The following is a 57,412-nucleotide window of genomic DNA, read 5'->3' as shown; positions in this document are numbered from 1 at the left end:
CTGCGGTTAGTTCGCGGTACCTGCCGATCGGAAGCTCTGGATCAAGCTGAAGGTCGCCCATGGCTACTCTTTTCAAATAAACCACTCGTTTGCCTACAGCCTGGAACATCCGTTTTACCTGATGAAATTTGCCCTCGTGAATAATGAGAGAGATCGAAGAGATCACTCCCTCCTCCGTCTCCTCATGATGAAGCAAGGTCAATTCGGCTGGCATGGCTTCATAACCGTCATCCAGCTGTATGCCCGCCTTGAAACGTTGAACATCCTCGTCATCCACTTTCCCCAATACACGGGCTTCGTATGTTTTGGGTACATGCTTGCGTGGAGATAACAGATCATGCGCAAGCGGACCGTCATTCGTCAGAATGAGCAATCCTTCTGTATCTTTATCGAGCCGCCCTACCGGGAACGGATCGAATACTCTGTCCTCTTTGCGTAGGAGATCCAGAACCGTTTTATCCCTAGCGTCTTCCGTTGCCGACACAACGCCCGGAGGTTTATGCAGCATCAAATAGATCGTTTCACGGTACACGATACGCTCTCCATCGGCTTCAATGACATTGCTCTCTGGATTCACCTGCATACCACTATCCTTCACAGCTTGGCCATCGACAAAAATTCTGCCCTGCTTTACCATTTTTTTGAGTTCACTTCGGGTACCTACACCCATGTGACTTAGTATTTTGTCAAGACGCTGTGTTTTCTTTCCTTTGTCACTCATACCGATGTCCACCTCCAGCCAGCCGGATACTCATTTTTCAGCACGCCATCCAGCCATTTGCCCCAACCAAGAGCATACCCATCGACGCATACCAGCGCATAACCTTTGGCAGCTACCCCAGCCTTAGACTCCACGCGCGCTTCTTCGATATTCAGCGTTTCACCCTTCAGATACCTTACCGCTTCTCCACTTGCAGAAGCTAGGTTTATAACCCTTTTCGCCTCAGAACGGTTCAACGCACAAGCCAGTGGATGAGACGGGACAAACCTTCCGTTTTTTACGGTACCCATAAACCATCCGGGCCGGATCACTTTGAGACCTTCCAGAAGCGATGCACCAACAGACGATTGATATACACGGTCCCCGTAAAATACTGTTTCCCCAGGGAGTTCGAGATCCAGATGCTCCTCTATAAATTGTTGATACACAGCCCCCGGGTCAATGTTCACGTGATCGGTTCCTCGACCTTTTCCACGATTGGACTTACGCGCATCACGCTCGTTATTCCTTCCCGCTTTCCCCTCATTTTTGCCACCTCGAGCTGGTCTTTCATTCCGTTCTCTCGATTCAGTTCTCATCAATCGTTCGCGTTTTCGGTCCGCTTTGCTGAGCGGCTGAGTTACAGCAATCCCTTGATCCTCGGGGACCTTGGATACAGTCTCCTTCTCATCCTCAACGCCGCTGATCCCCTCTGCAGTAGACTCAGGACGATGCTGCAAAACAGCTACATAATGCCCTTCGCCTTCCAACAAGTGAGGCCATAATCTCGCTGTACCACGTGTTTGATCCAGTACAGCACCTGTTTTTTCTGCCGTTTCAGGCAGCATCTGGCGTACCCAATCCGGTCTTCCCGGAGCAAAACCGGCTGTTCCCGGAATATCATGAACAGTGAAGTCTGGATTGAGATTCAGAAATTCGGCGATCATGGCTTCATTTTCCTCCGGCGCAAACGTACACGTGGAATATACGATCGTTCCTCCCGGAGCGAGCAGCTTCGCAGCTGTCTCCAGAATATCTCGCTGCATTAGCACACACTTCTCTACCGAATGATGCTCCCATGACTTCACCATGTCTTCATCTTTTCGGAACATTCCCTCTCCTGAACAAGGAGCATCAATTAGTACCTTATCAAAATAATGCGGAAATGCACCGGCAATCCGTTCCGGAGACTCATTCAGGACAACAGCATTTCGCACACCGTACAACTCTACGTTTTTGGCAAGTGCTTTGGTCCGTTCGGAATGAATATCATTGGTCACCAGCACACCCTTACCCTGCAGCTTTGCTGCGATCTGGGTAGATTTGCCGCCGGGTGCTGCACACAAATCCAGTACATGATCCCCTGGCTGAACGTCAAGCAGCTCCACCGGAGCCATCGCGCTTGGTTCCTGAATGTAATATAGACCTGCATGATAGTACGGATGTAAGCCTGGTTTCACGCCATGCGGCACATAAAAGCCCGTCCCGCACCACGGAATGGGCCGCAAATCAAATGGAGCCACTTCACCAAATTGCTCCATGGATATTTTTAACGTATTCACTCGAAGTCCCGCATGCGGAGACTGTTCATATGATTTCATAAATTGTTCAAACTCGTCTCCGAGCAAGCTTTTCATGCGCTCGGCGAAGATTGAAGGTAGCTGTACAGCCATATTCACTCATCCTGTCCTGTTAAAATGCATATTGTTCTATGTTATCATATCCTGGTGCAGCTTTCCTATTGATTCGCTGCATATTCCACTACAGCGTGTAATGTTGTATAATGACAAGTAGGTTGATTCTCGTGCAAAAAACGGGTGTTTATGTATATTATCCCAACCTTTATTTTTGCCAAAACTATATTTTGATATGATCGATGGGGGATGTCCAATGAAATCGAAGAAAAAGAAGAGTGCCTCAATCCTGATTTTCCTGGGTATATTCGTGGTCCTAATTGCAGCGCTTGTCGTAGTAAACCAACAATCCAAGAAACAAATGGACGCTGTGGAGAATGCTTATGGTATTGCAGCTTCCAAGCTTAACCCAGCTACACGCGAATTGCTCGATGATCCTAACTACCAACAGATTATTCTGCCGGATGCTCTCAAATCCAAGATTGATAATAAGGAAAGCTTTTTCGTTTATTTCTTTGCCTCCGATTGCTCACATTGCCGGGCAACGACACCACAGTTGATGCCGCTGGTAGACGAAGTAGGTATTGAGCTGCCACAATTCAATTTGCGTGAGTTCGATTCCGGCTGGACAGATTATAATATCGAATTTACACCTACGCTGGTTTATTATCAAGATGGCGTAGAGAAGGATCGCATGGTTGGCGGACTTCAGGAGAATGGTAGTGACAACGGTTATACGCTGGATGACTACAGACAATTTTTTGACAAGTACAAAGGCAGCTCAGCTGCTTCGGCAAGCTAAGAAGTAATCGTTGACTACAAATCAACATCTCACTTCAAGTGGTGCATGTGGACAGGCTCTTCCATATTTACTCTGAGCTTCATAGCCAATAAACGCAGACCAAAAAATCACCCCGGCCGATCCTTTTCCAAGGTTCAGCCGGGGTGATTTATGTTATATCCGATATGCATCATGCCATCTATACTAATTCTGATTTTCACCAAAATTGTTCGCCTGCTGCATTGCTTTCATTTTCTCTTCATAGATGCGTCCCCGCGTCGGGCTGCGACGCTGCGGAATGTTGGGTTTCAGTTCCTTAGATCGTTCTTGAAATGCATTAGTCAGTGTCTCATCCCAGATCCGTATGGTCAGATCCTTATATGGAAAATGCTGCGATTCAGGACCCGCTAGTCCGCTGACCAGTCCCTTCACTTCCTCGACCAATTCTCCAAGCTCAATCCCTTTTGTACGTTCAGGATAATGCTCCAGCAGATCAACCGAACTCTGTAACATCATCCGCCCTCCACGAAGATTGCTGTTTCTGAAATGATATAAGCCAACTGCAATCTGCAGCAAGCCTTTATAAAAAGGATCCCGATCTAGTTCCAGCCACAACTCTTCCAAAACCTCATGGCATTCGAAGTAGTCCTGATCACGGTTAAAATAGATCAAATAATCAATATACAGCGGCTCATAGCTGCTCATCGGGATTTTCGCCCTTCCTAGCCGAATTCAGAAGAGCCTTCACATCATCCAATAAATCTTTAAGTGCTTCCATGTCATGACGCTCCCAGCAGTCGTTAAAGCGCTTCTGAGCCTCAATGGCCTCATTGACGAGATGGTAGAAATACAACTGATGTATGATGGACAGTGTCTTGGAGACGATGTTTGAATCATCTTCAAACTCCTTCTGCGCTTCGAGGATCTGCAGCCGAATGGCTGACATCTCATTATCCAATACAAAAGCGGCTTCTGCCGTTTTCTTCAGCCTTGCCCGCATATCATCCGGCAGACTTTCCCGATATTTATAGCTCAGCGAGTGCTCAATCGTAGCCCAGAAGTTCATGGCCAGCGTCCGGATTTGGATCTCGGCCAGCACTTTCTTCTGTCCCAGAGCCGTCTGAACAGGATATTCAATAATCATATGGAAACTGCGATAACCGCTCTCTTTGAAGTTCGTAATATAATCTTTCTCAATCAATACCGTTAAATCCTTGCGTGCGCGGATGTACTCCGCCACTCTTCGAATATCATCCACAAATTGACACATAATACGAATTCCTGCAATATCCTCAATTCCCGTCTCTACCTGATCTAGTGGCACATTCAGACGTCTGGATTTCTCCAAAATGCTGGATATTTTTTTGACACGACCGGTAACGAATTCAATCGGGGCGTATTCTTCCCGTTTCTTCAGTTCCGCTCGCATTGTCTTGAATTTGACTTTCAATTCCTCTACCGCTTGTTCATAAGGAAGTAAAAATGTACCCCAGTCTCTACCGTCCATGCTTATGCCTCCTGTCTCTATAGCGTCCCCTGTTCTAGTCTATTATACATGATGTTCAGCGGGGGGAAGAGTCCCGTACGCAATCCTCTTCCAAGCTTCTATATTTTCGCTCCGGGGAACTTCTTATCCTTTATGTTCTTATCTGTGCTCTGCACCAACAGCTTCGGAGATATGACGATAACCGTCTTTGCGCAATAGCTCACGCAATCCGGCATGGATACGCCGATTCACCTCAGGTCCTTCATAGATCAGAGCTGTGTATATTTCCACCAGACTTGCACCGGCTTTAATTTTTTCGTATGCGTCTTCGCTTGTAAAAATACCTCCGGAACCGATAATCGGAAGTTTCCCTTCGGTTTGACGATAGATGCGCCGAATTACCTCCGTGGAACGATCCCGCAGCGGTTTACCGCTGAGTCCACCGGTTTCCTTGGCATGCTGATGGGATAGACCCTCCCGGTTAACCGTCGTGTTAGTGGCAATGATGCCGGCAACACCGCTATCCGCGATCGTGCTGACCATATATTCAAGCTCCTGGTCGTTGACATCCGGTGCGATTTTGACCAGAACCGATTTGACCGACCCGCCTGCTTTTGTGCGTTGTGCTTCCATTTCACTCATCACGGCTGCAAGCAGTTCCTTCAATTCATTCCCATGTTGCAGGTTACGCAGATCCGGTGTATTTGGTGAACTGATATTCACGACGAACAAATCCGCATAAGCATACAGCGCCCGAATACATTTTTCATAATCCAGGTGTGCTTCTTCATTAGGTGTAGCTTTGTTTTTGCCGATGTTGACTGCAACGGGAATACGACGCTCCTTCAGACGTGCCAATTCACCTGCCATTGCTTCCGCCCCAAGGTTGTTGAACCCCATCCGGTTCACCAAAGCTTCATCTGGAGGCAGACGGAACAGACGTGGCTGATCATTGCCAGGCTGCGCGAGCGGTGTTACGGTGCCGACTTCCATGAACCCGAATCCAATGGATGAGAAACCCGTTACGGCCTGTCCATTTTTGTCCAGACCTGCTGCAAGGCCCACTGGGGTGGGAAAATGACAGCCGAACATGTCGACAGCCAGATCTTCCGTTTCACGCACGCCATACATCACCCGCAAGCCGGAAGGCACCGGGCGAATACTGCCCATGCCGCTAAGGCCGCCAATAATTAGATGATGGGCCTGTTCAGGGTCCATTTTGAACAACAAGGGTTTAGCAAGACTTCTATATAACAAATCACTCACTCCGTTCTCGTCCGGTACGCCGTAAATATGCTTTCCCGTCTTTTTCATATGTAAAAAAACACTCTACACACAAGTCTATCCGTTTCTTCATCAAAAGGAAAGTAGTTTGCGCATAGACATCCTCATTTTAGCCAAGTCTGCAAACCACTTTAAACCTTATGGAAGAAATAATCCCGCATACTGGAAATGACGAGGTGAATTCTTTACAATGGGAGCATGGCAACGATACACCAGTACCAATGAACGAAGGAGGGACAGCCCATGGCTCCCAAACGTAAACCGCCTGCTTTGCAGCAAAAGAAAGAAGAAGTCAATCGGAAAGCCATTGCTTGGACAGCGGCCAGCGTCATCGGATTGATCATTATTATCGGCGCACTCATCATTATCGCCAATATGTAAACGGTCAAACCGACTGCCAGTCCAGTACATAATGCTTTAGCTGGAGTACACGCCATCGTAACAGATTACAGGAATCGATTAGTTCAGCCAATGATACGTCTTGTTTGGATTGTTCTGTTTGGGAACAAGCGTATGCTGATAGCGATCCTTCGATTCCGGTACAAGGATGGTCTTTGGCAGAAGATTCGTTCCAATGCGTACCGGGGTGCCCTGAGGTGCGAGTGCAAACAGTTCCTCCACATCCCCAGTACTCATTCTCACACATCCAAGGGACTCATCCAGCCCAATACTGTCAGGCTCGTTGGTCCCGTGGATGGCATAATTTGTATCCGACAGCTGCATGCCTCTTGTACCAAATTCTCCATCAGAGCGACCATTTGGATTCACGACTTTGTCCGTAATGACAAAACTGCCTTCTGGTGTTCGCCCTCCCCCTAACCCGACCTCATAATTGCGAATAATGGTATTACCGCTAATCAACGCAAGTCTGTGGTTGCTTTTATCGACTACGATCTCCAATGGATCTTGTAAAAAGAGTTCCCCTCCAAGCGTATCTGCAAATGGACCACCCGCTTGCAGAGCAGGTGATTGCCCAGCTTGTTCCTGACCGGCTTGTTGACCTGCCTCTTCCTTTCTTTGCTTCTGCATCGCAAGTATTGCAGGAAACATGTCTTTCATGCCCGGTGCTGTCTCACCCAAAATGTTGTTTGGAAAAGGCTGCGCAAGCTGACTTACGTTTTTGGGCCAGGTTTTGTTTTGCTTATAGTATGTATGGATTGCACTGGACAACGAAGCCGCTGATTCTTGTTTGGCTGTCCACACTTGTGCAAGCTGCTTGATGTCTTTTGAAACCTCGGGCGGTTCGCAGTTGCACTGGTCGGCATCGTAACTTTGGGCTGTTAATCTGCCGCTGCTATTTGTTTGCACAATATATTTTACCGGCATATTCCGTTTCCATAACGCCCATTCGTCAGAAGTCTGCATGCCCAGAACAGCCGATGTCTCCACCTTAGGTCCCGCACCCGACCATGCAGCAGCGAGCGCAGTTTCTCCCTGCTGGTTCCCTCCGAATCTCGCAGCTGTAAAAACATTCGAATTGGTGATAGGAGCCGAAGCAGCTTCATGATCATCAGAGATTGGGCCATCCGCCCAATCATCATCCCCGGTTTCCAAAGCCGATGCCAACGCTTCAGCTGCATCACGATTGAATCCTGGAGCATCTGCAGGCGGTACCAGAGCAAGCACAAGCAGCATCAGCAGGGTCAGCCACATTTTGCGAATGCGCTGTTTCCTCTCCTTCTGTTCTCCCATCTCCACCAGCTTGTTTTGATAATCCACCCATATGTCTGCAGGAGCCTTACTCCGTTCAAATGCTTCGTAAACTTCGCCCGCTTGCTGAAAACAATAGTTGGCCTTGCCTTCCTGACCTTCACGCACATACTCCTTACCGAGCAAATACCAGGCCATTTTATTATCAGGATGTTTCTTAACATATGTTCTTAGGTGAGTATTCTGCATCCGATCCTCCGCTTGATTCCGCTTTTTCCGTTACTATCTTTTATATCGGCATAGGACGGAATGAAATCCATAGGACTTGAGTACCCGGATGGAACGCAAAGCATTCGACAAAATATCACAACCCTTCAACTATAGAACCCGCACCAACATGAATTTCTACGCACTAAAAAAGCACGTCCCACTGCCCTAAGACAGAGGAATGTGCTTCTTCCTGGTTATATGGTGTATGATTAGCCTTCTTTGTTGAAAGGTTCATCCGCTACTTTGATGGAATCCGTTGGGCAGCCATCACAGGCATCTTGCATATCGTCGAACAGGTCGTCCGGGATAGCCTTGATTCCTTGGTTAGCATCGCCATCAAAAATCACTTCTGCCAAGCCCTCATCATCATAGTCATAAATGTCAGGTGCCGTTGCTCCGCAAGCACCACATGCAATACATGTGTCTTTTTCAACCCAAGTGTACTTACTCATTACAATCTCTCCTCCTAAAATTCGAAACGTACAGTGTTTTTATCTAGAAAACATATTAAACCAAAGTAGAAGTAATTTCAAATTATTTTGACAACATCAAGAGTATATTATGCCCTATTTAATCAAGACTTTGCAAGTTATCTTTTTGCAAAGACGTGCCCCTCACCTTGTGATTACGGAGCAAAACGGAAGGGTCATCCCCCAGCATGCCCGCTGTTACAACAGCATTCTCTCCAAATTTGTCACGCAGCTGGTCCATAATGCGAATCAGATTCTCCTTTTTCGGCTTCTGTTCGTATTCAAACAGATCCAGCTGTACAGCTGATTCCTCACGTGGAATCAAATTCTGAAGGGTAACTCCCAGCATGCGTACAGGCTTCCCACTACTCCAGTGCTTGGCAAATAAAGCGCAGGCTTCCCGGTAGATTACCGTTGCATCCTCCGTAGGAACTTCCATCATCCGTGAACGGGTGATGGTTTTCATATCCGGTGTTCGGATTGTAATCTGAATCCCCTGACTCAGCATCTCGTGCTTGCGCAAACGCCTGGCCACTTGGTCACTAATGTTGAGCAGTACACGGTGTACGTCCTCCATCTCGGTAATGTCCGCTGGTAGCGTCGTGGTATGCCCAATGGATTTGTTCGCTTCCCGCTCTGCCTGAACGGTAGAATGATTGATGCCATTGGCTGAATTCTTCAGCCAGGTACCGTTAACTCCGAATACATCCGTCAGCATCCGCTCATCCGATTTTGCAAGCTGTCCTATGGTTTCAATGCCAAGCTTTTTCAGTTTTTCAGCCGTCTTTTTGCCAATACCGAACAACTCATTGCAGGGTCTATGCCAGAGAATCTGAGGTACATCCCTCATTCGCAAGATGGAAATGCCGTTAGGTTTCTTCAGATCGGAAGCCATCTTTGCCAGCAATTTGTTGGGTGCAATGCCGATGGAACATGGAAGTCCCAGTTCTTCCCGAATTCGTTGCTGGATGCTAACCGCAATTTCCATGGGTGTACCGAACTGTTTAGAGCCTGTGATATCCAGATAACATTCATCTATTGAGGTTGCCTCCAGCAGTGGTGTATAACTGTAGGCTATTTTCATAAATGCTCTTGAATATTGACGATATAGATGAAAATCAGGACGAATTACGATTAATTCCGGACATTTTTTCAACGCCTGATGGACGACCATGCCTGTCGAGATGCCTTTTCTTCGAGCCGTATATGAACACGTTACGATAACGCCTTTTCTTACTTCACTGCTGCCAGCTACAGCTGTTGCTTTACCTCTGTATAGTTCCGGCTCTTCGGCTTCATGCACCGAGCAATAAAATGCGTTCATGTCGACATGCAAAATGACCCTTCCGGCGGCAGGATAATATCGATCCACATTCGTGTGACGGGTTTCATCCCCAGACATGTACCTCCGCCCTTTCGTACTCTAGTTAATGAAGCTTAAATATCTATTCACCCTATTATATCAAGTTCGTTATGTAAAATCAGTTACGTTTGTTATTTTCCTATTTTCGAGTAGACCGGAGGATTGATCGAATAATTAGCCACCCTACACTCACCAAAAGAATTAAAAAAATCAAGGCAATAACCGTATTCTCCCATACAAAATGCATTCATGTCCCTCCTCTTTTCCATATATCCCATTTACCAGTTAAACTTCAATATAACATACATTTAGATATCAATCACTTATCCGATCATCGAGAAACAAAAATTTGTTACACGAAACTGCGATTTCTGTGTAGCATTTGGCCATAATGGTGCTATAATAATTAATTATACAAATTCGCGACTTTAGGACAAATCAACGCATGGAGTTTAACACAGTGTAGCGTTGCAGAACCGAAGGATTCACGTGCTAACTTATTTGACACTTTTCCAACGCAACATTCAACTTTTTAAAAAGCGCTTTATCTCAAAGGAGGATCTTCATGTCAAAGGCCATTTCCATCTTCGATACGACTTTACGTGACGGCACACAAGGGGAGGGTGTCAGTTTATCGGCAGATGACAAGCTTAAAATTGCCAAGAAACTCGACGACCTAGGTGCTCATTATATTGAAGGCGGAATTCCCGGCAGCAACACCAAGGACATTGAGTTTTTCAAAAGAGTGAAAGAATTAAATCTCAATGCCAAGGTCGTTGCTTTTGGCAGTACACGTCGCAAAGGAAGCATCGCCAGCGAAGACGCCAATTTGAAACGGATGATCGAATCCGGTGCACAAGCAGCAACATTGGTCGGTAAATCGTGGGATTTCCACGTCCATACCGCCTTGCAAACCACTATAGAAGAGAATCTATCCATGATCTATGATTCCATTGCTTATTTGAAGCAAAATGGAATGGAAGTTATTTTCGATGCCGAGCACTTCTTCGACGGATTCAAGCATAACCCGGAGTATGCTCAAGCTGTGTTAACGAAAGCTCATGAAGCTGGTGCAGACTGGCTCGTGATGTGTGATACCAACGGCGGAACCATGCCGCATGAAGTATACGAGATTGTATCCAGACTCTCTGGAAGTCTCCCTCATGCTCATCTCGGAATCCATACACATAATGACTGTGAATTGGCTGTTGCCAATACGCTTAGTGCTGTACAAGCTGGTGCCAGACAGGTTCAAGGCACGATGAACGGTTATGGAGAACGTTGCGGCAATGCCAATCTGGCTTCCATTATTCCGAACCTACAGCTCAAGCTTGGATATGAATGCGTGTCCGAAGATTCGATGAGACAGCTCACAAACGTAGCCCGCTATGTTAGCGAGATTGCCAATGTGAATATGCCGATCAACCAGCCTTATGTTGGTAATGCGGCCTTCGCTCATAAGGGCGGCATTCACGTCTCTGCTATCCTGCGTGATTCCCGTACTTACGAACATATCGTACCTGAACTTGTCGGGAACAAACAGCGTGTACTCGTTTCCGAGTTGGCTGGGCAGAGCAACATCGTCTCCAAGGCACAGGAACTTGGACTGGAGTTCGATCCAAGCAGCGCCAATTCACGCCAGATCATTGAAAAAATCAAAGATTTGGAGCATCAAGGTTATCAGTTTGAAGGTGCAGACGCTTCCCTTGAGCTGCTCATTCGCGAAGCAAACGGAGATATGAAGGAACTGTTCACATTCGAATCCTTCAAAATGCTCGTGGAAAAAGCAGCCGACAAGTCCGTTGTCTCCGAAGCATTCGTTAAGCTCAATGTCGCTGGAACAAGCGTTTATACCGCTGCGGAGGGCAATGGTCCGGTCAATGCTCTCGATAACGCTCTTCGGAAAGCACTTGTCCAATATTTCCCTTCGCTTGCTAACATGCATCTCTCTGACTATAAAGTTCGTGTACTTGATGAGAAGGATGCCACGGCAGCCAAAGTACGTGTATTAATTGAATCGAAAAATACAGAGAATACATGGAATACGGTCGGCGTTTCCGAAAACGTCATTGAAGCTAGCTGGGAAGCCCTTGTTCACAGTTTCCGTTATGCCCTGCTTCAGGAAAAGTTACAGGACGAGCCGAATGTTGTTCACACAGCCATGCATGGATTAAGCAACCATTAACGCTTATTTCCCGGAAAATAAACGAAGCGCCTGCCTCCAAAATCACTGGGGACAGGCGCTTTTTATACGATTCACTAGTTGATGACTTTCTTGATTTTACGCTCCAATTCCTTCTCAGGCAAAATGCCGAGTATGACTTCTTGAATAACTCCATTCTTGTCAATCAGCACATTTGTGGGAAAAGCCACACCGTTATATTTTGCATAGGCTTCCCCATCTTCATCAAGCAAAATAGGGAACGTCAGTTTGTATTCCTCCACAAAAGCTTTCGCATCTTTCAGCTTATCGTAAGGGGTTACATTGACTCCATACATATCCATTTCATCTTTATATTTAGCTGCTAAGGTATTAAGCGCTGGCGCTTCCTCCTTGCAGGGTTCACACCAGGAAGCCCAGAAGCTGACAAATACAGCCTTTTCCTTTGCTCCTCCTGCGGTATATGTTTTTCCATCCATGCCTTTAAGAGTGAACCCCGGGGCCAGCAATCCCGCTCTCGGTCCTGTTTCGGTTGGAAGCGGCTCTTCTTGTTTAAACACGGCAGCGATTCCGTTATCTGCATTTTGAGCCAGTGCAACCCCAATGAGCAATACAACACCAAGCAGTATGTATATGTTTCGTTTCATGGCTAGCCACCTTCTCGTAGAATCAGCATCTCGGGTATAACTTTATTACCGTCACTCATTGCAAGTGGTCCTAATCACTTGATACGCTTGCACGTGGTGATGTCACTTAATCCTTGTTGTAAAATAATCTCTTTAATATTGTACCCTTTTCCTTTAAAATTTTACAATCAAGGATCATACAAATTCAAACAAAAAAAGGACCCCTGCCTAAGCAGGAGCCAAAGAGAGAGGGGTGAATACAAAATGGCAGCACTTCACGGACAGCAAAACACGATCTTCATTTCTTCTTCCGTAGAGCAAGAAATGTCGAAACACATGTACGATTCGCTGCCGCAGGAAGCCTGCGGGGTTGTGCTGGGTGAAGCTGCAGCGGGCGGCATACGAATCAGTCGGTTTCAGCCAATTCGCAACGTTGCGCCTAACCCGCTGCATCACTTCAGCCTGGATGAGGAGGAATGGATTCGTTGCATATATAACGAGCCACAGCTCATTGGTATCTTCCACTCACATCCGCGAACCAGTCCCGTACCGTCCCATCAGGACCTTATGGCCCTTCCAGCTTACGCCGAGTTAATCAAGGTGTATCTGATTGGCACGCCTGCTCTGACAAGCAAGTCTGAACCTAGTATGCATTTGAACGGTTATGAGATCCTGTACAAAGTGGAAGACCCAAGTAAGTCACATCAGCAAAAGTGCTATGATGTCCAGCCAGCACAACTACGCATGACTTAAATGGGTGTACAAGTCACCCAGTGTTTCTATATTTTTACGAGTCATATCCTCCAAATAACAGGACCATAGCTGCGCAGTCATCTTGGCGTCTTCCAATGCATGATGGCGTCCGTATATCGGGATCCCCCTTGATTCCAGCAGTTCATCGAGACCATATCCCGGTCTGTCCGGCTCCAGCCATCGAGCCAGCATCATGGTATCGATCAGCCGATGAGTCAGTCTGACCTTGGAGGTGCGCCACAGAGCAGCATTCAGAAATGCCCGATCATGCGCACTTGCATGTGCAACCAGTACACTGCCTCCAACAAAAGACATAAAATCATGCAGCCCCTCCAGCAGTGTAGGTGCATCAACGCACATCTGCTGTGTGATACCTGTAAGTTCGGTAATGTGTTCTGGTACTGCAGCTTTGGATTGAACGAGTGTATAAAACTGTTCTCCCTCCAGCACTACACCACCACTGATGCGCACGGCGCCAAATGATAGAATCTCATCTCCATGCTGCGGAGAAAAACCTGTCGTCTCCAAATCGAACACAACAGCATCCAATTCATTCAGCGGCGTATGCAGAACTTCCGGTCTGCGCTGCTCCCTCATCATTGAGCGAATGAACGCCATGTGTTGCGCCGTTGGGGCCCCCATTATGGAAGCGATGGCAGAAGGAACCCCTCCCTGACGCAGCGAATTCCAAAATCCAGTATTGCCCCTTGCCGGCTCTCTCATGGACGTCTCCTTTCTGCAAAACGAAGTTGTCTTTGCAGTGCACGATGCACACGTCGCACCTGTCCTAATGTATCCCGCAGTTCATAATGCATCTGTTTTTGCTTCATTTGTTTCTCATCCAGAAAACCACTGCTCTGCTGCAGCCCACCTCTAATGACTACCGGTGTACTGCGTCGAAACTTCAGTGCAATCATAAAAGCACGCCCTGCCGCATCAAGCAACGTGAGGGGAACCGCTTCAAGGGACACCAATCTCTGTATTCGCTTAAGCGTAGATGTTTCCTTGATTCCATGCTGGAGTGCCAGGAAACGTGCACTGTTTACCAGCGGAATGTATAGTCCATACTTGACGTCGAAACCGCCAGCATGCTCTCCAAACCTTTCTGTGACCACCTGACCGAGAATATTCAGGGTTGCCTTGTGTTTAACAGTATTGCGCAGCACAGCATCAGATAGCTCGGGAACGGCTCTGAACCCATCATAGAAGGCAGCAATCCATTCATCCGCCAGACCTTTCTCCCCTGCCACAAAACGCATATCCGAAGCGATGATCAAATTGCGTACAGGTTCCCACGCCAGATCCGACCTCCACGACCGAAGCTGTTCCTTCCAGGATTCCAGTGTTTTGCGCCATAACGGCTCCGAACACATCACTTTCCCTTCACATTTGGCATAGCCTAGCTCTTCAAGCATATCAGCCATTCGTCCCCCGAGTTGGGCAAAATACTCCTCTTTTCCCTCATGCGGGTTATCGCTGATGATCATGCCGTTGTCCTGATCACTCCATAATGTAGCTTCTTCCCTGCCTGAACTGCCAAAAACGATAAAGGCATAGGGGACGGGAGGCTGGCCGAAGCCTTCCTCTACCATCCCCTGGATGCATAACTCTACTGCTTTCCGGTATATCCGGTCATGCAGTTCATTTACCGTTTGGTACCACTCGATCGGCGACAAGGAAGCGGACAACAATTCCTGGAGTTCATTCTGCAAAACTACACGTGCCTGACGCAGCTCCTCGGAAGAAGCGGCACCATCGATCCCTTGATAGGACCAAGAATGGTTTATAAACGGGATAGGTTCCATCATGTCCTGCCTCCTTGAAGCGTGATTCAGTCATCATTCACCCTAGGAGCTGAACGTACCGCCACCGCTCGTTTTACCTTCAATACTTTTCATTTGCTCAGGGTACCCGTAAGTACCGTGCTCACTAAGATCCAGACCCATGGTTTCCTCTTCTTCAGTTACACGGATACCCATGATGGCTTTCATTCCGCCAAGGATAATGAAGGAAACAACCAGTACGAAGGCGAATGCGCCAGCCAGACCCAAGAGCTGAACTCCCAGCTGGTGGAATCCACCGCCGTAGAACAAACCCGCTTGACCTACACCTGCATTTTCAGCAAGCTCCGGAGTTGCGAACAATCCTGTGGAAATCGCTCCCCACATACCAGCGATACCGTGAACGGAGAAAGCGTAGATTGGATCGTCAATTCCTTTGCGATCGAAGTATTGAGCCGTGAAGAATGTAATAATACCTGCCAAAGCACCGATAACCAGAGCTGCCCAAGGTTCTACAAAGGCACAAGCACCTGTAATCGCAACGAGTGCCGCAAGAACACCGTTCAACATGCTTGGAATATCGGATTTACCAAGAACTGCCCACGAGATCAGCAGTGCAGCAACACCACCAGCAGCTGCGGCAACGTTTGTAGTCAATGCAACATAACCGAAGAATCCATCGCCCATAGCAGATAATGTGCTACCTGGGTTAAAGCCGAACCAACCAATCCAGAGGATGATTACGCCGAGCACGGAATATACTTGGTTGTGACCTGGAATGATGTTAGGTTTGCCATCTTTGTTATATTTACCAATACGCGGTTTCAAGAGGATCGTAGCTACCAATGCAGCTGTTGCACCCGTCAAGTGAACTACAGTTGAGCCTGCGAAGTCTTGCATACCCAGCTCTGCAAGCCAGCCGCCGCCCCATACCCAGTGAGCAACAACCGGATACATGATAATGGTATAAAGTGTTCCGAAAACAATATATACGCTCATTTTTGCACGTTCAGCCATACCACCGCAGGCAATGGCCAGCGATACCGCCGCAAAAGCGAGGTGGAATACAAATTTAATGGTAAGTGGGACATCGGAGAAGGCCAGTGATTCGAAGGATGCAGCCATTTGGTCACCACTCAGGAAAAATCCTGTTGTTCCAAAAAAGCTGTTTCCGTTACCGAAGCCAAGACCGAAGCCGAGAGCCCAGAAGGCAATAACCGAAATACCCAACGTCAGGATTGTCTTACCCGCAATATGTCCTGCATTTTTCATTCTCGTTGAACCTGCTTCCAATAATGCAAATCCCCCTTGCATCAAGAAAACCAGCACAACAGCCAGAAACGTAAAGGCTGAGTTTAGACCGCTTTGAAGTTCGATGTTAGTCGGCCCCTCAGCTGCAGCAAACGCGCTGACTGGGAAAGCCAGTAAAGTAAGCATTAATAACACCGAAACCAACCATTTCTTTCTCATGTACCCCACTCCCTCTTATGTTAAGTTTCTTCACATAACGTGAAACTCTTAATGTCATTATAAGCAGAAGACAGGAAAGTTGACAAGAGTATTTTAAACAAATCCAGAAATTATTTCTGGGAATAAAGTCATGCGTCTTTTTCTTGCACTTAAGTACATATTCATGTCCTATGAGCACATAGATATAGAAACACGATTTACAACGGATCAAAGCATAACGTTTGACTGTACGGTTAAAGATCATGTATCATAACTATTAGTAAGAAAAAAATTGGGCGGAGTCTGTAAAGCCGCACGTGGAATCGAATAGTTCCCTACATTAGAACTTGCAAGCGAGGTGAATACCATTGGGGATATGAAACTTTTTCGGATTGGCGAACTAGCCAAGACCGCTGGTGTGAGTGAACGGACGATTGATTACTACACGAAGCTTGGTTTGATCGCTCCTGAAGAGCGCACTGAAAAAAACTATCGTCTATATAGTGATGAAACTTTAACCAGACTAGAACGTATTGTACAGATGAAACAAGAGAAGTATAGTCTCGACGAGATTAAACAATCTCTTGAGAAGTGGAGCCTCGTTAGCACTGAAGAGCAGGTTGCCAGTAAACTGACAACACTTGAGCTCCACGTACAACAACTCGAGCGAGAGGTCAACGAGCTCAAACCGCTGCTTGGCGAGATGAAACCTGTACAAGCACGCAAAATGATGGCAGGCCTACTTACGAAAAGCGCCGGTACGATGGAAGCATTGAAGATCTTGCTTGAGAACACCATGATGTAGCTTAATATTAGAAAGCGGAGGAATGAATATGAGTTTTAATAACGGTATGTTCGTTTTGATCATTATCGCCTTTTTGCTCTCCTTATGGGCGCAATTTCGCGTTAAAAGTACATTCAACCGTTGGGCTGGCGTGCAAAACCTGAATGGCATGACCGGATATGATGCAGCACGTCACATGCTTGATGCCAACGGTCTGCACGATGTTCCAATTGAACCCGTTCGCGGCGCCCTCTCAGACCACTACGATCCAATTAACCGGGTTGTACGATTGTCTGAACCTGTATATTATGAAAATTCGATATCAGCTGTTTCCGTAGCCTGTCACGAGGTCGGCCATGCGATACAGCACAAGGAAAGCTATCCGATGCTGGCACTTCGCCACCGGATCTTCCCGATTGTGAACTTCGCATCCGGACTTGCACCTTTTCTGTTGATTGCCGGTTTTATCTTCAATGCCATGAACCTTGTTGGTCTCGGTATTATCTTCTTCTCCGTTACCGTTGCGTTCCAGCTCATTACATTGCCAGTAGAGTTCAATGCCAGCAATCGTGCTCGTGAAATCATGGTTTCTGAAGGTTACATTCGCAATGAAGAAGAAAAAGGCGTAGCCAAGGTACTGAACGCTGCAGCTTTGACGTATGTGGCCGCTGCACTGATCTCCCTGCTTGAGTTAATCCGTTACATCGGGATTTTCAACAGTCGCGACTAATTGAACAAATAGAAACAAAAAAAAACAATACCCCACCGTTTACTCGGATGGGGTATTGTTTTGCTGCAAACCGAAGTAGTTAAGTAAAAACGAACGAAATGATTGTGCTACAAGCGGCAATTTGTCATCCGCACGATGGATCAAACCAATGGTCCGCGTTACTTTGGGATGAGAAATGGCCACATGTGCCGGTTGTAGTGGATTGGTCTGGAAAAGCGCCATTTCTGGCAGCAGACTCACTCCCATGCCCGCTGCAACCAACCCGCGAATGGTATCCGTCTCTTCACCTTCAAAAGCAATTTTCGGTGTAAACCCTGCTTCCAGGCAGGCATGCCAGACGATCGGACGCAATGAGTACCCTTTGCTGAACAGTACAAATTTATCATCCTTGAGCTGTTCAAGTGCGATTTCCTCTTCTCCTGCAAGCGGGTGATTCGGAGGAAGAATGGCATGTAATTCTTCGGTTAGCACGATATCACCTGCGACCTGATCATGCTTTTCCGGGAAAGGTGATATGAAAGCCAGATCCACCTCAGCAGACAGCACGTCACGAATAAGCGTCGGATACATACCCTGTTTAAATCTGAATTTGACATTGGGATAACGCTGACGAAATGCGGCCACGACCGAAGGAATCAGATGGATACCCAGACTATGAGGAAAACCAATACGAATTTCACCATGTTCCGGATCCAAAAACTCATGAACTTCCCCGACTGCTTTGTCCAGATCCTTTAAAATCCCTTCAACACGTTTGCAGAAGAGCTGACCTACTGCGGTCAATTGCAGATTCCGCCCCTTTTGCATAAAGAGGTCAACACCCAGCTCTTCCTCCAGCTGATGAATCTGGCGACTCACTGCTGACTGTGCGACATGCAGCTCTTCAGCTGCCTGGGTCACATGCTCCTTTTGTGCCACTTTCAAAAAGTAATGCAACTGTCTTAATTCCACTCGCCTGATCTCTCCAATCTGCTATACCCTTCTTAGACCTGCCTGCATTCCGTCTTCAGATCATTACACCCATACGTGTTTATTGCTTTCTGAATTTCCTCGGCCTCCACAAACGGATAAGAAGTCCGTAAATAAAGAATCCACCCAACAATCCACCCAAATGAGCCATCCAGTTGATGCCCGACATGGCAAATGAGAAAATAATACCGAATGCAAGCAGTGTATACAACGTTTTGCGTGATCCTTCATCCATCATCGTCCGCTGGAACAGAGCAACATACAGAAACGCACCATAAATCCCGTAAATGGCTCCTGATGCACCTACAGAGATTGTTGTTTCTCCTGCAGAGTTATACCAGGCAAGCGCCAAAACATTACCCAGAACCCCGCTGCCTAGATACAATAAGCCATATCTTACCGATCCGAGCAAGCGCTCCATCGGAGGCGCAAATACAACCAACGCAAAGCTGTTAAACAGCAGATGACTGAAACCTGCATGAAGAAAAATGGACGAAAAATATCTCCACCATTCTCCCGAGAAAAACTCATGGTTAGTCAAAGCACCAAATTTCAGCAATGTCATCGTATTCGTCGATCCACCATTGGCAGCAAGTAATATAAACATCACGACATTGGCAACCAACAAAATTGACGTCAGCGGGAAAAACTTCAAATAACTTCTCCAATTTTCATACCGAATAAATATCATACGTTTTCCCTTTCACTCCACCCTGTTCAGATCTTCCTTCACTTGGTTTCATTATCATAATTGCATGCCCGAATTGGACAATGCCTTTCATAAAAGATTATAATGGATTTTGGCACGGATCACCAATTTAAGGAGGAACATTATTATGGCACAAGAACGTACAGGCGCAGCCACATTCAAAGGCAACCCTATTACATTGATCGGACCCGAATTGAAAGTGGGCGATCAAGCTCCCGATTTTACATTGAGCAAAAATCTGCTTGAAGATGCATCCCTGAAAGACTTCGCAGGCAAAATCAAACTAATCAGCGTTGTTCCTTCACTGGATACTGGAGTATGCGATGCCCAAACTCGCCGCTTCAATGTTGAAGCCGGAGAACTTGGCGACAATGTTGTCGTTTTGACGGTAAGCGTGGACCTTCCATTCGCACAGGAACGCTGGTGCGGAGCTGCCGGTGTAGACCGCGTTGTAACATTGTCCGATTACAAAACACGCTCTTTCGGTGAAAACTACGGTGTTCTGATCAAGGAATTCCAATTGGACATGCGTTCTATCTTCGTAGTGGATACGGAAGACCGGATTACATATGTGGAATATCTGCCTGAGATGACAGAATCCCCTAACTTCGAGCAAGCCATTGCTGCAGTAAAAGCTTTGCTGTAAAAGGAATCCACGTTCAGAACAAAAGCGAGGAAGGTTCACCTTCTCTCGCTTTTTGTTTTACCACCCATCTATTTCAATCGTTTGCCTTATATTTGGCGAGCTTCTTATCGAGTACAGAAAACAGATTCATGATCGTTCGATAATTGGAACCCAGATCTCCAAGCGAACCACGTGAAGCTGAATACATGTCTACAGCACTTCGAACCGGACTTACCGAAATAACAGAAACTGTAATATCCATGGTCCGCCCAAACGTCGTGCGTTTTTCCAGAATAATCTCTCCGACCGAAGGAACCTCATGAAGCACCTTATAACCCGGAATCTTTTTCAATGTTGAAGAAACTTCTTCCCAGGCTCTGTCTTTGGATAAATTATAATACCGTGTTTTTAATTTGGGATCCTTGGCTCGATCGCTGGTTCCCTCCATACTGCGGATGATACCGACGAGCGTTCTCTTTAAGGTCAAGACCCTTCCTCCTTTGAATGTAACCGTTCCATTTATGTATTCTAGTGTAACATTGTTCAGGTAGTAACAAAAGGGCGTAGCGCGCTTTTAACGCAAATACACTGGTCAAAACATAAAATTTCAAATAAAAAGCACCCTGAGCTTCCTGGATTAGAGGAAAGAGTCAGGGTGCTGTACTTGTAAAATAGGAACCCGCCATGCCGTCCGGCTACATTGTCTTATGAACCTGCTTAGCAGGTGGGTGACCGCAATAATGTATTATTTGAAGTCCCCATGTCGTATAGACAGGGCGTTTCAGCAACATTCTGTGTAGATCTCCCGAAGACATCATCATTGGTTCAAAACAACGAATAACCGAAACGTACATCGCAGGATGTACAGTTATTATATCCCTAACCGCGTAAAAAGTAAATGGTGACGCTCCATGTTTTATTTTTGCAGATTTTCGTTTTTCACGTCTGAAGCTTCAAGATCACCGATTTTATCTACTCCATCATCATTTTGCGCCGCTTCTTCCTCTTCCTTCTTCTGCTGCATTTTCTCCATCTGCTCCTGCATTTTCATGAAGGTTGCGTAGAAGTTAAAGAATGCAAACCAGGCAATGATACTGATAATAAAGAAGACAAACAATACCGGATACCGGAATCCAATGTAAAACAATAGTCCGCTTCCGAGCAATGTAGAGAACACACGAAACGGTCTGATCAGAGTCAAGAGTACTGCATTTTTAATAATGAGTCCGATTGACATATGATAGTGTACAACCATCGAAAAAAAGTTAAACAAGGAAACAAACAAAAGCAACAGCAGCACAAGCATGATAATTCCCACAAGCTGCATATTACGGAACTGTGTCATGTATACTGTGTAATCCAGATACATGATGGCAAAAAGCAAAGTGTAAAATATGCCCCCGATTAAGCTTTGTTTGTAGTTCTCTTTGTAACCTACAAAGAATGTACGGAAGATCGGTACATCCGTGTCACCCATATTCCATTTACGAACGACCGTAAAAAGGGCCGATGTTGCCGGAAACAGTGTAAGCGGTGCCACAATAGCTATAGCCCAGTTCATTTGCAATGATTCATTTGCGAGGTTCTGCTGCATAACGAGCAGTTTCATAATCAAGAAAAACAAGAACGGAGACGAACAAATAGCCCACAACAGATTGGTTGCGGCCAGTCTCGTAATCCACTCTGTAAGCCGATAGATCCCACCCATAGCTCCTTTAAATTCCAAACATTTCTCCTCCTCCGCAGCCTTGCGTATAACCTGAAGTCTAATATTAATATACCTTATTATTGATAGGAAAAGCCAGTACTTCCCGAAAACAGATCAGCAACCCTGCTTGTTATGGGTTCTACAGCGTAACGGATTCAGGCAATTTGAGACATAAAAAAAAATGGAGCAGCTGCCTGCCCCATTTCTTAAATCAATCTTGCATATTATTCAAAAGAGGAATCTTTCGCAGGACGACGTCCTTCGTTGTTGCTTGGACGTGGTTTGCGGTCACGGTTGTAACCACCTTCTCTGCTTCCACCGCCACTACTGTTGCGATCGCGATTGTATCCTCCACGTCCGCCACCACTGCTGTTGCGGTCACGGTTGTAGCCACCGCCGCCACCGCTGCGGTTGCCGCTGTAACCTGATGGCTTACGTCCGCCAGAGCGAACATCTGGTTTACGACGTTTCGCACGGATCGGATCTTCAGGAGTCAGATCAACTTGAGCATCTTTTTTGTCGCCTGTAAGGAGCTTCAGGGAAGCTGACAACAGTTGAACAGAATCGTATTGCTCAAGCAATTGGATAGCGATACCTTTGTATTCGTTCAGTTCACCATTTTGTACGATTTCGAGCAAACGTTCAGCTGTCAAACGTTGTTTTCCTTCTACTGCTTCAGCCAATGTTGGCAGAGGCTTACGAGGGATACGGTGACGAGTTACACGTTCAATAAAGTGCAGGTGATCAATCTCACGCGGTGTAACAAAGGACCAGGCAGCACCCTCTTTACCAGCACGTCCAGTACGACCGATACGGTGAACGTAGCTTTCCGGATCTTGCGGAAGGTCAAAGTTCACAACGTGTGTTACGCCAGATACGTCGAGACCACGTGCAGCCACGTCTGTTGCTACGAGTACATCAATGCTTCCATCACGGAATTTACGCATTACCGTATCACGTTGGTTCTGGGACAGGTCACCATGGAGACCGTCAGCTGAATATCCACGTTTTTGCAATGCTTCAGCCAATTCGTCAACACGACGTTTTGTACGACCGAATACGATTGCGAGTTCTGGAGATTCCATATCAAGCAAACGGCTAAGCGCTTCGAATTTTTGACGCTCTGGCACTTCAATGTACGCTTGGTCAATCAAAGGTGCGCTAACTTGTTTCGGGATAACAGACACGTGCTCAGGATTGGTCAGGAATTGCTGAGCCAATTTTTGAATGTTAGGAGGCATTGTTGCTGAGAAGAGCATCGTTTGACGATCCGCAGGGACTTGTTTCAGGATGGATTGGATATCCTCCATGAAGCCCATGTCGAGCATTTCATCTGCTTCATCCAATACAACAGTTTGTACATCTTCAAGTTTAATCGTTTTGCGGTTGATGTGATCCAGGAGACGTCCAGGTGTACCGATGATAATCTGTGGTTTTCTTTTCAGTGCACGGATTTGACGAACGATATCTTGTCCTCCGTAAATTGGCAGGGAGCGCAAACCTTTGAAGCGGGTAAGTTTTTCGATCTCTTCGGCAACTTGGATCGCAAGTTCACGTGTAGGTGCCATAATGAGGGCGCGGATTTTTTCGTCACTTTTGGAGATTTTGCTGATCAGCGGAATACCGAATGCAGCTGTTTTACCGGTACCTGTTTGAGCTTGGCCGATCAAATCTCTGCCTTCTAGCGCAATAGGGATCGATTTGGATTGAATCGGCGTCGCCTCTTCAAACCCGAGTTCGGTGATGGCTTGCAGCACCAGTGGTTCAAGATTGAAATCTACGAAATTTAAATTTGTCAAAATTATTCATACTCCTTCTATAGGGTGGACATGGTGGACAATCCACTTTGTTGTCTGTATTCTTAAGTAGCGTTAATATTTATAGGGTATCCCATATGGGCAAATTATTTTCATTATCAACATAATTCGTGAATGGGTCCCCAACATAAGACTAAAACTACATACATGTGTTTGAAACATTTCAAATTTTATCGTTCCATTTGGAAAAAGTTCCCTACTCAAGAATATCCACAAATCATTATATCACAAAACAATTCAAGATTACCAGCAATCTGGTTTTAAATATAAATGAGGTGATTAAATTGCCCAAAATAATATGGCACTCTTTAGTGATCATATTGGGTGCTGCAGCTATTGCCTGTGGCTTCAACTGGTTTTTGGTTCCCCATCAGCTGCTAAGCGGCGGGGTATCCGGTATTTCCATGCTTCTTGGTTATTTTACAAGTTTGAATCTTAGTATAATGTACTTTGTTCTCAACATTCCTCTGCTGGTCGCAGGTTGGTTTATTCTTGGACGACGATTTATTATATTAAGCATCGTGTCGGTAGCTGCCACATCCTGGTTTATTGGATTGCTGCCTGTTTTTGTCGTGGCAACAGACCCTCTGCTCAGCTGTGTGTTTGGCGGCGTGCTCGTAGGTCTTGGTACAGGCATCTCCTTCCGTGTAGGCGGTTCTACAGGAGGACTCGACATTGTGGGTTCCATCTTCACGCGTTACCGGGATTTCCCCATTGGTACCGTTATGGCGGGTATGAATGGAGCTATTATTATGCTCGCTGGTTATCTGAACAATGACTGGAATATTGCTCTCGCCTCCATGGTTTCGATCTACATTACAGGTAAGGTGCTTGATCTGATCCATATCAGCCATGTCAAGGTGACATTGTACATTATCACGAACGAGACGGAAGCCATGTTGAAGAAATTGCTGGTTCGTCCCCGTGGTGTCACTAAGATCAAAACTCAGGGAGCATACACCGACATTGAAAAGGACATGTTAATGACAGTGACTACTCGTTATGAGCTGGTTGAGATTAAACGCATCATCAAGGAAACCGATCCAAATGCGTTCGTCAATATCGTTGAGACAGTCGGTGTCATGGGTTCTTTCCGCCGAAGTTGAGACACATGTACGGTTAACAATTTATATAATTGTGGTATAATAATTGTGCACGGCTCCTAAATATGATGTATAGCAGGATCTGCCCTTCACTTTCACAGGCCATATGCTTTTCCGATTCGCCCCGAATGACTTACCATTTTGGAATTCGAGTAGGAAAGGGTGATTATTGTGGATATGGAAACGGTAAAACTGTTTGAAATCGTCAACAGATGGTGCCCGGAAATGCTCCCTTTCTTGAAACCGAATGAGCTCGATTCACTTATTGTTCTCCGGGATGGGCTGGGCATTCTGGAGCAGGGAGACGCAATGGAAATCATTCAGTACAGTATTTGTGAGCATCAGAACGACATCTACATTCAATAATATTTTTTTGATTAATCACGCCGCTTCTTGGGAGGTTCTCCTCGCAGGAAGCGGTTTTCATTTTTTCCGGAATGTTTCATCACTTGATTAATATGGTTAAAAGCCCAGAGGCTTTGTTATATAATTCAATCATGGAATGTACATAAAGGGAGTGGGAATAAAATGAATACGTTTTGGGCTTTACTGGCCATGGCCTTGGGAAGCTTCAGTGGAGTATCGGCAACAGCAGATCAGGGTGACCAGCAGCTTCAATCGTTAACAAATAGTTTTAACACCGCCATTATTCAATCCCAAAAGGATCAAGTCGTCATTGATGCGGATAATCCGCCTGCCAAAATTGACCCTCAGCCGGATGCTCCAGTTGTCAAAGGAATTTATGTTACGGCTTACAGTGCCGGCGGAGCCCGGATGAAGGAGCTGCTCGATCTGATTGATAATACAGAGCTTAACTCCATGGTCATTGATATCAAGGACGACCTCGGATACATAACCTACCCTACAGAGAACCAATCGTTACAGAAAATGGGCAAATCCCAACCGTTTATCCGGGATATTGACGCCTTGATGAAACGACTGCAAAAACACGAGGTCTACCCAATTGCACGGGTCGTTGTATTCAAAGATACGATCCTTGCCAAGAAAAATCCGGAGCTTTCCTTCCGAAACAAGGACGGATCGGTATGGGCCAATGGCAAAGGCGACAGTTTCGTTAATCCGTACAGCAAGGAAGTTTGGGACTATAATATTGAAATCGCCAAGGAAGCCGCCAAGCTAGGATTCAAGGAAATTCAATTTGACTATGTGCGTTTCCCAGAAGGCTTCGAGAACCGTGCCGATATATTAAAATACACCAAAACCGACAAATCGCGGGTCGATGTTGTTGCGGAATTTGTTCAATACGCCCGCAAGGAGCTTGCGCCTCTGGGTGTCCGGGTTTCGGTTGATATTTTCGGCTATGCGGCCTCTGTACCCGCAGCAGAAGGAATCGGTCAGGACTTTGTTAAAATCTCCGAAAATGTGGACGTGATCTCACCAATGGTCTATCCAAGTCACTACTCTACCGGATGGTATGGCGTAAAGGATCCTGACAAGGACCCTTACACAACGATCAAAGGCTCCATGGAGGATACACATAAGAAACTCGACCCAACCAAGGATCTTAAACCGGTAATTCGGCCTTGGATTCAGGACTTTACGGCCAGCTGGCTCGGCAGTGGACACTACATCAAATACGGCAAAAAGCAAGTCGAAGACCAGATTCGTGCAATGAAAGACATGGATGTGGATGAGTATCTGCTCTGGAATGCGTCCAATCGTTATACCTCAGGTGTGAACTATAAGTAAAGCACTCTTCCCTTAATTATCATCTTCCCGTTCCGCTCACGCGGAGCGGGATTTTTATTATTTTCGCCACGTAATTCCGGCCTTTCCCTGTTCAAATTCAGCAAAATCCACTACAATGAATAGCTGTCGTATGATAGTTTGATGATCATTATTATGAATAGCGAGGCACTTTCAAGTGAACATGACAACCACCCGTTTTTCGCAAAAAGTAAAGCAATTCCTGATCATATTTCTACCGATATTCACAACACAAATTGCCCTGTCTGCCATGTCTTTCTTCGACACCAATATGTCAGGCAAGTTTTCCCCTGCGGATCTCGCTGGTGTAGCTATTGGCACGAGTCTGTGGATGCCGGTACAAACCGGGCTTAGCGGTATTCTTATCGGAATCACCCCCGTGGTATCCCATCTGCTGGGTTCCAAGCGCAATGATCAGATCGGCCACAGCGTGATCCAGGCACTATATCTGGGCATCGCGGTGAGCCTAGCCGTTCTGGCCATCGGAGCCGTGGTACTTACCCCAATTCTGAACGGGATGCCTCTGGAGCCACGGGTTGCACGGGTAGCTTTTTATTTCTTAAGCGCACTGGCTTTTGGCATCATTCCACTGTTCGGATATACCGTGCTGCGCAGTTTTATGGATGCACTTGGACAGACACGAATAACCATGTTAATTACGTTAGTGTCACTTCCGGTTAATATTTTGCTGAATTATCTGCTCATCTTCGGACGTTGGGGTTTCCCCCAGCTGGGAGGTGTAGGCGCAGGCGTCGCTACCGCGTGTACATACTGGATCATTTTTTTGATCAGCATCTTCTTTGTTCACCGGATTGAACCCTTCGCCCAGTATGGCGTGTTCCGCCATCTCTCCGGCATATCGCTGGGCAAATGGAAAGAATTGCTCAAAATCGGGGTACCCATCGGATTCGCTACTTTTTTTGAAACGTCAATCTTTGCAGCCGTTACATTAATGATGAGCCGATTTGATACCATCACGATTGCTGCGCATCAGGCCGCTCTTAATTTCGCCTCTACGCTGTACATGCTGCCAGTGAGCATATGTATGGCCCTCACCATTCTGGTCGGTTATGAGGCGGGTGCAGGACGTTTAAAGGATGCCAAACAGTACAGCCTGCTTGGCATCGGCGGAGCTATTGTACTCTCGCTGCTCACTGCAGTCGTATTGCTCGTGTTCGGGGAACAAATTGCAGGACTGTATTCAAACGAGCAAGAAGTCATTGCGTTGACTCAGCATTTCCTGATATACGCCATCTTCTTTCAAATTTCAGATGCCATTGCAACACCGACTCAGGGTGCTCTTCGGGGATACAAAGACGTTAATCCTGCACTGATCATTACGTTTGTGGCTTATTGGATCATTGGCCTTCCAGTGGGATACATTACAGCTACGTATACAACGCTTGGCGCTTTTGGATACTGGATTGGCTTGATTGCCGGCCTCGCGGTCGGTGCTACAGCACTACTATGGAGGCTATTCCTGGTTCAGCGAAAAGCGGCCATCCGCATGATCGAGCAATCCCGATAAACCGATCGATATAACGCAAACAGATCATAATGCTGATTCATACAAAAAAGAGCACAGCCCGTTTAGACGGCGCTGTGCTCTTTTGCTTGTTGTTTATTGAGATAAACGTTGTGCAAGCTCGTAAGTGTTCATATCGAAATCCTTTTTGGTGTTAACGACTTTATCGATGTCTGTCAGAACAAGCTCACCTTTGATAATGCCACACCCCTTGTCGGTCTCTCCCGCGATCAGGCTGCGCACAGCAAAGTCTCCCAGACGGCTGGCAAGGTTGCGGTCAAACGGAGTCGGCGTACCGCCACGTTGAATGTGACCCAGTACGGTTACACGCGGCTCATATGTCGGACAGCGTTCCATCAGTTCTTTGGCCACATCTTCACCCTTGCCAACACCTTCGGCAACGATAATGATACTGTGGCGTTTGCCATGTGCAAAGTTGGCTTTCATCCGGTCTGCCACTTCATCCATATCAAATGGAACTTCAGGCACCAGAATCGTTTCTGCACCCGAAGCCAGTCCGGCATGAAGCGCAATATCACCACAGTGGCGGCCCATAACTTCAACGATGGAAGAACGTTCGTGGGAAGACATGGTATCACGCAGTTTGTTGACTGCATCTACCACAACACTTACTGCTGTATCGAACCCGATCGTGTAATCCGTAAACGAGATATCGTTGTCGATGGTTCCCGGAAGCCCCATTGTATTGATACCGAGTTTACTTAGTTTGTTGGCACCATTGTAGGAGCCGTCCCCACCGATTACAACCAGACCATCGATGCCGCGTGCACGAAGGATATCGGCTCCCTTTTGCTGGCCTTCAGCAGTATAGAACTCTTTGCAACGGGCGGATTGCAGAACCGTTCCCCCGCGCTGAATGATGTCACCTACACTACGCAGATCCATTGGGAATATATCGTTGTTCAACAGACCTTGGTACCCGCGTTGAACACCGTATACTTCAAGACCGTGGAACAGTCCGCTGCGAACGACCGCACGAACAGCCGCGTTCATTCCTTGTGAGTCACCACCGCTCGTTAAAACTGCGATTTTTTTTACTGCTGTCATGATGTTTCTTCCTCCTCTAGTTTCACTTCAGGCTTCCGCAACAATGCGCCTGACTTACATATGCTTGCGAATCCAGCGACTGAAGATAAAGAAAAAAACTCTGGTCATTGGACTCTTCTTCATCAAACGCTTGGATATGGCGCGAACTTCCTGCTGTTCGCTGACTTTGGGATCAGACAGGTAAATGGCAAGCAGTCCTTCGATAATCATCCGGTGAAAAGCACTTCCCGGAATATTCTGCACATCACTGCGGGCCATCTCCACAATAAAAGCAATGCGGTCTAGCATCGTCTCCACATTTTCGTAATAATTGCAGAAGTTGAGATCTCCACCGATACGATCTTCATCCTGATCGATTAAATAATCGAGCATAATGTGCAATGCGCATACATGCGGAAAATAGGCAGTATGGATTGAGGCCGCCTGCTCTTCAGTCAGCTGATCATCACTCGCAGCCAGAAACAGCATGAATACGCCCAGCGTAGAGCCGGTAGCGGCGGCAAATTCGTTCCAACGGAACTGAGGTGTACGGTGGCGATGCTCTGCCCACCACTCGAGCAGTGCCGTTTCTCTCAGTTCCGGTTTGATGTGCTTATATACCTGCAGGTCCGTGTATAGGCCTGCCAGATCCTGAATTTGAGGCTTGGCGGACGCATATCCAGGCAGCTGACGTGTGAGCTCCTGACATGTCGTCACCAGATTCCGTAAGTATCCACCATCGTCCTGCTCCTCACGGAGCGCATAATAATTGACCGGTGTTGCTTCGGGATCTACCGCATCAAGCATGGATTGATGGAGAAGCCGAAAATCATTCGGGTCCATCGATGTGCTGCGGTCGCACAGATTGTCCAAATAATCACTTATGGTTTGATAAGAAACGATGAGCGGAATCAAGATGTGCCTCTTAGGCATATCGGGCAAAGCATAAACCGTTCCACCCTCACAGTGAAACTGTTTGTCCTTGAGACTAGCCAGAGCCTGATTGCGCAATTCCTCATTCGGAATTTTCTCAGCCTTAGCTCTCCACTCAGCCAGTTCTTTCCGCGTTTCCGGAATGGTGTACTTGTACACCCTTCTCATCAATTCCAGCGGTCCCCGCGGATATTGATGTCGACTTTGATTAGATTGGCTCAAAATAAATGTGCCTCCACTTGGTTGAATACGTATTAGAGCGATTTTTAACCAATCCCATTATAATATGAACCCCTTAATTGTACAAATGATCTACCGCATAATCACGGGAAAAAATCGCTTCCGCCAACTAGCCTTTGTGATATACTAAGCATATTTCATCCATCAAAGGAGTCGTTGACATGATGTCAAGTGAGCCTCTCTCGTGGAGACGGTTATTTGCTTTTTTTGTACCGCTCGGCATATCCGCCTCTTTGGTTACCATTTCTCACGTAATTATTAATAGTACACTCGCCAGATCCGCCCATCCGGAGACGGTCATTGCCAGCTACGCCATTGCAGGCAGCCTGCTGACCCTTACGGAACGCCCCTCCACACTGCTGCGGCAAACCTGTTCTGCGCTGGTACGGGACCGCCTGTCCTTTCAGGCCCTCACTTTCGTCACCAAAATATTTCTTGCCTGCGTACTGCTGATCGGATTCCTTATCGTATACTCTCCCATTGGTACAGTGGTTTTTAAATATCTGTTCGGCGTGAGTCCCGATTTATTGTCCAAAGTAATCGATGTCTACGAAATCCTGATGTACGTCAGTATCTTCTCGGTCATTCGCAATATCTATCAAGGCATTATCATTACGAATAATCGGACCAAATGGCTGACGATAGGCATGTTATTTCGTCTTGGAGGCATGTATGGCCTATCCTTGTATTTCATCTATACAGACAGTATTAACAGTGGTCGTGTAGGCGCTATCATTTTTGCGGCAGGTATGATGATTGAAGCGCTCGTCAGTTTTCTTGAGGGAAACAGCATCAAGCGGAACATGCCAGCCAAGCTGGAGGATCATCCTGTCGAAAACAAAGGAGACGTTTTCCGCTTCTACAAACCGCTGCTGTTATCCAGTTTTGTCGCCTTGTTCATCGGACCTGTCATTAATATCGTGCTTGGCAAAACAACGGGTATTGCACTGGCCATCTCTTCTTTTGCTGTAGCCAGCAGTTTGATGCAGCTCATGTTAAGCTTTTTCACCTACATCCATCAAATTGTGCTTAATTTCTATGAGATTGATGCCAAACTGGTGAAAAAATTCGCACTGGTAACCGGATTCATTCCTTTTGCCATGACAGCAGCCATAGCCTATACGCCTCTAGGTCCATGGGTACTGGAAAATGTAATGAGCGTTCAGGGAAACCTGCTGCAGCAAAGTTTGTGGACACTGCGTGCCTTTGTGCTATTTCCGCTGATTTCGCCTTTTCTTGATTTCAGCAATGGGCTAATCCTGCTGCGGGGACAGACCAAAACGATGTTCCGCTCCCAGTCAGCCAATGCAATCTGTACCGTGATCGTCCTGCTCATTCTGGTCAGCATCTTCCCAGCTTGGAACGGCATGATTGGTGCAGTCGCCCAGTCCCTCGGTCTGCTGGCAGAACTGATCATTGTATGGCTCGTCATCCGGCGCACGCAGAAGGAACCTTCCATGTCTGCTCCACCGTCCCGCAAGTCGTCTTCACTTAAAGGCTAAATATTGAAATGTAATGAAGAATGGAGTCTCTCAACATGAAATTAAGTCACAACGCCCGCCCGGATCAAAACTGGCTGCGGGCACTTATGTTTACAATTTTCGGTTCGACCGTGCTGGTGGTATCCTATCTCCAGCTCTACTTCAGTCATCTGGGATTCAGCCGGGCCGAGATTGGCTACTTGTACGGTATAGGTCCACTTGTCTCTGTATTCTCCAACATGTTCTGGAGTATGGCCAGTGACCGCTACAAAACGGTTCGCAAAGTCATGATCATTCTGCTCGGCGGACAATTAATTACAGGCGTCATGCTCGCTAATGCGACGTCCTTTGGCCAAGTATTTATCCTGGTGACGTTATTTTACTTTTTCTATTATCCGGTCTACCCGCTTGCCGATACGATGGCAATTACCACTGCAAGCAAATACGGTCGAAATTTTACGTCCATTCGAGTTTTCGGCTCCATTGGCTATGCTTTTTTTGCATTAAGCATTGGTTATTTTCTTGGTTCTTTTGGACCCGGGTGGACGATGTGGGTGTGCGTTACACTTGCGGCCATTACTCTTCTGATTGGTTTCCGGTTGCAGGATCAGAATGAACCCTCTGGAAGCAGCAGTAAAATGGAGCTATCCGGGCTCTGGGCAATCCTGAAACGAAGAGATGTGCTGAGCTTTTTCGGGTGTGTCTTCCTGCTGGCATTGGGGCATCGAATGAACGAAGCGTTTCTCACCATCACGCTGAAGGATCTCGGTGCCAGTGAAGGCCTGATCGGCTGGTCGCTGCTCATTTCTTCCGTGAGCGAGATTCCTATATTCCTGCTGCTCAGCAAGTATGGCAATCGGTATAAGGAGCTTCCGTTACTCACCTTTGCTGCCCTTATGTATACCCTTCGTTTGTTTCTGATGTCTGTATCGGATACACCTGCCGCTGTTGTCGCCATTCAAACCATGCACAGCGTCACCTTTGGCATTTTCTATGTAACAGCCGTTCGCTATATTACCCGCCTTGTACCCGATGCGTATCGTGCGACAGGTATGGCCCTGTTCACCATCGTATGGTCAAGTGCCTCAGGTCTGCTCAGCGGAACCTTTGGCGGGTTGATATTGGATCATGCAGGCAGACAGGTCTTCTATCTTACTGCCATGGCCTTCTCACTCGCTGCACTTCTTGGTTTCATCCTGAAGCTGTTATCCAGTATGACCAAACGTGCACAATGAGCACACCTCGCTCTTTTTATAAAAATGAACACAAAAAAGCACAGTCTCCGTAGGGGACTGTGCTTGGGTTCTTTATATTCAGCTAGAAGCCAATCATTTATAAGAAATCCGGTGAACGGAAAAATCTTACAATTTAATTACGTTAGCTGCTTGAGGACCACGGTTTCCATCAGTGATTTCGAATTCTACCGCTTGACCTTCTTCCAATGTTTTAAAGCCGTCGCCTTGGATTGCGGAGAAATGTACGAATACGTCCTCGCCGCCTTCAACTGAAATAAAGCCATAGCCTTTTTCTGCGTTAAACCATTTAACTGTACCTTTCAAATGAACAACCTCCTAAAAATATCGCCATCTATGGCGAATACCCTCATTATACTGTATGACTTTCCACTTTGCAATTTATCTTTTCAATAAATGCGGAAAAAATTTGCTTTGAAACGTAGGGTACGGTATCATTTTACCAAAACCGTAAGTTTGGAGACTATCTATGATTAAAAAACATGAAATATACAAAAGAGACAAGTGGAATATGATGACAGTAGAAGTACAAGGCAAATACCTCGTACTCCGTGAAATTTCAGAGGAATGGGGCGAAGAATGCCACACGTTTCTCAGCCGCCCTGCCTTGATGCACTGGGCTGAGCGCCGTTTTCCAAAAGCCGATTTCGAGAACCGCGAGGATGAATGGCGTCAGCTGATGGCTGCTTTCAAAGAGGTGTAATGAATGACGCTTGACTCAAGCAATGTTGTCATCTTCATTATCCTCGCCTTTTCGCTGGGAGTTGTGCTGATTCTGGGACGCAGTTCCATTCCGGATCGACTGCGACGGGGAATGGCCCTTATAGCTACACTGCTTATCTGTTTTGCTTTTTTCCTGATCGTCTATTTCCTGGCCAACATGGGAGCCTAGTGCTCTCAAATATTTCAATCGGTCCGAGGCCATACTATACCGAATTGCTCGTATAGTCAGGAGGAAGACCGTTGAAATATCGAAAATCACTGTTTGTCATTCTAGTACTCAGTCTGATTCCTTCGTCTCTCTCCGCACAAGCGAGCGAGACGGGAGCAGATTGGTCTATACATCAACTTCATCAAAGGAGGATTCCCATGAGTCAATTATTGAAACGTTCCGAGGTGCCAACAGAACATACGTGGAAACTCGAAGATTTGTTCGCCGATCAAAAAGCCTGGGATCAGGAATACGAAGAAGTAACGTCTCTGACCAAGAAAGCCTCCGAATTTCAAGGCAAGCTGAACAAGCCGGAATCTCTTAAGGCATGCTTTGAACTCGAAGATGAGGTAAGTCTCAAAATTGAACGCCTTTTTGTGTATGCACGCATGCACCAAGATGAAGACACAGCTAATCCTACATACCAAAACCTGTCCCAAAAAGCGCAAAAGCTGAGCGTGCGTGTCGGGGAAGCTCTTTCCTTTGTCACGCCTGAAATTCTCTCCCTGCCGGATGATCAGCTGGATGCTTTCATTGCAGATGAGAAACTGTCTGCATTCAAGTTCACTCTGGAAGAGATGAAACGTGAGAAGGCGCATGTCTTGAGCAAAACGGAGGAAGCCCTGCTTGCACAAGTGGGCAACTTGTCCCAAGCTCCGCAAACCATCTTCAGCATGCTGAATAATGCTGATCTCAAGTTCCCGAAAATCAAGGATGAACATGGCAACGATGTGGAGCTTACCCACGGAAGCTACATTCAATTCCTGGAGAACCCTAATCGCGAAGTTCGCGAACGTGCCTTCAAAGCGGTGTATGAAACGTACGCCAAACAGAAGAACACGATCGCTGCAGCCCTGAATGCGAATGTCACCAAAAATATGTTCTATGCAAATGTCCGGAAGTACCCGTCCGTAATGGAAATGTCACTGTATGGTGACAACATTCCAACGGAAGTGTACACCAACCTGGTGGACACCATTCATGAAAGCCTCCCGCTCCTGCACCGTTATATGGATCTGCGCAAAAAATTGCTCGGTGTGGATCAATTGCATATGTATGACTTGTTTGCTCCTCTGGTTGATGAGTATAAAATGGACATCACTTATGAGGAAGCAAAACAGACCGTCAAAGATGGCCTGAAACCGCTGGGCGAGGATTATGGAAATGCATTGCAGGCTGGATATGATGACCGCTGGATTGACGTATATGAGAACGAAAACAAACGTTCAGGTGCTTACAGCTGGGGTGCATACGGCACACACCCATACGTCCTGCTTAACCATAAAGACAATCTGAACAGCATGTTTACACTGGCACATGAAATGGGTCATGCTCTGCATTCCTATTATTCGGATACTACCCTTCCGTATCGGGATGCACAGTACACCATCTTCCTGGCAGAGGTTGCATCCACAACCAATGAGGCATTGCTGATGGATTACCTGCTTAACAAATCCACGGATCCGAAGGAAAAACTGTATCTGTTGACCTATTATGCAGATCAATTCCGTACAACTGTGTTCCGTCAAACGATGTTTGCCGAATTTGAGAAAATCATTCATGAGCGTGCTGAACAGGGCGAGGCCCTTACACCGCAGCTGCTGTCTGAAATTTATTACGACCTCAATGTCCAATACCATGGAAACAGCATGGCTGTGGATAAGGATATTGAGATGGAATGGGCACGTATCCCCCATTTCTACAACAGCTTCTACGTTTACAAATACGCAACCGGGTTCTCTGCAGCAACGAGCTTCTCCAAACAGATTCTCGAAGAAGGTCAGCCTGCGGTAGACCGTTATCTTGGCTTCCTCAAGAGTGGTGGAAGTGACTACTCCATCAATATTCTAAAAAAAGCAGGCGTGGATATGTCTTCTCCACAGCCAATTCGCGAAGCCATGAGTGTCTTCAAAGAATTGATTGAACAGATGGAACAATTGACTAAATAAAGTTGTCTCTCTGTTACATGCGACCTGCATCCCTTGCCCATTTCGGGCAAGGGATTTTATAATCAAGCCAGATGCACAGCGCCTTCTTTGGGGTAATGCATTCGTATTCCTGAATTGTTCAACAAGGAGGCACCACCATGAAAATGCAATGGACCCTCATCGCAGGTCTTGTTTTTGCACTTCTTACCGGAATCTTCGCTGTTATTAATGTGGATTCCGTGCAGGTTAACCTGCTGTTTAACACGGTTCAAATCCCCCTGATTTTGCTGATTCTGGGCTGTACCCTGATTGGTGGAATCATTGTCGGATCCTATGGCATTTTCCGTCAGTATCGATTGCAGCGTGAGAACAAGCAATTGAAATTGCGTGTAACCGAATTGGAGAACACGGCTTCGAGCTATTCTTCACCGGGTTCCACCGCGACAATGGAAGCCTTCGAAACAACTGAAACGGATCGCTTGGCTGAGACGGATTCCATCCAGAGTCAGCAGCGCAAAGGAAATTCTGCAGATTCGTTGTAAGAAGAACAAGCAGCCTGCTGGCATAAGGAATGGATGTCCCATTCGACCAGACAGGCTGTATTCTTGTTTGGGAACACCGATTATGAGGAGGAATCTCTATATGAATTTTACAATTAATGAATCCTACGTCCTGGACCTTCTGAAAAGGCTGCTGGATACTCCGAGTCCAAGCGGCTACACACACCATATTATCGAGATGATCCGGGAAGAAGCCCAATCATTGAATATTTCATTTGAATTAAATAACAAAGGCGGAGCGGTACTCACTTTGCCTGGGCTGGATGCCTCCAAGACCATTGGACTCAGTGCACATGTGGATACACTAGGCGCGATGGTACGTTCCATCACTTCTTACGGTACGCTCAAACTAACCTCTGTGGGTGGATTCACCATGAACAGTATTGAAAACGAGTATTGCACGATCCACGCACGGGATGGCAAAACATATACCGGTACGATTCTCTCCCTGCACCCTTCGGTTCATGTCTACCCGGATGCCCGCACCTTTGAGCGTAAGGAAAGCCATATGGAAGTTCGTATTGATGAAGTGGTTTCATCCAAGGAAGATGTTCTTGAACTCGGTATCGGCGTCGGTGACTTTATTTCTTTCGATGCACGTGCGGTTATTACGCCAAGCGGTTATATCAAGTCACGTCATCTGGATGACAAAGCTAGCGTGGCTGCCCTTTTCGGCATTTTGGAATCTGCTCATCGGGAAGGCTGGAAGCCTCTACATAACGTCTCTCTGCTTATTTCGAATTACGAAGAAGTTGGACATGGCGCCTCATATATCCCGTCCGAGATCAGTGAATTGATCGCCGTAGATATGGGGGCAATGGGTGACGATCTCAGCTGTAAAGAAACGGATGTATCCATCTGCGCCAAAGACTCTTCTGGTCCATATGACTATGACATGACGAGTCGCCTGATTGAACTTGCCAAGCAAGCAAATCTCGATTATGTCGTTGATATTTATCCTCAATACGGCTCAGATGGCAGTGCTGCCTTGCGAGGTGGAAACAACATTCGTGCTGCACTGATTGGCCCTGGGGTACATGCTTCCCATTCGATGGAGCGCACGCACAAGGATGCCGTTCTGAATACAGCCAGACTGCTCGCTTCATACATCACAACCAAGTAATCACCCTTATATACTTCAGGAAAATAAGAAGATGCCAGCAACAGATCACACCGCTGCCTGGCATCTTTTTTTTACCCTATCATGTTCTCCTAACTGGACATCTACCTTAATCAGCCTGCTCCACATACTGACGATATTGCTGCTCGATTTGGGTTACTTTTCTCTCATGATCACGAATTTCATTTTTTAACACATGTAATGTACGACGGACGGTAAGACGGCCATCCTCCACCTGGGATTCGGCTTTTCGGATTTTGTCTTGCACCATCCAATCCACGAAGAGATTATCGAAGAAATAATCTGCAAAGGATAATAATCCCCCAAGTTCCAGATCAGCGTGTACTGCCATTTTCACATCTTCAAGCTCCTTCTGGAATCGCTTCAAATGTCTTCCCGCTTCAGTTAAGGCAGATTGAGCGTCATCCATACGACCGCGTTTGATATGAGTGGATATCATGCCTCCGCCCATCATGTCGTATACTCCCCAATTCCCTGCAGACTTGAGCGCATCCCCCGCACGGCCCAGTGCACTGAGCAGGCGTTCCCCTTCCCGGTCTGCCTCCTTAAGTTCCTTCATTTCTCCGCGTAAATGCTCCAGATCCTCTGCCAATTGCCTAAGTTCATCGTGATTCGCCAGCAGTTGATTTTCCTTTTTGCCCCACAGTACCTTGTAATCATTTTCCCAGAATTGATATTTACTCTGCTCATCTAGTTCGCGCTGCACTTCTTTCCTCTGCTCATGAATGTCTTGTAACATTTGGCATGCTGTATCATACTCAGCCTTACTCTCCATTAATTCGAGTTCTTCCTTCTCCAGCTTCTCCTGCTTTTTGCCAATCAAGTTATAGAAAAATGCAGATAAGGTCATGCCATTCAGCCGGTCCACATCATTCTGCTCCTTCTGGAGATGCTCCAGGCGCCGCTGTACTTTTGCCTTCCACTCGACTTCTTCCTGGTTCAACTTCTCCAGGCGATTGTTCCATTTCTCGTAAATTCTCCCCTTTTCCTTGAGCACAGCCAGTTGTTGATTCAATTCTTTGTACATAAATGTGGTGTTCTCTCCTTTCACTGGAATTATTTCCTTACTACTTACAACGTAATGGATATGGCTAACGTTTCATATAAAAAAATCGCCATCCTTCATAACAAGGCGTTAAGCCCTATTTTAAAGGATGACGATTTGTACTTTTCGATTAGGATTTGCTTTTCTCAATCTGCTCTGCAAGCTCATTCAGGAACGTCCAACGTTCCATCAGTTCTTCCAGATGACGCTCTGCTTCAGCCTGCTCTGCCATGAGTTCCTGCAAACGGGCTGAATCACTGAAGGATTCCTCCATCGCCGTGTTGATCCGCGCAAGGTTAGCCTCCGCTTTCTCAATATTCTCGTCGATCTGATCATACTCCCGTTGTTCCTTGAAGCTAAACTTCAGCTTCGGCTTGGCCGTAGATGCAGCAGGCTTAACCTCATCTGTTTTTGCTTTTTTCGCTGCTGACCCAGTATCGCCCACCTGAGAAGCTCCCGGTGCATTCTTCAGCATCCATTCAGCATACTCACTATAGTCGCCAACATGTACCCGGATGGCTCCATTGCCCTCGAAGGCCAGCACTTTATCCACTGTACGGTCCAGGAAATAGCGATCATGGGAGACAACGAAAACAACACCCGGGAAGTCATCCAGGTAATCTTCGAGTACCGCCAGCGTCTGAATATCCAGATCGTTCGTTGGCTCATCCAGCAGCAATACATTGGGCGCAGCCATCAATATACGCAGCAGATATAGACGACGTTTCTCCCCACCTGACAGACGGGAGATTGGCGTCCACTGCGACGCAGGAGTAAAGAGAAACCGCTCCAGCATCTGGGCTGCCGTGATCAGGGATCCATCCGCCGTCCGCACATTCTCGGCCACTTCCTTGATATATTCAATGACACGCAGAGATTCATTCATCTCCTGATGCTCTTGCGTGAAATAGCCCAGGTTAACGGTTGGACCGAGGACGACTTCTCCAGCATCCGGTTCCAATTTGCCTGAGATCAGCTGCAGCAGAGTCGATTTACCACTGCCATTCGGACCCACGATACCTACCCGGTCACCAGGCACGGCGATATAGTTCAGGTCCTCAATTAATTTGCGTCCACCTGCGGATTTGGATAAGTGCTCTATCTCCAGAATCTTCTTGCCCAAACGAGTAGAGCCTACCGAAACCTCCAAAGAGCCAGAGCGATTCGGCCCCTGTTGATCCTTCAGCTGTTCGAAACGGTCAATTCTTGCTTTTTGTTTCGTGGTCCGCGCCTTGGCCCCGCGACGGATCCAGGCAAGCTCTGTACGGAGCAGGTTTTGCCGTTTTTGCTCTGAGGCTGATTCGCGCTCTTCCCGCTCTGCCTTGAGTTCAAGGAAGCGGGTGTAGTTTGCTTCATAACGGAACAAACGCCCATGATCCAGCTCCAGCATCACATTCGCCACACGATCCAGGAAGTAGCGATCATGCGTAATCATGAGGAGTGCACCACGACGTTTTTGCAGGTATTGCTCCAGCCAAACGACGGAATCATTATCGATATGGTTCGTCGGCTCATCCAGAATGAGAAGCTCGCAGGGATGAATCAGAGCAGACGCTAAAGCCACCCTCTTGCGTTGTCCCCCGGACAATGTTCCCATTAGCGCGTCAAATTGACGGATACCCAGTTTGGACAGAATGCTTTTGGCTTCACTTTCCATCTGCCAGGTCTGAAGCTGCTCCATCTGTTGATTCAGACGCAATAACCGCTCTTGCAAGGCAGGATCGGATGGATTCAATTCGAGCAGTTCCATCGTCTCCGTGTATTCACGCACTGTTTTCATCTCTGGACTATCGCCCTCGAATACTTGCTGCAGTACGGTGTTGTCAGGGTTAAAATCGGGGTTTTGTGCCAGAAACTGAATACGTACATCATTTCCGATAGCAATCTGTCCCTCATCAGCCGGTTCCATGCCTGCAATTACACGCAGAAATGTAGACTTTCCCGTTCCGTTTACGCCAACGACGCCGATCTTATCCTGGTCGCCCATGCCAAACGAGGCGTCCTTGAACAATATTTTTTCGCCATAGCTTTTTGAAATTTGCTCTACCGTCATTATGTTCATTGCTCGTTACCCACTTCTCTGTAAATTGAGATTCAACAGTTTCTTGATTCCATGCTCATGATGATACTTATACTTGTAAAAAAGAACGACAACCGTCCAGAAATAGTGCCGCTGCAAAAGCAATCCGTTTATTCAGATCTTCCTCATTGAACTCCGGATTCAGCATAATATCCATCTTCAATCGATCCAAAATCCCGATATAGGCTTCTGCCAAAAGCACAGGCTCAGGTACACTTGCACTTTTCAGCACCTCACACACCATGCTCATATACTCATTCATAAAGGCCTTCATGAATTTCATAAGATCCGGATCGTTATTAGGTGCCATAAAAAACAGCTTCGTATGATTGCGCCGCTCGTAATAATAAGTCAGGTGCGTCTTGGCGATTGCGCCAAGCTTCTCACCTGTATTCTCCTGAGATTTCAAGGCATAATCAAGCCTGCTGATAAAACTGTTACAGTCCCGCTTGGAAACAGCGACGAATAGTTGTTCCTTGCTCTTGAAATATAAATAAATGGTGCCTTTTGCAATGCCAGCTTCTTCAGCAATATCGGACATTTTCGTCTCATAAAATCCTTTTGATCCAAAAATACCATAAGCCGCATCCAAAATAGCCTCCGACTTGTCTCCCTGCACAGTGCTCACTTGCACTCCCTCCCTACAGCGCCAAAATAATACCCAAACCGATAGCCACACATCCTCCGATCACCGAACTCAGCACGTTGACCAGATCGTTGCTCATCCATGTCCAGCCTCGTGCGCGAACGGTCTTGTGGCCACAGTGTTCACTGACCTCAACTTCACGGCCGCATTCAGTACAGCGATACATCAACTGGACTGTTGCTCCAAGGTAGGAATCGGCAAATGCTCCAGCCAGTCCACCTACAAGACCAACACACGTCCAGCTCAGAAATCCAAGCGTTTCAAAGTCCGCGATCCAAGAAAAGATAAATGCTCCTGCTCCAATTAATGCTCCGCCTATTGCCGCCGCTGTTGTCCCAAGCAACGACACACCACCGGAAGCGCCCGGAGTCAGCACCCTCCAACTCACCACAGAACGTGGCGGCTTACGGCTCAAGCTTCCGAGTTCGGTAGCCCAGGTATCGGATGTTACGGTTGCCATTACACCAATGAAAGCATAGATCCAGGCCGGATGTGGAAATATCCAGTATCCCAAACATAGAAGCATGCCCATTCCGCCGTTGGCAAACACTTGCCCTGCATCCCGATTGCCTGTCTTGGCATACGATTTCTCCAGCTCCTGCTTGCGTTCCTTACGATACTTGGACAACAAGGTTGAAGTTATGAAAAACAACAGCAGTGTGCCAAACCAAAACAGGTTGCCTGCCCCGTAATAGATCGTTCCCATCAACACAGCTGCCAAGCAACCGGACAGGGTTAGCGATTTCTTTGCGTAGGCTGCACCCGCCACAATAAAAGCGCATACGGCGCCGATAATCCAGTCCATAATCTCTCCTGCATGTGGCAGCATCTATGGTCCACATGACGTTTATGTTATTTTTGAAATTCAATTATACCACGGTTTGAGCCCAATGCCGAAACTCCCGTTGCAGGCATGACAAAAACCTGATCCGGCAGCTTAGAAAGCTGCGAACCAGGTCTGCTAGATGAAATATAATTGATGAAAACTGCCCTTTTACAACTAAACATCGAGTCGTCCGCTCCGCACGGTGTCAGCCTCTCTTGACCCCTCCGATGACACCATACCGATACAATACACGGCGACCAAACCAGTTGAACAAACGATCCGTGAGAAAACCCATGAATCCCAAGGAGATGAGACCAACAAAAATCCAGTCCGTCCGGAAAAATAACCGTGAATTCCAGATCAAATAACCTACGCCTTCATTAGAAGCAATCATCTCTGCACCGATAATGGCCATATAGGAAGTTCCCATCGCCAATCGAATACCTGTGAAAATATAAGGGGTCGTAGCAGGGACAACCACATGCAGCAATATCTGCCACTCATTCGCGCCCATACTGCGGGCTGAACGAATCTTATCCTCTTCAATGGACAGGACACCCGTCAGTGTATTCAGGACAACAATGAAAAATGTCGCATACATGATCAGTGCAATCTTGGACTGTTCCCCAATGCCGAACCAGACCAGGAACAGTGTAATGAAAGCAATCGGCGGGATAAATCGAATAAAATTAAGGAAGGGTTCGGCAAACAGACGGATGATGTGAACCTTGCCGATAAGCAGACCTACCGGAATAGCAATGACACTTCCCAGCACCCATCCGGCCAGTACACGTGTGAAGCTGATCCCGATATACTGCATGAGTGTGCCATCCGCAATTAATTCGCGAGCACCCTGCACAGTATCCCATGGACCAGGAATCACGTCCGGCCCGTAGAGCAATGCACCAAGCTGCCATATCAGAATGACTGTAACCCATAATATCGGTACAGACACCCACTTTTTCTCCAACCATTTCATGGTCCAGATCACCTCAGTTATTCTTCAAAATGGCTTTGAATCTGATCGTACAGGCTATTGAATTCAGCCGAAGCAATATTTCTCGGATAAGACTGAACGTTATGGTAAATGTCCGTTATATTCGACGAAGGTCCCACTGACATGATTCCGATCCGTTCACCGAGCAATAGAGCCTCCTGGATGTCATGAGTAACAAAAATAACGGTCTTATGTGTTTCCCTCCAGATATTCACCAGCTCCTTCTGCATGACTCTTCGAGTCATGGCATCGAGCGCACCGAAAGGTTCATCCATGAGCAGAATCGCCGAGTCATTGGCGAGCACCCGCGCTAGTTGTACCCGCTGCTTCATGCCTCCCGACAGCTCCTTCGGATACTTCCCTTCATGTCCTCCCAACCCCACGAGCTGAATGTATCGGTCCGAAATCGTACGGCGTTCAGATTTGGGCACCTTGGACATCCGAAGTCCGAATTCAACATTTTCCCTTACGGTAAGCCACGGAAAGAGTGAGGAATCGGCCTGTTGGAACACCATCGCACGATCCCTTCCAGGTCTGTCGATCTCCTTGTTATTCACTTTAAGCTGCCCGCCCGACTTGGAGATAAAACCCGCGATCATATTAAGTAACGTTGATTTTCCGCAGCCGCTGGGACCAAGCAGAACGAAGAATTCGCCGCCCTTGATCACCAGATCAACATCCTTGATAATGTAATGCACTTCTCCATTGGTTGGAGCATTGTAGGTTTTTCGAAGCTGTTCAATATGAATCGTGTGACGATCTGCGGGTAAGGACATAAGGACACCTCCAGTACGTTTTGGATTATTCGGTATATGTTACTTTATCCGGCAATGCCTGTTTCAGAAGTTCCAGGTTTAACTTGCCTTTGAGATCAAAATCATGCTCAATGATTCCGTTATCCACCATGTATTGCTTCTGTCCCGCCAAACTATCATAAGCTTCCTGAGTAAAGCCAACGACCCAAGGATTGATGGGAAGATCCTTCAAGGTTGCTTCCTTGGGTTGTTTTGTCTCCTTGTACATTAGATCCGCTACCTCATCAGGATGAGCTTGGGCATATGTTGCAGCTTGATCCAGCGCCAGAAGAAATCCCTTTACCGTTTCCGGATTCGCTTCAATGAACTCATTGCTTGCAACCAATCCCATACCAAGCCTTACCGGAGTCTGGGACATATCTGTCAGCTGATGCACGCCTTCGAGCGTATCGAACTTATCGGTTAATGCAGATCCGATAACCCAAGTGGCATCCAGTTCCCCTTGCTTCAATGCAATATAGGACTCATCGAAGGCCCCTTGCCCAATCTGCTTCACATCACCAAGCGCAAGCCCCTGATCCTTCAAATACTCATCCCACAGATAAGGAATGAATGTTCCGCGAATAAAGCTTACGCTCTTGCCCTTCAAGTCTGCACCCGTCTGGATCTCCTCCTTGGCATACAGCTTCCATGCAGCAGCTGCTTCATCCGTTGTCTGACCCGCAGAAGCGATGATCGAATAATCCCCTTTGGCCAGAGCGTTCAACACCGGGAAGTCAGCACCGTAGGCAATGTCGACCTGTTTGATAAACAGTGCATTCACGCCTTCTGCCGGAGAACCAAACGTGATGCTCTCTGCATCAATGCCTTGGCTTTCAAAGAACCCTTTGGCAATGGCTACCCTGAACGTCGGGTTTGTGCTCGTATCCGCTATGCGGATCTTTACCTTGGTGCCACTACCTGCGGAGCCGCCTTTCGCTTCGGACACCGTTCCGTATGAAGAACATCCGGAGATGATAAAAGTTATGGAGAGGAGCAATAAGAATGCTCCCTTTAAAATGGCTGTTTTTTTCACAACATGCACCCCGTTCAATCAATTTATCCTCGGCTACCGTTAACTGCCTTGTTTTCCTTCATCCGATGTTGCTACGCAAGCTGCTCCTTCAACAAACGGCAGTGTTGTCTCTACACTGACTACCGAGTCAGAGCCTTTGGCTGCTGCTCCCGGCACTCTGTAGACCGATACATCAATGGATTCGATCGCCACCTCTTCCGGCTTCTCCAGTTGAGGAACCCATTGATATGGAACTCGATACGAACGATAAACCATATTGGTATTACGCCCATCCTTGTATGGAGAAATATATTCCCACACCAGCTCATGCTCTGCTGTAACTTCAAATAATCGGCCATTGGACCCTTCGGTAATCAACGTGTTACCGTTAGGCAAGCGCTGGGCTGAGCTAATATATGGGCTGTAGAATTTATAAGAATCGGTTGGAACGGAAAAGCCAGCTTCAGCAGAGGTATATTGCCACACAATCTCCAGTGTCAACGGGTCAATCTCAAGTACACGGGAATGATCACGGACCGCGTGTTTCAAGCCATATGGAGAAGCCGGATTCGGAAGACCATAACCTGCCCATCCTCCATTATCAAACACCAGCAGATTGCCCTCGCCTGGCAGTCCTTGAGGAATGATATGCGCATGATGCTGTCCGATAATGGTGCCGATATGCTTCGCTTCAGGAGAGGAATAATCCGGGCCGAGTTTCCAAACAATTTTGCCGCTCTGTCTGTCCGTAATGGCAATAATGTTGGCTTCTCTGGCATCCCATATGATGTTATCCGGGTTAAAGCGCTCGTCTCCCGCTTCATAGAACCGGTTAGGACCAACATAGGAAGCCGAGTTAATATGAAGCCAATCACCTACACCCCCACCAAGGTGACCAAATGAACGTGTATTCGGGTCACGGTACAATACATTGCGTGCAGCCTCGTCAAAGCCCATTTCTTCAAAATGCTCGTTCGGAAGCCATTCCCACAACACATTGCCTTCCCAATCCACTTCAATAATGGCATCATCAAGTAAAGGTTTATCCGAGATTTGCGGATTGCTTACGTTTTTGTGCGCCAGAATCAGTGTCTTGCCACCCTGTGTTTTCGGAGCAAGACCAGGAGCATAATACCCTACCGGATTGCCCTCACGCTGATAATCATGGTGCTGGCGGGCGTACCACAATGGTTCGTATCCCGGATCTTCAATATGTTCGTAGCTATTGTATTTCCACACGATGTTGCCATCCCAGTCCACCTGAACCAGGTCCACATTATCCTGAATACCGAACTTTGGATCTCTTCTGCCCGTGCTTCCCAGCACATAACCTCCGGGGAAAATTTTGGCCGGAAATCCGAGCAGTCCTTTCCAGAGGTGAACTTCCTTCCCGTTCATATCAATTAATACAACGCCTTCTTCACCTGCCTGGTACACGGTGTAACCACCCCAAGCCTTTTCCGGATTATACAGCGTTGCTCCCGTTGGATAAATTGTTGAGTGTCCCATCGTTCTCATCTCTCCCTTGGATTGTTAGATTCATTCACTACAGTTCAAGCATTAATAACTGAGATAGTTGTTCTTTCCGGAATTCCCCTTTCGCTTCTGTTCAAGGTCGTTGCCCACAGACGGATCTGTCTCATCTCTCGTGTTGCTCTCGGCAAGCTCCAGCAGTGTATCTGAGAATCCTTCCAGATTCGCGATCACCCGCTCATACAATTGGCTTTGCTGTTCCAGTTCCGCAGTGGTAAATCCCTCAAACAGAAGCGTGATACATCGGGCACCGATATTGCTATTGCGGGCATACATTTCCCTACCTTTGGCGGTTATATCGAGCAGGACGGTACGGCGATCGTCTTCCTTGCGTCTGCGGATCGTTAATCCCTTTTTCTCCAGCTTGTCAGTCAGTGCAGTAATGGCACCGGAAGTGAAATCCAATTGATCGGCCAGGTCGCCAAGCCGCTGTTCTCCTTCACGAATGATTTTGTGCAGGATGAGCATACCCGGCAGGCTAATGCCTTCCACCGTTATGCGATCCCGCTCCTTGACGAATCGTCTGACCATCTTGCGAAACAGCCAATCCGTTTTCTCCAACGCATCCCAATCTCTCTCATTCATCTCATTTCCTCCTATCCGGCCGAAACGTTAGCAAGTACGCAAAAAGGCTCCCGAAGACATTCCATATGGAGTAGTCCCGGGAGCCTTTGGTGGTCCAATCAGCTCGCATCCGTATTCAAATTTATTTCACTGTTCATTTAATGAGTGTTAAAATAATTGAGTTCATCATATAACCTACTAACCCAACCTGTCAAGTAAGAATTAAAAGTTATTATTCTTTTTTTGCCTGTCAGGATTTATTTATGCCATTTTAAGTTTCACTTCAGCTTCTCCGGTTAAACTAATCTCAGATCAAAACAACAAGATTAAGCTACGATTCCCTTCGTACTTAAATAGAGAAGCGAGGATGACAGGAATGAATATAAAACGTGTAATGTTTGTGGGTACGATGATGGTAACCATGTCTTTTGCAGGAACCGCCTGGAGCAAATCAGCCATTTCTCCGATTCCCTTGACGGAGTGGTCCATCGTAAGTATAAATACCAAAGATGATAACAAGGATGAGCTGCTGACTGCACTGAACCATTCCTCCGAGGAAGATTTGTACCAGGATCTGTACGCAGGCAAATCACTCCAAACCATTGCAGACGAGAATGATGGAGATTTCAGTCAGGTCGTGGCTTTGCAGGTCAAACAACTCAGGCAGCAGCTGGATGATCGTCTGGCAAGTGGAAGTATCACCCAAGAGCAATATGAGGCACAACATGCGGAAATCGAACAAATTGTTCTAGAAAGCGCCCGTACCTCTTACGAGTTGGCCTAAACGTGTACAGATGCGTGTTCGTTTATCTTCTATGATCACGTCAAAAAGGAGCGGTTTCCCGCCCCTGAATGGATGACTGTATAACTATAATTCATACGGAACTTACAGGATTATTTCGCTGCTGCAATGGTACATTTCCCAACGGATTGACCATCCCAGGCGAGCTCAAGCACATCTCCCTCTACGGTTGGTCCCACACCCTCTGGTGTCCCGGTGAAGATGATATCACCTGCGCCAAGACCATAGTGATGTCCTACATAATCCACAATGTGTTGAAGGTCAAAAATCATGTTGCGAATGTTGCCTCGCTGCACTTCCACACCATTTTTGGTCAGCGTAAAATCTTTTGCAAGCAAAGCTTCCGTACTGGAAAAGGCCTGAAACCCACTTACAGGTGCGGAATTTTTGAATCCTTTGGCCGCAGTCCACGGGTGGCCTTTCTTCTTGATGACCGACTGTACATCACGCAGCGTAAAATCAATGCCAAATGCATACGATTCGATCAAATCCTCTACAGCAACCCCTGGTTCATAACTCTTGCCAATTTGAACGACCAGTTCAGCTTCATAGTGAACTTCCCCACGGGAAGCAGGTAATTCAATCGCCTCTCCATTCATGGGTACCACCGCATGCGAAGGCTTCATGAAGATCATCGGTTCGTCCGGAACCGCGTTACCCAGCTCTTCCGCATGAAGTTTATAATTGCGTCCTACACAGTATACGTTACGAATCGTTGAGAGCATCGGAATACGACCACCTTTATTGGATTAATTAGAGAATATGGACCCTTATCTTTATGCCCGATTGCTCGACTTTTGCAATGCCTGATTCCAAGCGTCAGGACGATTCGTGCACAGCATAAGCTCGGGATCAATTGCAGCGAGGCGCTTCATAATGATCTTATCATCTACGGTCCAGGCCATGACCTGAATGCCATTGTTCTTCATTTCCCGCATCAGTGATTTGTCCACGTTGGTGTAACCGATCGATAGGAACCCGCATTGCAGCTGACGAAGTCTCGCTAATAGATCTCCTGGACGAGCATCAATGATGAGACCTGTAGTGATCTCAGGTGCGATATTTTTGGATTCAGCCAGCGCAGCAGGTTCAAAGGAAGTGAAAACGACTTCGGCTTGCATGTTTCTTTTCCGTACTTCCTCAATAACGGCTGCCGGCAAGCCCGGATACATGTCTCCTTGTGTTTTCAGCTCAATGTTCAGACGTACTTTGCCCTTGCAGCTGTCCAACACTTCGCTGAGAGCCGGAACGCGTTCCCCCGCATATTCCTTGGACTTCCAACTCCCTGCATCCAGCTTCTGAATATCAGACCAATTCGTCTCCCGTACAAGCCCTTCTCCATTCGTCGTCCGGTTGAACGAAAAGTCATGGATGACTACTGGCACGCCGTCGCGGGACAATTGCACGTCCAGTTCGATCCAAGTTACATAAGACTGCTCCATGGCCAGCTGAAAAGCTGCCATCGTATTCTCAGGTGCTGTGGAAGAAAATCCACGGTGTGCTACACATAAGTTACTCATTATTCCCCACTCCTTAGACGTTTTCATTCTTGTATCAGCTTGTTGAGGCCACTCCAGCCGCGTCAAAGCGAATTCCTGGTGAGAGCCTGGTCATTTGCTCCAATAACAGCTTGTTGGCTTCACCTAGCATTGGAATGGCCTGACCAAGCCCCGCCTCATATGGAATGACTTTCATGCTGCACTTCGCTTCCGCGCTGCATTCTGCCTGAAAAACAGCTGTTTTCCAGGTTTCTTCCGTCGTTGATTTCGAAAAAATAAAATTGCCTGTGCTATATGCGATCCACTTGCCCTTATAATACTCTACTCCTTGAAGCACATGAGGATGCCCACCAATGACGAGATCAGCCCCAGCATCCACAAACTCATGTGCCAGTCTGGTCTGGTCATCATTGGGTGTACTGACTCGCTCTTCTCCCCAATGTGCTACCACGATCACAAGATCCGCCTTCTGACGAGCTTCTTGAATCGCGTTTACCGCCCCTGTAGAATCATAGGTTTCTGCAACACCGGCGCGATTCCCTTCCGCTTTCCAGGTCGGTTCCGGCACAACCCGGCTGAAGCCAAGCAGTGCGATCTTGATGCCTTTCCTTTCCAGATAGGCAGGCGCATAAGCTTCGTCCCTGTTCATCCCGGCCCCAGTATGCGCAATACCATACTCCTGAAGGTAGGTTAGTGTGTCGACGAGTCCTTCCACACCCTGGTCCAAAATGTGATTGTTAGCCAGATTTACTGCGTCAAATCCGGCAGCAGCCATCGCTGCCAATGCTTTTGGCGAAGATTTGTAAACAAATGTTTTGTTCTCAGCAGCTGAACCACCCAGCGTCACGGGAGTCTCCAAGTTGCCCACGGTCAGATCATCGTTCTTGAACAGACCGCCAAGCTTGGCATAAGGGTAATCGTAGCCATTCTTATCCAACAATTCGGCCACCTTGCCAGAGAACTGAATATCACCAACAAAATTAATGGTTACGTTCTTCCCTGATCCTGTAGGCTGTGGAACCGTTGTTTGGGCTCCGGAACTTTCATTGTCCTTCGGATTTGATGGTTTGGCTGTTCCCGTCCCTGTTTGTCCTTCTTCGGACCCTTTAACAGACTCCTTACTGCCCGACTCCGTTGTTTCACCGCCGGATGAAACGCTCTCATCTTCAGCAGTTTCTGACCCCGGACTGGTTACTTCCATAGAATCTTGTTCTGCATCCGGATCTGCATCTGACTCGGCTTCAGGCGAATCCAGCTCATCGCCACCTTTGGCATCATCCTGATCCGCAGGTTGTTGCTCTTTTACTACAGCTTCATTTGTCGCCGGCTCCGCTTGCTGTTTCTGCACCTCTGCTGCGTAATATATGCCTACCCCTCCGATTGCAGCAATCAGAAACAGATTGATCATCCAGATCATACGTCTGCGTGCACGTTTTTCTTTTTTCTTTTGATTACTTCGATTAGATCTTGGGGGATACATAGGCAGCTCCTCTTCTTCTACAGCAATCCTTTATCATTATATCAGGCATATCCTGGATTTCCATCATTCAATTCACTCGAAAATAAATATCCTGCATGAAAAAAGCTGCCTCTCCTTACAGAATGAATTCATTCCGCGGGAGAGGCAGCCTTACATTGGCTGCATTAGTGCACAGCCAGCTTTTGAACTGCCTGAAGCGACATTTCTTTTGCCTGTTTGATACAGTCCGGCAAACCTACTCCTTCATAACCAGCACCAGCAATGTAAACACCCGGCATCTTACTGCCTAGTTCCTCACGCAGTGCTGCAATATGCTGAAGATGGCCTACAGGATACTGCGGCATGGATTTGCGTAGGCGGGTAATCTCCGAGAAGATCGGAACGGCCTCTACACCCATCGTTTCCCGCAGATCCTTGAGCACCAGAGCTGTCAGCGCATCATCGGGAAGTTCTACATTTTGCTCGTCTCCGGAGCGGCCGACGTAACAACGCAGCAGCACTTTGTCATCCGGACTGGTGTGCAGCCATTTGGTCGATGTCCAGGTACAGGCTGTAATATTCCGCCCTTCCTTGCGTGGAACGAGGAAGCCTGAACCATCAAATACATGTTCAATATCCTTTTTCTCAAAAGCAAGGACCACATTGGCTACAGATACGTAATTAATTGCATCCAGCGCAGAGGTGTCCACATGCGGTTTGAGCAGTTCAGATGCCACATATGTCGGGACTGTAACAATCACGTCATCCGCTTCAATACGCTCCCCGTTATTGAGCTGCACACTGTACCTCGTTTGACCACCTTGCTGAACATCCAATGAGAGAACAGACGTATTCAGGCGTTGGTCCACATCCTGCATATCGTGAACCAAGGCGTGAACAAGACTCTGAAGTCCTTGGCGAAAATTCAAGAACGCGCTTTTCTTCGTTCCCGTATGTGTCTCTGCAGGTTTACGACCTGTCATCATGCCGCGGATCAGACTACCATAATCCCGTTCCACTTCACCGAATTGCGGGAAAGTCGCCTGAAGACTCAGACGACGCATATCCCCGGCATAAATACCGGCAAGCAGAGGCTCGGTCAGGTTTTCAAGCACCTCCGGACCAAGACGCCGTTCAATCATGTAACCGAGGGATTCATCTTCCGCGGTACGGCGCGGTGGAATAAAGAAATCCATCAACGCCCGCAGCTTGCCTGCCGGAGAAACCAGGCCACTTCTCAGAAACGGCTTCAACTCTGTTGGTATTCCGAGCACAAGTCCAGCAGGCATGGGGTGAAGCTTGCCCCGCTGCATAATATACGTTTTTTTGGATTCCGGATTTTGGCTTACCAGTTCATGATCCATTTCCAATTCCTTGGCGAGATCAATCATGGCCGTTTTGCGGGCCAGGAATGAATCTGGGCCTTTTTCAATGACAAATCCATCCCGGTGCAGCGTCTCAATCATTCCACCCATGGACGAACTTTTCTCAATCAGTGTAATTTGCGGTTCAATCCCCGCTTCCCGGTAATGTTTCCGAATATAAAATGCCGCGCTGAGGCCGGTCAGGCCTCCACCAACGACAACAACACGACGTTTCTGGTCTTCCATTACACATCCGACCCTTGCTGCCACTGGCTAATGATGACGTCACTTAACGTCTCCATATAGAGAGGATCACTGTTGAGCGAATCGATCCGCATTAGGCGCATGTCAATCTCCTTGGCAATCGCTTTGGCCTCAATATCCAGATCATAGAGTACTTCAAGATGATCAGAGACGAATCCAATGGGTGCAACCAGCACATCCTCAACCTGTTCGCGGGACAGTTCCTGAAGTGTGTCCAAAATATCCGGACCAAGCCACGGTTCAGCCGTACGTCCAGCACTTTGCCATGTAAATTGCCAGTTACTAATACCTACACGTGATGCAATGACTTCGGAGGTTTCAAGCAATTGCTGCGGATAAGGATCCCCCAGACTTACGATCCGCTCAGGCAAGCTGTGTGCACTGAACAGGACTCGTACATCACCGCGCTTCGCCCCAGCCTCTTCAAATTCATCCAGCTTGGCACTGACACGGGAAGAGAGAGCCTGGATCAGCTTAGGATGCAGGTGGTAGCTCTCAACAAATGTCATTTGAATTCCCAGTTCCTCTGCTTTCTCACGAGCACGCTTGATGTAGCTGCCCACACTCATTGTGGAATAGTGAGGAGCAAGTACAACACCGACAGCTGTCTGAATTCCGTCCTTCGCCATCTGTTCCACACCATCTTCAATAAATGGATGAGCATGCTTCAGCCCTTGATAACAACGGAACTCCACTCCGTTCGTACGCTCATCTTGGCTCAGTGTCTCCTGCAGGGCCTTAACCTGATTATCCGTATTTTCACGCAGCGGGAAAACGCCCCCAACGATAGCCTCATACCGGTCCGTCAGTTCCTTCAGTTGTTCCGGCTCAGGCGGCCGTCCTCTTCGAATATGTGTGTAATACGCTTCAATACTTTCCATATTTTCAGGTGTGCCATAAGACATCACCAGTACACCTACGGTATTAGTCATTGCTAACCGTCACCCCCGTCTTCAAAACTTCTGCAGAATATTCATGAATATATGTCGTAAGTTCTCTCAATTTCTCAAGAGAAGCTTCCGGGAACAAGCCATGTCCCAGATTGAAAATATAACCTGGCTCCTTGATACCTTCATCAATAATGACTTTGGCCTGCTGCTTAATCAAGTCCATCGGTGCTGTCAGCACATAGGGATCCAGATTGCCTTGAACGGCAAATTTGCCACCCAGTCTCTTGCGGCCTTCTGTGATAGAAACTCTCCAGTCCAGACCGATCACATTGGCTTGCAGATCCGTCAGAGTCGGTAGCAGTTCACCGGAGGCCACACCAGGGAAATAGATTTTCGGTACATTCAAATCCGATAATTCGGTAAAGATACGGGTAATCGTCGGCAACACATACGTTTTGAAATCATTTGGAGAAAGGGCTCCAACCCAGCTGTCGAATAGCTGAAAAGCCTTGCCTCCATTAGCAATGTGTGCACGGACATATGTAATTACCATATCACCTAGTTTTTGCATGAGCTTGTGCCATACTTCAGGCTCGCTGTACATCATGGTTTTGGTCCGAATATAGCCCTTGGAAGGACGACCCTCGATCAGATAACTGGCAATGGTAAACGGCGCGCCGGCAAATGTGATGAGGGGAACGTCCAATTCCTTGTCCAGAATCCGAATGGTTTCCAGAATATGCGACAGGTCCCCTTCGACATCGATCGGACGCAGACGATCCACATCTGCCGCCGAACGGATAGGGTTATCAATGACGGGACCAATGTTTTTTACAATATCAAAATCAATGCCCAAAGACGCAACCGGATTCATAATATCGGAGTACAAAATAGCCGCATCCACACCGAGTTTACGTACCGGCATGAGTGTAACTTCAGCTGCTAGCTCTGGCCTGCGGCAAATTTCGAGCAAAGAGTACTTTTCCTTAATTTTACGATATTCAGGATCATAACGCCCAGCCTGACGCATGTACCACACAGGAACACGGTCTACTTGTTGCTTGAAGCTGGCTCGAATCAAACGATCATTATAGCTCATGTAAGAAGCCTCCAATAGTTTTTGGACTCATAACTCTCATTATGCCCTTTTTGAAGAGCTGTAACAACCACGTGCCGATCTGTTCCGATGACAATACTATGACATTCCTTACATCGCCTCATCCATATGCCAATTATGGTATAATGAAAGAATGGTGTTTTTTCCACGAATTACAGAAAGGAAGTGAAAGCACTTTGAAAACTTGGAAAGTAAACCTCATCGTGCTTTGGTTTGGACAGTTTCTGGTCAATTCGGGCATGACCATGATTACGCCTTTTTTATCCCTATACCTTGCCAAGGATTTAGGCGTCGTCGGTGAGCACGAGATTGGCATATGGGCGGGATTTATATTTGCTGCCAATTTCCTCACTTCATTTTTGTTCCAGCCCTTGTGGGGCAAACTGTCCGATAAGTATGGACGTAAAATTATGCTGCTTCGCTCCGGATTCGGGATGGCGATTGTGATCGCGCTCATGGGATTTGCCCAAAATCCGTGGCAGCTCCTCTTATTGCGCTTGCTCAACGGTACAATCTCCGGTTTCAATCCCGCAGCCGTTTCCCTGATCTCGGGAACAACGCCCAAGGATCGCATGGGTTTCGCCATGGGTATCAGTCAGTCGGGACAGGTAGCCGGAACGATTCTCGGTCCGCTGATCGGCGGTTTGCTTGCGGATGCCGTTGGCTTCCGGCCCATATTCTACATTACAGGCGGCCTGATCTTCGCTGCATCATTGCTGGCCATGTTCCTTGTTCGGGAAAAATTCGACCGCAAGGAAGCAGCCAAACTACCGGAACAATCCGTATTGTCCGGGCTAAAGGAATTGAACAAGTCCCCACAGCTTCCAGCATTGTTTGCTGTAACGTTCCTGCTGCAGTTTGCGATGATTAGTCCCATGTCACTCTTGCCGCTGTATGTGCAGAAGCTGCATGCATCGGATGTAAACGTGGCATTCTGGGCCGGACTTGTCGGCGCTGTCACCGGACTATCCAACATGGCCATGTCTCCAATTCTCGGCAAGCTCAGTGATCGTATTGGCGCACATAAGGTACTGACCTTCTCTCTTATAGGTACGGGACTGCTGCTAATACCACAAGCCTTCGTACAATCGGTATGGCAGCTCATTTTGGTACGTTTCGCCATGGGTGTATTCATGGGTGGTTTGCTGCCTAGCGTCAATGCCTTGATTCGGGCCTACACCCCAGATGGCATGATCAGTCGTGCATTCAGTTTTAATACAAGCACGCTCGCCCTGGGGAACATGCTTGGGGCTGTGATCGGCGGTTTTATGGCAGGATTCATCGGCATTGAGGGATTGTTCATTGTCTCCGGTGGGCTGCTGTTAATCAATATGGTATGGGTCCGATTCAAACTATACAAAAAGCCTACTCTCGTCAGGGAATCCTGAGCAGGACATCCCTTCACTTGGAACGCATCACAAAAGCCGCATTCATTGCCCTAGGGACAAAGAATGCGGCTTTTTCGTTATCACTTTGTTAAGACTGCTTAAGGCTTTCAAATTGGATAGGGTACTCCTTCACACCAAATACGAAAGCACTCTGGATCGGCTGCAGTGTCGTTCCCGGAACAAGCCTGATATTCTGCATCTGCTGCAGCATGGTGTGGAGTACAACCCTCGCCTCCAGACGGGCTAGCGGGGCACCCAGGCAAAAGTGAATGCCAAATCCAAATCCCATGTGCCGGTTTGGTTTGCGATCCTCGACAAATTGTTCTGCATCGCCAAAGACTTCGCTATCCCGATTGGCTGAACCTACCCACGAAATAACCTGAGTCCCCTCCTGAATGATCTGCCCGTTCAATTCAACCGTTTCTTTGGCTACGCGTCCAATTGCAACAATCGGCGGGTAGTAACGGAGCGTCTCTTCAACAGCTGATGCAACGTGCTCTGGATGTTCACGCAGCCGCTGCTGCAGCTCGGGTTGTTCTGTAAGAATGCGAACCGCATTGGTAATCAGATTGGTCGTCGTTTCATTACCTGCTGCAAGCAGCAAAATGCAAAAACCAACCAGTTCCTCCTCGCTCAGCTTTTTTCCTTCAATCTCTGCTGCCAGCAGCAAAGAGATTAAATCATCCTGCGGCTCCTGCCTACGTTCCTCCATAATGGCTGTAAAATAAATGGCCAGCTCCTGTTGATTTCGTTTTTTCTCTTCCATAAGCTCCTGGAAAGCTTCATCACTGTCATCGCGTGCCCCCTTAACCAAGGCGTCCGACCATACTTTAAACTTCTGCCGGTCTTTTGCAGGGACTCCCAGGAGTTCCGCAATGACGATAACAGGCAGCGGAGTCGCCAGATCATCGACCAGATTCATTTGACCTTGGGACAACCGGGGAGTGATTAATTCATCGGCAATCTCCTGAATGCGCGGAGCAAGCGCTTCTATGGCCCTCGGTGTGAATGCCTGATTAACCAAGTCCCTTAACTGCTTGTGTTTGGGTGGATCCGTTGTAAGCATACTGGTGTTTGCACGATCACGTGCGGAAGAAAACAACTTGGGATTTTTCAGGACGTACTGCACATCTTCATAACGAAAGATATCCCAGCATTCACGGTGCTCATCGTATCGGACTGGAGTATTCTCACGAAGTTCGGCGTACACCTGGAAGGGAGATAGCTGCTGCTCTACTGCTTCCAGTTCCCGGATCGGAATATAATTGGCATACTTTCTGGGTGCTCGGTTCATCGTCATTCCTCCAATCACTAATATATATTTATTTACATATAAGAAACACCATATATTATAGACTTTACTGTAAGGTCATACAAATATTTGGCAATAATTGAGCCTCTTCTCCTAGGGGATGCCATTTATATCCTACGAACCTCATTTTCAATCAGGATAAAAGTCTTATATGTCATTTTAATTAACATGAAAACCTCTGATTAGCTTTACCCCTC

General features: G+C 47.2%; 56 protein-coding genes and 1 other RNA gene (1 of these 57 cut by a window edge). 20 read left to right on the top strand and 37 right to left on the bottom strand.

Features of this window, described 5'->3' with window-relative positions; genetic code table 11:
- Positions 1 to 721, bottom strand: partial view of a pseudouridine synthase gene (locus tag AC3WQ3_RS19635; RefSeq protein ID WP_492473224.1) — the 5' portion only. Its footprint begins 26 nt before the window's first position; the window shows 721 of its 747 coding nt (coding positions 1-721); the start codon lies at positions 719 to 721; its stop codon lies beyond the left edge, outside the window.
- On the bottom strand, positions 718 to 2,373 hold the full coding sequence (locus tag AC3WQ3_RS19630; protein ID WP_492473223.1) for an RsmB/NOP family class I SAM-dependent RNA methyltransferase: 1,656 nt from the start codon (positions 2,371 to 2,373) through the stop codon (positions 718 to 720). Before AC3WQ3_RS19630 ends, AC3WQ3_RS19635 begins: the two co-directional genes overlap by 4 nt.
- A gap of 217 nt (positions 2,374 to 2,590) precedes the next feature.
- On the opposite strand from AC3WQ3_RS19630, the gene AC3WQ3_RS19625 reads away from it, so the two are divergent.
- Entirely contained in the window at positions 2,591 to 3,136 is a 546-nt protein-coding gene (locus AC3WQ3_RS19625; RefSeq protein WP_336779510.1) for a thioredoxin family protein, read from the top strand.
- 183 nt (positions 3,137 to 3,319) lie between these two features.
- Here the strand turns inward: AC3WQ3_RS19625 and AC3WQ3_RS19620 are convergent, their stop codons facing one another.
- The 3 genes from AC3WQ3_RS19620 to AC3WQ3_RS19610 form a co-directional block, all read right to left on the bottom strand.
- Positions 3,320 to 3,820 carry a DUF309 domain-containing protein gene (locus tag AC3WQ3_RS19620; RefSeq protein ID WP_336779509.1) on the bottom strand — a complete coding sequence of 167 codons (501 nt, stop codon included), beginning with the start codon at positions 3,818 to 3,820 and terminating at the stop codon, positions 3,320 to 3,322.
- A complete protein-coding gene (gene yjbM, locus AC3WQ3_RS19615; RefSeq protein ID WP_095288001.1) occupies positions 3,807 to 4,622 on the bottom strand; it encodes a GTP diphosphokinase in 816 nt (271 codons plus the stop codon). The genes AC3WQ3_RS19620 and yjbM overlap by 14 nt, the downstream gene beginning before the upstream one ends.
- 138 nt (positions 4,623 to 4,760) lie before the next feature.
- On the bottom strand, positions 4,761 to 5,858 hold the full coding sequence (locus AC3WQ3_RS19610; RefSeq protein WP_336780214.1) for a quinone-dependent dihydroorotate dehydrogenase: 1,098 nt from the start codon (positions 5,856 to 5,858) through the stop codon (positions 4,761 to 4,763).
- Positions 5,859 to 6,128: 270 nt separating this feature from the next.
- Here AC3WQ3_RS19610 and AC3WQ3_RS19605 point away from each other — a divergent pair, with 270 nt between their 5' ends.
- Complete coding sequence (locus AC3WQ3_RS19605; RefSeq protein WP_164764163.1) at positions 6,129 to 6,266, top strand: hypothetical protein; 138 nt, start codon at positions 6,129 to 6,131, stop codon at positions 6,264 to 6,266.
- 78 nt (positions 6,267 to 6,344) lie between these two features.
- Here the strand turns inward: AC3WQ3_RS19605 and AC3WQ3_RS19600 are convergent, their stop codons facing one another.
- The 3 genes from AC3WQ3_RS19600 to AC3WQ3_RS19590 form a co-directional block, all read right to left on the bottom strand.
- Complete coding sequence (locus AC3WQ3_RS19600; RefSeq protein WP_492473222.1) at positions 6,345 to 7,784, bottom strand: L,D-transpeptidase family protein; 1,440 nt, start codon at positions 7,782 to 7,784, stop codon at positions 6,345 to 6,347.
- A 230-nt stretch (positions 7,785 to 8,014) separates the two neighbouring features.
- Positions 8,015 to 8,257 (bottom strand): ferredoxin, encoded by a 243-nt coding sequence (locus AC3WQ3_RS19595; RefSeq protein WP_062322102.1) that lies wholly within the window; start codon positions 8,255 to 8,257, stop codon positions 8,015 to 8,017.
- 118 nt (positions 8,258 to 8,375) lie between these two features.
- Positions 8,376 to 9,677 carry a DNA polymerase IV gene (locus AC3WQ3_RS19590; RefSeq protein WP_492473221.1) on the bottom strand — a complete coding sequence of 434 codons (1,302 nt, stop codon included), beginning with the start codon at positions 9,675 to 9,677 and terminating at the stop codon, positions 8,376 to 8,378.
- A gap of 526 nt (positions 9,678 to 10,203) precedes the next feature.
- On the opposite strand from AC3WQ3_RS19590, the gene cimA reads away from it, so the two are divergent.
- On the top strand, positions 10,204 to 11,823 hold the full coding sequence (gene cimA / locus AC3WQ3_RS19585) for a citramalate synthase (protein ID WP_492473220.1): 1,620 nt from the start codon (positions 10,204 to 10,206) through the stop codon (positions 11,821 to 11,823).
- Between the two features lie 74 nt (positions 11,824 to 11,897).
- Here cimA and AC3WQ3_RS19580 read toward each other — a convergent pair whose 3' ends face one another.
- The gene (locus AC3WQ3_RS19580; protein WP_492473219.1) at positions 11,898 to 12,446 is read right to left on the bottom strand and encodes a TlpA family protein disulfide reductase; all 549 of its coding nucleotides are present in this window, start codon (positions 12,444 to 12,446) and stop codon (positions 11,898 to 11,900) included.
- 243 nt (positions 12,447 to 12,689) lie between these two features.
- Between AC3WQ3_RS19580 and AC3WQ3_RS19575 the strand changes: the two genes are divergently transcribed.
- Positions 12,690 to 13,178 carry a M67 family metallopeptidase gene (locus AC3WQ3_RS19575; RefSeq protein ID WP_492473218.1) on the top strand — a complete coding sequence of 163 codons (489 nt, stop codon included), beginning with the start codon at positions 12,690 to 12,692 and terminating at the stop codon, positions 13,176 to 13,178.
- Here AC3WQ3_RS19575 and AC3WQ3_RS19570 read toward each other — a convergent pair.
- The 3 genes from AC3WQ3_RS19570 to AC3WQ3_RS19560 are packed head-to-tail and all read right to left on the bottom strand — an operon-like array spanning position 13,164 to position 16,429.
- Positions 13,164 to 13,901: an exonuclease domain-containing protein gene (locus AC3WQ3_RS19570; protein ID WP_336779504.1), complete on the bottom strand. Its 738-nt coding sequence runs from the start codon at positions 13,899 to 13,901 to the stop codon at positions 13,164 to 13,166. The genes AC3WQ3_RS19575 and AC3WQ3_RS19570 overlap by 15 nt on opposite strands.
- Positions 13,898 to 14,983 carry a DUF294 nucleotidyltransferase-like domain-containing protein gene (locus tag AC3WQ3_RS19565; protein WP_419719982.1) on the bottom strand — a complete coding sequence of 362 codons (1,086 nt, stop codon included), beginning with the start codon at positions 14,981 to 14,983 and terminating at the stop codon, positions 13,898 to 13,900. The genes AC3WQ3_RS19570 and AC3WQ3_RS19565 overlap by 4 nt, the downstream gene beginning before the upstream one ends.
- Positions 14,984 to 15,025: 42 nt before the next feature.
- Positions 15,026 to 16,429, bottom strand: a complete 1,404-nt coding sequence (locus tag AC3WQ3_RS19560) for an ammonium transporter (RefSeq protein WP_154896024.1) — start codon at positions 16,427 to 16,429, stop codon at positions 15,026 to 15,028.
- Positions 16,430 to 16,784: 355 nt separating this feature from the next.
- Here AC3WQ3_RS19560 and AC3WQ3_RS19555 point away from each other — a divergent pair, with 355 nt between their 5' ends.
- Complete coding sequence (locus AC3WQ3_RS19555) at positions 16,785 to 17,213, top strand: MerR family transcriptional regulator (protein ID WP_127536442.1); 429 nt, start codon at positions 16,785 to 16,787, stop codon at positions 17,211 to 17,213.
- Positions 17,214 to 17,241: 28 nt separating this feature from the next.
- Positions 17,242 to 17,922: a zinc metallopeptidase gene (locus AC3WQ3_RS19550; protein WP_127536443.1), complete on the top strand. Its 681-nt coding sequence runs from the start codon at positions 17,242 to 17,244 to the stop codon at positions 17,920 to 17,922.
- Positions 17,923 to 17,961: 39 nt separating this feature from the next.
- On the opposite strand, the gene gltC is transcribed toward AC3WQ3_RS19550, so the two are convergent.
- On the bottom strand, positions 17,962 to 18,873 hold the full coding sequence (gene gltC, locus AC3WQ3_RS19545) for a glutamate biosynthesis transcriptional regulator GltC (RefSeq protein WP_127536444.1): 912 nt from the start codon (positions 18,871 to 18,873) through the stop codon (positions 17,962 to 17,964).
- A gap of 79 nt (positions 18,874 to 18,952) precedes the next feature.
- Complete coding sequence (locus tag AC3WQ3_RS19540; RefSeq protein WP_492473216.1) at positions 18,953 to 19,582, bottom strand: rhomboid family intramembrane serine protease; 630 nt, start codon at positions 19,580 to 19,582, stop codon at positions 18,953 to 18,955.
- A 145-nt stretch (positions 19,583 to 19,727) separates the two neighbouring features.
- Here AC3WQ3_RS19540 and tpx point away from each other — a divergent pair, with 145 nt between their 5' ends.
- Positions 19,728 to 20,246, top strand: a complete 519-nt coding sequence (gene tpx / locus AC3WQ3_RS19535) for a thiol peroxidase (protein ID WP_154896023.1) — start codon at positions 19,728 to 19,730, stop codon at positions 20,244 to 20,246.
- Between the two features lie 73 nt (positions 20,247 to 20,319).
- Here the strand turns inward: tpx and AC3WQ3_RS19530 are convergent, their stop codons facing one another.
- From AC3WQ3_RS19530 to cshA, 4 genes are all read right to left on the bottom strand, one after another.
- Positions 20,320 to 20,712, bottom strand: a complete 393-nt coding sequence (locus AC3WQ3_RS19530) for a DUF1499 domain-containing protein (protein ID WP_154896022.1) — start codon at positions 20,710 to 20,712, stop codon at positions 20,320 to 20,322.
- Between the two features lie 185 nt (positions 20,713 to 20,897).
- Positions 20,898 to 21,090, bottom strand: a non-coding RNA gene (ssrS, locus tag AC3WQ3_RS19525) — 6S RNA.
- A gap of 51 nt (positions 21,091 to 21,141) precedes the next feature.
- Positions 21,142 to 21,951: a YesL family protein gene (locus tag AC3WQ3_RS19520; protein ID WP_127536446.1), complete on the bottom strand. Its 810-nt coding sequence runs from the start codon at positions 21,949 to 21,951 to the stop codon at positions 21,142 to 21,144.
- A 206-nt stretch (positions 21,952 to 22,157) separates the two neighbouring features.
- Positions 22,158 to 23,732, bottom strand: a complete 1,575-nt coding sequence (gene cshA, locus AC3WQ3_RS19515) for a degradosome RNA helicase CshA (protein WP_336779500.1) — start codon at positions 23,730 to 23,732, stop codon at positions 22,158 to 22,160.
- A 302-nt stretch (positions 23,733 to 24,034) separates the two neighbouring features.
- On the opposite strand from cshA, the gene AC3WQ3_RS19510 reads away from it, so the two are divergent.
- From AC3WQ3_RS19510 to AC3WQ3_RS19495, 4 genes are all read left to right on the top strand, one after another.
- Positions 24,035 to 24,856, top strand: coding sequence for a YitT family protein (locus tag AC3WQ3_RS19510; protein ID WP_095288017.1), 822 nt, complete (start codon positions 24,035 to 24,037; stop codon positions 24,854 to 24,856).
- Between the two features lie 174 nt (positions 24,857 to 25,030).
- Complete coding sequence (locus tag AC3WQ3_RS19505) at positions 25,031 to 25,219, top strand: hypothetical protein (protein WP_170948057.1); 189 nt, start codon at positions 25,031 to 25,033, stop codon at positions 25,217 to 25,219.
- 162 nt (positions 25,220 to 25,381) lie between these two features.
- Positions 25,382 to 26,563, top strand: a complete 1,182-nt coding sequence (locus tag AC3WQ3_RS19500; protein WP_127536448.1) for a putative glycoside hydrolase — start codon at positions 25,382 to 25,384, stop codon at positions 26,561 to 26,563.
- A gap of 181 nt (positions 26,564 to 26,744) precedes the next feature.
- The gene (locus AC3WQ3_RS19495; RefSeq protein ID WP_492473272.1) at positions 26,745 to 28,109 is read left to right on the top strand and encodes an MATE family efflux transporter; all 1,365 of its coding nucleotides are present in this window, start codon (positions 26,745 to 26,747) and stop codon (positions 28,107 to 28,109) included.
- Between the two features lie 93 nt (positions 28,110 to 28,202).
- Here AC3WQ3_RS19495 and pfkA read toward each other — a convergent pair whose 3' ends face one another.
- The gene (pfkA, locus tag AC3WQ3_RS19490; RefSeq protein WP_127536449.1) at positions 28,203 to 29,174 is read right to left on the bottom strand and encodes a 6-phosphofructokinase; all 972 of its coding nucleotides are present in this window, start codon (positions 29,172 to 29,174) and stop codon (positions 28,203 to 28,205) included.
- Between the two features lie 54 nt (positions 29,175 to 29,228).
- Complete coding sequence (locus AC3WQ3_RS19485; protein ID WP_095288097.1) at positions 29,229 to 30,254, bottom strand: tetraprenyl-beta-curcumene synthase family protein; 1,026 nt, start codon at positions 30,252 to 30,254, stop codon at positions 29,229 to 29,231.
- A gap of 233 nt (positions 30,255 to 30,487) precedes the next feature.
- On the opposite strand from AC3WQ3_RS19485, the gene AC3WQ3_RS19480 reads away from it, so the two are divergent.
- A complete protein-coding gene (locus tag AC3WQ3_RS19480) occupies positions 30,488 to 31,828 on the top strand; it encodes a polysaccharide biosynthesis protein (RefSeq protein ID WP_336779497.1) in 1,341 nt (446 codons plus the stop codon).
- A 35-nt stretch (positions 31,829 to 31,863) separates the two neighbouring features.
- Positions 31,864 to 33,042 carry an MFS transporter gene (locus AC3WQ3_RS19475; protein WP_154896019.1) on the top strand — a complete coding sequence of 393 codons (1,179 nt, stop codon included), beginning with the start codon at positions 31,864 to 31,866 and terminating at the stop codon, positions 33,040 to 33,042.
- 126 nt (positions 33,043 to 33,168) lie between these two features.
- On the opposite strand, the gene AC3WQ3_RS19470 is transcribed toward AC3WQ3_RS19475, so the two are convergent.
- Positions 33,169 to 33,366 carry a cold shock domain-containing protein gene (locus AC3WQ3_RS19470; protein WP_095288023.1) on the bottom strand — a complete coding sequence of 66 codons (198 nt, stop codon included), beginning with the start codon at positions 33,364 to 33,366 and terminating at the stop codon, positions 33,169 to 33,171.
- A 163-nt stretch (positions 33,367 to 33,529) separates the two neighbouring features.
- Here AC3WQ3_RS19470 and AC3WQ3_RS19465 point away from each other — a divergent pair, with 163 nt between their 5' ends.
- The 5 genes from AC3WQ3_RS19465 (at position 33,530) to AC3WQ3_RS19445 (ending at position 37,602) form a co-directional block, all read left to right on the top strand.
- Positions 33,530 to 33,763, top strand: a complete 234-nt coding sequence (locus AC3WQ3_RS19465; RefSeq protein WP_095288024.1) for a hypothetical protein — start codon at positions 33,530 to 33,532, stop codon at positions 33,761 to 33,763.
- Positions 33,764 to 33,766: 3 nt separating this feature from the next.
- Positions 33,767 to 33,952 (top strand): hypothetical protein, encoded by a 186-nt coding sequence (locus AC3WQ3_RS19460; protein WP_095288025.1) that lies wholly within the window; start codon positions 33,767 to 33,769, stop codon positions 33,950 to 33,952.
- 197 nt (positions 33,953 to 34,149) lie between these two features.
- Entirely contained in the window at positions 34,150 to 35,940 is a 1,791-nt protein-coding gene (pepF, locus tag AC3WQ3_RS19455) for an oligoendopeptidase F (RefSeq protein WP_239299158.1), read from the top strand.
- A gap of 137 nt (positions 35,941 to 36,077) precedes the next feature.
- On the top strand, positions 36,078 to 36,461 hold the full coding sequence (locus tag AC3WQ3_RS19450) for a LapA family protein (RefSeq protein ID WP_127536453.1): 384 nt from the start codon (positions 36,078 to 36,080) through the stop codon (positions 36,459 to 36,461).
- 100 nt (positions 36,462 to 36,561) lie between these two features.
- Positions 36,562 to 37,602, top strand: a complete 1,041-nt coding sequence (locus tag AC3WQ3_RS19445) for a M42 family metallopeptidase (protein ID WP_336779495.1) — start codon at positions 36,562 to 36,564, stop codon at positions 37,600 to 37,602.
- A 106-nt stretch (positions 37,603 to 37,708) separates the two neighbouring features.
- On the opposite strand, the gene AC3WQ3_RS19440 is transcribed toward AC3WQ3_RS19445, so the two are convergent.
- The 9 genes from AC3WQ3_RS19440 to AC3WQ3_RS19400 form a co-directional block, all read right to left on the bottom strand.
- Positions 37,709 to 38,647: a hypothetical protein gene (locus AC3WQ3_RS19440; RefSeq protein WP_336779494.1), complete on the bottom strand. Its 939-nt coding sequence runs from the start codon at positions 38,645 to 38,647 to the stop codon at positions 37,709 to 37,711.
- A 148-nt stretch (positions 38,648 to 38,795) separates the two neighbouring features.
- Positions 38,796 to 40,727: an ABC-F family ATP-binding cassette domain-containing protein gene (locus AC3WQ3_RS19435; RefSeq protein WP_336779493.1), complete on the bottom strand. Its 1,932-nt coding sequence runs from the start codon at positions 40,725 to 40,727 to the stop codon at positions 38,796 to 38,798.
- Between the two features lie 67 nt (positions 40,728 to 40,794).
- A complete protein-coding gene (locus AC3WQ3_RS19430; protein ID WP_095288031.1) occupies positions 40,795 to 41,373 on the bottom strand; it encodes a TetR/AcrR family transcriptional regulator in 579 nt (192 codons plus the stop codon).
- Between the two features lie 13 nt (positions 41,374 to 41,386).
- The gene (locus AC3WQ3_RS19425; RefSeq protein WP_095359220.1) at positions 41,387 to 42,196 is read right to left on the bottom strand and encodes a DUF92 domain-containing protein; all 810 of its coding nucleotides are present in this window, start codon (positions 42,194 to 42,196) and stop codon (positions 41,387 to 41,389) included.
- A 226-nt stretch (positions 42,197 to 42,422) separates the two neighbouring features.
- On the bottom strand, positions 42,423 to 43,196 hold the full coding sequence (locus tag AC3WQ3_RS19420) for an ABC transporter permease (RefSeq protein WP_095288032.1): 774 nt from the start codon (positions 43,194 to 43,196) through the stop codon (positions 42,423 to 42,425).
- 17 nt (positions 43,197 to 43,213) lie between these two features.
- A complete protein-coding gene (locus tag AC3WQ3_RS19415; protein WP_153977843.1) occupies positions 43,214 to 43,990 on the bottom strand; it encodes an ABC transporter ATP-binding protein in 777 nt (258 codons plus the stop codon).
- 25 nt (positions 43,991 to 44,015) lie between these two features.
- Entirely contained in the window at positions 44,016 to 45,053 is a 1,038-nt protein-coding gene (locus AC3WQ3_RS19410; RefSeq protein ID WP_492473271.1) for an ABC transporter substrate-binding protein, read from the bottom strand.
- A gap of 30 nt (positions 45,054 to 45,083) precedes the next feature.
- Positions 45,084 to 46,532 carry an aryl-sulfate sulfotransferase gene (locus AC3WQ3_RS19405; protein WP_492473213.1) on the bottom strand — a complete coding sequence of 483 codons (1,449 nt, stop codon included), beginning with the start codon at positions 46,530 to 46,532 and terminating at the stop codon, positions 45,084 to 45,086.
- 51 nt (positions 46,533 to 46,583) lie between these two features.
- Entirely contained in the window at positions 46,584 to 47,141 is a 558-nt protein-coding gene (locus AC3WQ3_RS19400; protein ID WP_336779488.1) for a MarR family winged helix-turn-helix transcriptional regulator, read from the bottom strand.
- A 355-nt stretch (positions 47,142 to 47,496) separates the two neighbouring features.
- Between AC3WQ3_RS19400 and AC3WQ3_RS19395 the strand changes: the two genes are divergently transcribed.
- A complete protein-coding gene (locus AC3WQ3_RS19395; RefSeq protein WP_492473212.1) occupies positions 47,497 to 47,904 on the top strand; it encodes a hypothetical protein in 408 nt (135 codons plus the stop codon).
- 110 nt (positions 47,905 to 48,014) lie between these two features.
- On the opposite strand, the gene AC3WQ3_RS19390 is transcribed toward AC3WQ3_RS19395, so the two are convergent.
- From AC3WQ3_RS19390 to hemE, 6 genes are all read right to left on the bottom strand, one after another.
- A complete protein-coding gene (locus AC3WQ3_RS19390) occupies positions 48,015 to 48,647 on the bottom strand; it encodes a fumarylacetoacetate hydrolase family protein (RefSeq protein ID WP_492473211.1) in 633 nt (210 codons plus the stop codon).
- A gap of 51 nt (positions 48,648 to 48,698) precedes the next feature.
- Positions 48,699 to 49,442 (bottom strand): glycerophosphodiester phosphodiesterase, encoded by a 744-nt coding sequence (locus tag AC3WQ3_RS19385; RefSeq protein WP_336779485.1) that lies wholly within the window; start codon positions 49,440 to 49,442, stop codon positions 48,699 to 48,701.
- A 34-nt stretch (positions 49,443 to 49,476) separates the two neighbouring features.
- Positions 49,477 to 50,901, bottom strand: a complete 1,425-nt coding sequence (locus tag AC3WQ3_RS19380) for a CapA family protein (RefSeq protein WP_492473209.1) — start codon at positions 50,899 to 50,901, stop codon at positions 49,477 to 49,479.
- 164 nt (positions 50,902 to 51,065) lie between these two features.
- Positions 51,066 to 52,490: a protoporphyrinogen oxidase gene (gene hemY, locus AC3WQ3_RS19375; RefSeq protein ID WP_492473208.1), complete on the bottom strand. Its 1,425-nt coding sequence runs from the start codon at positions 52,488 to 52,490 to the stop codon at positions 51,066 to 51,068.
- Complete coding sequence (gene hemH / locus AC3WQ3_RS19370; RefSeq protein WP_154896008.1) at positions 52,490 to 53,440, bottom strand: ferrochelatase; 951 nt, start codon at positions 53,438 to 53,440, stop codon at positions 52,490 to 52,492. The genes hemY and hemH overlap by 1 nt, the downstream gene beginning before the upstream one ends.
- On the bottom strand, positions 53,433 to 54,497 hold the full coding sequence (hemE, locus tag AC3WQ3_RS19365) for a uroporphyrinogen decarboxylase (RefSeq protein ID WP_154896007.1): 1,065 nt from the start codon (positions 54,495 to 54,497) through the stop codon (positions 53,433 to 53,435). Before hemE ends, hemH begins: the two co-directional genes overlap by 8 nt.
- A gap of 143 nt (positions 54,498 to 54,640) precedes the next feature.
- On the opposite strand from hemE, the gene AC3WQ3_RS19360 reads away from it, so the two are divergent.
- Positions 54,641 to 55,903: an MFS transporter gene (locus tag AC3WQ3_RS19360; RefSeq protein WP_336780212.1), complete on the top strand. Its 1,263-nt coding sequence runs from the start codon at positions 54,641 to 54,643 to the stop codon at positions 55,901 to 55,903.
- 88 nt (positions 55,904 to 55,991) lie between these two features.
- Here the strand turns inward: AC3WQ3_RS19360 and AC3WQ3_RS19355 are convergent, their stop codons facing one another.
- The gene (locus AC3WQ3_RS19355; RefSeq protein ID WP_492473207.1) at positions 55,992 to 57,197 is read right to left on the bottom strand and encodes a cytochrome P450; all 1,206 of its coding nucleotides are present in this window, start codon (positions 57,195 to 57,197) and stop codon (positions 55,992 to 55,994) included.
- Positions 57,198 to 57,412: the final 215 nt, after the last annotated feature.

It is taken from the genome of Paenibacillus sp. FW104-T2 (assembly GCF_058789975.1).
The sequence above is the reverse complement of the archived record's forward strand: the minus strand, read 5'-3'. Positions and strand labels throughout refer to the sequence as shown.

What these genes read in the sequence shown, in the direction of transcription:
- AC3WQ3_RS19630 (WP_492473223.1), bottom strand. Translation starts at nt 2,373, where the DNA reads ATGGCTGTACAGCTACCTTCAATCTTCGCCGAGCGCATGAAAAGCTTG.
- AC3WQ3_RS19625 (WP_336779510.1), top strand. Translation starts at nt 2,591, where the DNA reads ATGAAATCGAAGAAAAAGAAGAGTGCCTCAATCCTGATTTTCCTGGGT.
- AC3WQ3_RS19620 (WP_336779509.1), bottom strand. Translation starts at nt 3,820, where the DNA reads ATGAGCAGCTATGAGCCGCTGTATATTGATTATTTGATCTATTTTAAC.
- yjbM (WP_095288001.1), bottom strand. Translation starts at nt 4,622, where the DNA reads ATGGACGGTAGAGACTGGGGTACATTTTTACTTCCTTATGAACAAGCG.
- AC3WQ3_RS19605 (WP_164764163.1), top strand. Translation starts at nt 6,129, where the DNA reads ATGGCTCCCAAACGTAAACCGCCTGCTTTGCAGCAAAAGAAAGAAGAA.
- AC3WQ3_RS19600 (WP_492473222.1), bottom strand. Translation starts at nt 7,784, where the DNA reads ATGCAGAATACTCACCTAAGAACATATGTTAAGAAACATCCTGATAAT.
- AC3WQ3_RS19595 (WP_062322102.1), bottom strand. Translation starts at nt 8,257, where the DNA reads ATGAGTAAGTACACTTGGGTTGAAAAAGACACATGTATTGCATGTGGT.
- AC3WQ3_RS19590 (WP_492473221.1), bottom strand. Translation starts at nt 9,677, where the DNA reads ATGTCTGGGGATGAAACCCGTCACACGAATGTGGATCGATATTATCCT.
- cimA (WP_492473220.1), top strand. Translation starts at nt 10,204, where the DNA reads ATGTCAAAGGCCATTTCCATCTTCGATACGACTTTACGTGACGGCACA.
- AC3WQ3_RS19580 (WP_492473219.1), bottom strand. Translation starts at nt 12,446, where the DNA reads ATGAAACGAAACATATACATACTGCTTGGTGTTGTATTGCTCATTGGG.
- AC3WQ3_RS19575 (WP_492473218.1), top strand. Translation starts at nt 12,690, where the DNA reads ATGGCAGCACTTCACGGACAGCAAAACACGATCTTCATTTCTTCTTCC.
- AC3WQ3_RS19570 (WP_336779504.1), bottom strand. Translation starts at nt 13,901, where the DNA reads ATGAGAGAGCCGGCAAGGGGCAATACTGGATTTTGGAATTCGCTGCGT.
- AC3WQ3_RS19565 (WP_419719982.1), bottom strand. Translation starts at nt 14,983, where the DNA reads ATGGAACCTATCCCGTTTATAAACCATTCTTGGTCCTATCAAGGGATC.
- AC3WQ3_RS19560 (WP_154896024.1), bottom strand. Translation starts at nt 16,429, where the DNA reads ATGAGAAAGAAATGGTTGGTTTCGGTGTTATTAATGCTTACTTTACTG.
- AC3WQ3_RS19555 (WP_127536442.1), top strand. Translation starts at nt 16,785, where the DNA reads ATGAAACTTTTTCGGATTGGCGAACTAGCCAAGACCGCTGGTGTGAGT.
- AC3WQ3_RS19550 (WP_127536443.1), top strand. Translation starts at nt 17,242, where the DNA reads ATGAGTTTTAATAACGGTATGTTCGTTTTGATCATTATCGCCTTTTTG.
- AC3WQ3_RS19540 (WP_492473216.1), bottom strand. Translation starts at nt 19,582, where the DNA reads ATGATATTTATTCGGTATGAAAATTGGAGAAGTTATTTGAAGTTTTTC.
- tpx (WP_154896023.1), top strand. Translation starts at nt 19,728, where the DNA reads ATGGCACAAGAACGTACAGGCGCAGCCACATTCAAAGGCAACCCTATT.
- AC3WQ3_RS19505 (WP_170948057.1), top strand. Translation starts at nt 25,031, where the DNA reads ATGGAAACGGTAAAACTGTTTGAAATCGTCAACAGATGGTGCCCGGAA.
- AC3WQ3_RS19500 (WP_127536448.1), top strand. Translation starts at nt 25,382, where the DNA reads ATGAATACGTTTTGGGCTTTACTGGCCATGGCCTTGGGAAGCTTCAGT.
- AC3WQ3_RS19495 (WP_492473272.1), top strand. Translation starts at nt 26,745, where the DNA reads ATGACAACCACCCGTTTTTCGCAAAAAGTAAAGCAATTCCTGATCATA.
- pfkA (WP_127536449.1), bottom strand. Translation starts at nt 29,174, where the DNA reads ATGACAGCAGTAAAAAAAATCGCAGTTTTAACGAGCGGTGGTGACTCA.
- AC3WQ3_RS19485 (WP_095288097.1), bottom strand. Translation starts at nt 30,254, where the DNA reads ATGAGAAGGGTGTACAAGTACACCATTCCGGAAACGCGGAAAGAACTG.
- AC3WQ3_RS19480 (WP_336779497.1), top strand. Translation starts at nt 30,488, where the DNA reads ATGATGTCAAGTGAGCCTCTCTCGTGGAGACGGTTATTTGCTTTTTTT.
- AC3WQ3_RS19475 (WP_154896019.1), top strand. Translation starts at nt 31,864, where the DNA reads ATGAAATTAAGTCACAACGCCCGCCCGGATCAAAACTGGCTGCGGGCA.
- AC3WQ3_RS19465 (WP_095288024.1), top strand. Translation starts at nt 33,530, where the DNA reads ATGATTAAAAAACATGAAATATACAAAAGAGACAAGTGGAATATGATG.
- AC3WQ3_RS19460 (WP_095288025.1), top strand. Translation starts at nt 33,767, where the DNA reads ATGACGCTTGACTCAAGCAATGTTGTCATCTTCATTATCCTCGCCTTT.
- pepF (WP_239299158.1), top strand. Translation starts at nt 34,150, where the DNA reads ATGAGTCAATTATTGAAACGTTCCGAGGTGCCAACAGAACATACGTGG.
- AC3WQ3_RS19450 (WP_127536453.1), top strand. Translation starts at nt 36,078, where the DNA reads ATGAAAATGCAATGGACCCTCATCGCAGGTCTTGTTTTTGCACTTCTT.
- AC3WQ3_RS19445 (WP_336779495.1), top strand. Translation starts at nt 36,562, where the DNA reads ATGAATTTTACAATTAATGAATCCTACGTCCTGGACCTTCTGAAAAGG.
- AC3WQ3_RS19440 (WP_336779494.1), bottom strand. Translation starts at nt 38,647, where the DNA reads ATGTACAAAGAATTGAATCAACAACTGGCTGTGCTCAAGGAAAAGGGG.
- AC3WQ3_RS19435 (WP_336779493.1), bottom strand. Translation starts at nt 40,727, where the DNA reads ATGAACATAATGACGGTAGAGCAAATTTCAAAAAGCTATGGCGAAAAA.
- AC3WQ3_RS19425 (WP_095359220.1), bottom strand. Translation starts at nt 42,196, where the DNA reads ATGGACTGGATTATCGGCGCCGTATGCGCTTTTATTGTGGCGGGTGCA.
- AC3WQ3_RS19420 (WP_095288032.1), bottom strand. Translation starts at nt 43,196, where the DNA reads ATGAAATGGTTGGAGAAAAAGTGGGTGTCTGTACCGATATTATGGGTT.
- AC3WQ3_RS19415 (WP_153977843.1), bottom strand. Translation starts at nt 43,990, where the DNA reads ATGTCCTTACCCGCAGATCGTCACACGATTCATATTGAACAGCTTCGA.
- AC3WQ3_RS19405 (WP_492473213.1), bottom strand. Translation starts at nt 46,532, where the DNA reads ATGGGACACTCAACAATTTATCCAACGGGAGCAACGCTGTATAATCCG.
- AC3WQ3_RS19400 (WP_336779488.1), bottom strand. Translation starts at nt 47,141, where the DNA reads ATGAATGAGAGAGATTGGGATGCGTTGGAGAAAACGGATTGGCTGTTT.
- AC3WQ3_RS19395 (WP_492473212.1), top strand. Translation starts at nt 47,497, where the DNA reads ATGAATATAAAACGTGTAATGTTTGTGGGTACGATGATGGTAACCATG.
- AC3WQ3_RS19390 (WP_492473211.1), bottom strand. Translation starts at nt 48,647, where the DNA reads ATGCTCTCAACGATTCGTAACGTATACTGTGTAGGACGCAATTATAAA.
- AC3WQ3_RS19385 (WP_336779485.1), bottom strand. Translation starts at nt 49,442, where the DNA reads ATGAGTAACTTATGTGTAGCACACCGTGGATTTTCTTCCACAGCACCT.
- AC3WQ3_RS19380 (WP_492473209.1), bottom strand. Translation starts at nt 50,901, where the DNA reads ATGTATCCCCCAAGATCTAATCGAAGTAATCAAAAGAAAAAAGAAAAA.
- hemY (WP_492473208.1), bottom strand. Translation starts at nt 52,490, where the DNA reads ATGGAAGACCAGAAACGTCGTGTTGTTGTCGTTGGTGGAGGCCTGACC.
- hemH (WP_154896008.1), bottom strand. Translation starts at nt 53,440, where the DNA reads ATGACTAATACCGTAGGTGTACTGGTGATGTCTTATGGCACACCTGAA.
- hemE (WP_154896007.1), bottom strand. Translation starts at nt 54,497, where the DNA reads ATGAGCTATAATGATCGTTTGATTCGAGCCAGCTTCAAGCAACAAGTA.
- AC3WQ3_RS19360 (WP_336780212.1), top strand. Translation starts at nt 54,641, where the DNA reads ATGAAAGAATGGTGTTTTTTCCACGAATTACAGAAAGGAAGTGAAAGC.
- AC3WQ3_RS19355 (WP_492473207.1), bottom strand. Translation starts at nt 57,197, where the DNA reads ATGAACCGAGCACCCAGAAAGTATGCCAATTATATTCCGATCCGGGAA.